This window comes from Bacillus sp. JJ1533 (assembly GCF_036965045.1).
Classification (GTDB): domain Bacteria; phylum Bacillota; class Bacilli; order Bacillales; family Bacillaceae_L; genus Ferdinandcohnia.
Genome location: NZ_JBALOV010000035.1, coordinates 210,670 through 268,340, shown reverse-complemented (window position 1 = coordinate 268,340; position 57,671 = coordinate 210,670). Strand labels below are relative to the sequence as shown.

66 protein-coding genes (1 of these 66 running past the window's edge) are annotated in these 57,671 nt (G+C 37.2%); 1 reads left to right on the top strand and 65 read right to left on the bottom strand.

What is annotated here, in order from left to right:
- The 42 genes from dxr to flgB form a co-directional block, all read right to left on the bottom strand.
- Positions 1-227, bottom strand: partial view of a 1-deoxy-D-xylulose-5-phosphate reductoisomerase gene (gene dxr / locus V7138_RS18990; RefSeq protein WP_335400386.1) — the 5' end (the start) only. 931 nt of this gene lie to the left of the window's left edge; only the first 227 of its 1,158 coding nucleotides appear in the window; its start codon is at positions 225-227; its stop codon lies off the left edge, out of view.
- 24 nt (positions 228-251) lie between these two features.
- Positions 252-1,046, bottom strand: coding sequence for a phosphatidate cytidylyltransferase (locus tag V7138_RS18985; RefSeq protein WP_335400383.1), 795 nt, complete (start codon positions 1,044-1,046; stop codon positions 252-254).
- Positions 1,047-1,321: 275 nt separating this feature from the next.
- The gene (locus V7138_RS18980; protein ID WP_335400379.1) at positions 1,322-2,083 is read right to left on the bottom strand and encodes an isoprenyl transferase; all 762 of its coding nucleotides are present in this window, start codon (positions 2,081-2,083) and stop codon (positions 1,322-1,324) included.
- Positions 2,084-2,257: 174 nt separating this feature from the next.
- A complete protein-coding gene (gene frr, locus V7138_RS18975) occupies positions 2,258-2,815 on the bottom strand; it encodes a ribosome recycling factor (RefSeq protein ID WP_335400376.1) in 558 nt (185 codons plus the stop codon).
- Between the two features lie 4 nt (positions 2,816-2,819).
- Positions 2,820-3,542, bottom strand: coding sequence for a UMP kinase (pyrH, locus tag V7138_RS18970; protein ID WP_335400373.1), 723 nt, complete (start codon positions 3,540-3,542; stop codon positions 2,820-2,822).
- 102 nt (positions 3,543-3,644) lie between these two features.
- Positions 3,645-4,526, bottom strand: coding sequence for a translation elongation factor Ts (gene tsf, locus V7138_RS18965; protein WP_335400370.1), 882 nt, complete (start codon positions 4,524-4,526; stop codon positions 3,645-3,647).
- Positions 4,527-4,671: 145 nt separating this feature from the next.
- Positions 4,672-5,370, bottom strand: coding sequence for a 30S ribosomal protein S2 (rpsB, locus tag V7138_RS18960; protein WP_335400367.1), 699 nt, complete (start codon positions 5,368-5,370; stop codon positions 4,672-4,674).
- Positions 5,371-5,518: 148 nt separating this feature from the next.
- Entirely contained in the window at positions 5,519-6,031 is a 513-nt protein-coding gene (locus tag V7138_RS18955) for a hypothetical protein (protein WP_335400365.1), read from the bottom strand.
- A gap of 10 nt (positions 6,032-6,041) precedes the next feature.
- Entirely contained in the window at positions 6,042-6,347 is a 306-nt protein-coding gene (locus V7138_RS18950; protein WP_335400362.1) for a hypothetical protein, read from the bottom strand.
- A gap of 22 nt (positions 6,348-6,369) precedes the next feature.
- Positions 6,370-7,734, bottom strand: coding sequence for a DUF342 domain-containing protein (locus tag V7138_RS18945; RefSeq protein WP_335400359.1), 1,365 nt, complete (start codon positions 7,732-7,734; stop codon positions 6,370-6,372).
- Positions 7,735-7,763: 29 nt separating this feature from the next.
- Positions 7,764-8,531 (bottom strand): FliA/WhiG family RNA polymerase sigma factor, encoded by a 768-nt coding sequence (locus V7138_RS18940; RefSeq protein ID WP_335400357.1) that lies wholly within the window; start codon positions 8,529-8,531, stop codon positions 7,764-7,766.
- A gap of 42 nt (positions 8,532-8,573) precedes the next feature.
- Positions 8,574-9,071, bottom strand: coding sequence for a chemotaxis protein CheD (locus tag V7138_RS18935; RefSeq protein WP_335400354.1), 498 nt, complete (start codon positions 9,069-9,071; stop codon positions 8,574-8,576).
- Entirely contained in the window at positions 9,064-9,705 is a 642-nt protein-coding gene (locus V7138_RS18930) for a chemotaxis protein CheC (RefSeq protein WP_335400351.1), read from the bottom strand. Before V7138_RS18930 ends, V7138_RS18935 begins: the two co-directional genes overlap by 8 nt.
- Positions 9,706-9,710: 5 nt before the next feature.
- Complete coding sequence (locus V7138_RS18925) at positions 9,711-10,172, bottom strand: chemotaxis protein CheW (RefSeq protein ID WP_335400348.1); 462 nt, start codon at positions 10,170-10,172, stop codon at positions 9,711-9,713.
- 27 nt (positions 10,173-10,199) lie between these two features.
- Positions 10,200-12,239 carry a chemotaxis protein CheA gene (locus V7138_RS18920; protein WP_335400345.1) on the bottom strand — a complete coding sequence of 680 codons (2,040 nt, stop codon included), beginning with the start codon at positions 12,237-12,239 and terminating at the stop codon, positions 10,200-10,202.
- Positions 12,240-12,256: 17 nt separating this feature from the next.
- Entirely contained in the window at positions 12,257-13,321 is a 1,065-nt protein-coding gene (locus V7138_RS18915; protein ID WP_335400343.1) for a protein-glutamate methylesterase/protein-glutamine glutaminase, read from the bottom strand.
- Between the two features lie 10 nt (positions 13,322-13,331).
- On the bottom strand, positions 13,332-14,207 hold the full coding sequence (locus tag V7138_RS18910; RefSeq protein WP_335400341.1) for a MinD/ParA family protein: 876 nt from the start codon (positions 14,205-14,207) through the stop codon (positions 13,332-13,334).
- A complete protein-coding gene (gene flhF, locus V7138_RS18905; protein ID WP_335400339.1) occupies positions 14,204-15,376 on the bottom strand; it encodes a flagellar biosynthesis protein FlhF in 1,173 nt (390 codons plus the stop codon). The genes V7138_RS18910 and flhF overlap by 4 nt, the downstream gene beginning before the upstream one ends.
- Entirely contained in the window at positions 15,373-17,409 is a 2,037-nt protein-coding gene (gene flhA, locus V7138_RS18900; RefSeq protein ID WP_335400336.1) for a flagellar biosynthesis protein FlhA, read from the bottom strand. The genes flhF and flhA overlap by 4 nt, the downstream gene beginning before the upstream one ends.
- A 57-nt stretch (positions 17,410-17,466) precedes the next feature.
- Positions 17,467-18,549 carry a flagellar biosynthesis protein FlhB gene (gene flhB, locus V7138_RS18895; protein ID WP_335400334.1) on the bottom strand — a complete coding sequence of 361 codons (1,083 nt, stop codon included), beginning with the start codon at positions 18,547-18,549 and terminating at the stop codon, positions 17,467-17,469.
- Complete coding sequence (gene fliR / locus V7138_RS18890) at positions 18,550-19,326, bottom strand: flagellar biosynthetic protein FliR (RefSeq protein ID WP_335400331.1); 777 nt, start codon at positions 19,324-19,326, stop codon at positions 18,550-18,552.
- 4 nt (positions 19,327-19,330) lie between these two features.
- Positions 19,331-19,600: a flagellar biosynthesis protein FliQ gene (gene fliQ, locus V7138_RS18885; protein WP_116350572.1), complete on the bottom strand. Its 270-nt coding sequence runs from the start codon at positions 19,598-19,600 to the stop codon at positions 19,331-19,333.
- 16 nt (positions 19,601-19,616) lie between these two features.
- Positions 19,617-20,282, bottom strand: coding sequence for a flagellar type III secretion system pore protein FliP (gene fliP, locus V7138_RS18880; RefSeq protein WP_335400326.1), 666 nt, complete (start codon positions 20,280-20,282; stop codon positions 19,617-19,619).
- Positions 20,279-20,935: a flagellar biosynthetic protein FliO gene (fliO, locus tag V7138_RS18875; RefSeq protein WP_335400324.1), complete on the bottom strand. Its 657-nt coding sequence runs from the start codon at positions 20,933-20,935 to the stop codon at positions 20,279-20,281. Before fliO ends, fliP begins: the two co-directional genes overlap by 4 nt.
- Before the next feature lie 31 nt (positions 20,936-20,966).
- The gene (locus tag V7138_RS18870) at positions 20,967-21,329 is read right to left on the bottom strand and encodes a response regulator (RefSeq protein ID WP_335400321.1); all 363 of its coding nucleotides are present in this window, start codon (positions 21,327-21,329) and stop codon (positions 20,967-20,969) included.
- A 17-nt stretch (positions 21,330-21,346) separates the two neighbouring features.
- Positions 21,347-22,570, bottom strand: a complete 1,224-nt coding sequence (gene fliY, locus V7138_RS18865) for a flagellar motor switch phosphatase FliY (protein ID WP_335400318.1) — start codon at positions 22,568-22,570, stop codon at positions 21,347-21,349.
- Positions 22,563-23,564 carry a flagellar motor switch protein FliM gene (gene fliM / locus V7138_RS18860; RefSeq protein WP_335400315.1) on the bottom strand — a complete coding sequence of 334 codons (1,002 nt, stop codon included), beginning with the start codon at positions 23,562-23,564 and terminating at the stop codon, positions 22,563-22,565. Before fliM ends, fliY begins: the two co-directional genes overlap by 8 nt.
- Before the next feature lie 55 nt (positions 23,565-23,619).
- Positions 23,620-24,045 carry a flagellar basal body-associated protein FliL gene (fliL, locus tag V7138_RS18855; protein WP_335400312.1) on the bottom strand — a complete coding sequence of 142 codons (426 nt, stop codon included), beginning with the start codon at positions 24,043-24,045 and terminating at the stop codon, positions 23,620-23,622.
- Between the two features lie 21 nt (positions 24,046-24,066).
- Positions 24,067-24,261, bottom strand: a complete 195-nt coding sequence (locus V7138_RS18850) for a flagellar FlbD family protein (RefSeq protein WP_335400310.1) — start codon at positions 24,259-24,261, stop codon at positions 24,067-24,069.
- A 42-nt stretch (positions 24,262-24,303) separates the two neighbouring features.
- The gene (locus V7138_RS18845) at positions 24,304-25,260 is read right to left on the bottom strand and encodes a flagellar hook-basal body complex protein (protein WP_335400307.1); all 957 of its coding nucleotides are present in this window, start codon (positions 25,258-25,260) and stop codon (positions 24,304-24,306) included.
- Between the two features lie 85 nt (positions 25,261-25,345).
- Positions 25,346-25,717, bottom strand: coding sequence for a TIGR02530 family flagellar biosynthesis protein (locus V7138_RS18840; protein WP_335400304.1), 372 nt, complete (start codon positions 25,715-25,717; stop codon positions 25,346-25,348).
- A gap of 11 nt (positions 25,718-25,728) precedes the next feature.
- Positions 25,729-26,190 (bottom strand): flagellar hook assembly protein FlgD, encoded by a 462-nt coding sequence (flgD, locus tag V7138_RS18835; RefSeq protein WP_335400301.1) that lies wholly within the window; start codon positions 26,188-26,190, stop codon positions 25,729-25,731.
- 12 nt (positions 26,191-26,202) lie between these two features.
- On the bottom strand, positions 26,203-27,486 hold the full coding sequence (locus V7138_RS18830) for a flagellar hook-length control protein FliK (protein ID WP_335400618.1): 1,284 nt from the start codon (positions 27,484-27,486) through the stop codon (positions 26,203-26,205).
- A 44-nt stretch (positions 27,487-27,530) separates the two neighbouring features.
- The gene (locus tag V7138_RS18825) at positions 27,531-28,106 is read right to left on the bottom strand and encodes a MotE family protein (RefSeq protein WP_335400299.1); all 576 of its coding nucleotides are present in this window, start codon (positions 28,104-28,106) and stop codon (positions 27,531-27,533) included.
- Between the two features lie 8 nt (positions 28,107-28,114).
- Entirely contained in the window at positions 28,115-28,558 is a 444-nt protein-coding gene (gene fliJ, locus V7138_RS18820) for a flagellar export protein FliJ (RefSeq protein ID WP_335400296.1), read from the bottom strand.
- A 5-nt stretch (positions 28,559-28,563) separates the two neighbouring features.
- A complete protein-coding gene (gene fliI, locus V7138_RS18815; RefSeq protein WP_335400293.1) occupies positions 28,564-29,880 on the bottom strand; it encodes a flagellar protein export ATPase FliI in 1,317 nt (438 codons plus the stop codon).
- 3 nt (positions 29,881-29,883) lie between these two features.
- Positions 29,884-30,636 carry a flagellar assembly protein FliH gene (gene fliH / locus V7138_RS18810; RefSeq protein ID WP_335400616.1) on the bottom strand — a complete coding sequence of 251 codons (753 nt, stop codon included), beginning with the start codon at positions 30,634-30,636 and terminating at the stop codon, positions 29,884-29,886.
- Between the two features lies 1 nt (position 30,637).
- Positions 30,638-31,657, bottom strand: a complete 1,020-nt coding sequence (fliG, locus tag V7138_RS18805; protein ID WP_335400291.1) for a flagellar motor switch protein FliG — start codon at positions 31,655-31,657, stop codon at positions 30,638-30,640.
- Positions 31,658-31,668: 11 nt separating this feature from the next.
- Entirely contained in the window at positions 31,669-33,264 is a 1,596-nt protein-coding gene (gene fliF, locus V7138_RS18800) for a flagellar basal-body MS-ring/collar protein FliF (RefSeq protein ID WP_335400288.1), read from the bottom strand.
- Between the two features lie 126 nt (positions 33,265-33,390).
- Entirely contained in the window at positions 33,391-33,690 is a 300-nt protein-coding gene (gene fliE, locus V7138_RS18795; RefSeq protein WP_438824380.1) for a flagellar hook-basal body complex protein FliE, read from the bottom strand.
- Positions 33,691-33,700: 10 nt separating this feature from the next.
- Positions 33,701-34,150 carry a flagellar basal body rod protein FlgC gene (gene flgC / locus V7138_RS18790; RefSeq protein ID WP_335400285.1) on the bottom strand — a complete coding sequence of 150 codons (450 nt, stop codon included), beginning with the start codon at positions 34,148-34,150 and terminating at the stop codon, positions 33,701-33,703.
- Positions 34,151-34,152: 2 nt separating this feature from the next.
- Positions 34,153-34,551, bottom strand: a complete 399-nt coding sequence (flgB, locus tag V7138_RS18785; RefSeq protein WP_335400282.1) for a flagellar basal body rod protein FlgB — start codon at positions 34,549-34,551, stop codon at positions 34,153-34,155.
- A gap of 410 nt (positions 34,552-34,961) precedes the next feature.
- Between flgB and V7138_RS18780 the strand changes: the two genes are divergently transcribed.
- Positions 34,962-36,127 (top strand): IS3 family transposase gene (locus V7138_RS18780; RefSeq protein WP_335400280.1). Its coding sequence is split into 2 segments (ribosomal slippage): positions 34,962-35,244 and positions 35,244-36,127, totalling 1,167 coding nucleotides; the frame shifts between segments, so codons are not numbered across the junction.
- A gap of 65 nt (positions 36,128-36,192) precedes the next feature.
- Here V7138_RS18780 and codY read toward each other — a convergent pair.
- From codY to smc, 23 genes are all read right to left on the bottom strand, one after another.
- Positions 36,193-36,972, bottom strand: a complete 780-nt coding sequence (gene codY, locus V7138_RS18775) for a GTP-sensing pleiotropic transcriptional regulator CodY (protein ID WP_335400278.1) — start codon at positions 36,970-36,972, stop codon at positions 36,193-36,195.
- 20 nt (positions 36,973-36,992) lie between these two features.
- Positions 36,993-38,390 (bottom strand): HslU--HslV peptidase ATPase subunit, encoded by a 1,398-nt coding sequence (gene hslU, locus V7138_RS18770; protein ID WP_335400275.1) that lies wholly within the window; start codon positions 38,388-38,390, stop codon positions 36,993-36,995.
- A 13-nt stretch (positions 38,391-38,403) separates the two neighbouring features.
- Positions 38,404-38,946, bottom strand: coding sequence for an ATP-dependent protease subunit HslV (gene hslV / locus V7138_RS18765; protein ID WP_335400272.1), 543 nt, complete (start codon positions 38,944-38,946; stop codon positions 38,404-38,406).
- Between the two features lie 17 nt (positions 38,947-38,963).
- Positions 38,964-39,866 carry a tyrosine recombinase XerC gene (gene xerC / locus V7138_RS18760; RefSeq protein ID WP_335400269.1) on the bottom strand — a complete coding sequence of 301 codons (903 nt, stop codon included), beginning with the start codon at positions 39,864-39,866 and terminating at the stop codon, positions 38,964-38,966.
- A gap of 165 nt (positions 39,867-40,031) precedes the next feature.
- Complete coding sequence (gene topA, locus V7138_RS18755; protein WP_335400267.1) at positions 40,032-42,107, bottom strand: type I DNA topoisomerase; 2,076 nt, start codon at positions 42,105-42,107, stop codon at positions 40,032-40,034.
- 145 nt (positions 42,108-42,252) lie between these two features.
- Positions 42,253-43,134, bottom strand: a complete 882-nt coding sequence (dprA, locus tag V7138_RS18750) for a DNA-processing protein DprA (protein ID WP_335400264.1) — start codon at positions 43,132-43,134, stop codon at positions 42,253-42,255.
- A 65-nt stretch (positions 43,135-43,199) separates the two neighbouring features.
- A complete protein-coding gene (gene sucD / locus V7138_RS18745; protein WP_335400261.1) occupies positions 43,200-44,102 on the bottom strand; it encodes a succinate--CoA ligase subunit alpha in 903 nt (300 codons plus the stop codon).
- 18 nt (positions 44,103-44,120) lie between these two features.
- Positions 44,121-45,281, bottom strand: coding sequence for an ADP-forming succinate--CoA ligase subunit beta (sucC, locus tag V7138_RS18740; protein ID WP_335400259.1), 1,161 nt, complete (start codon positions 45,279-45,281; stop codon positions 44,121-44,123).
- A 301-nt stretch (positions 45,282-45,582) separates the two neighbouring features.
- Entirely contained in the window at positions 45,583-45,864 is a 282-nt protein-coding gene (locus tag V7138_RS18735; RefSeq protein WP_335400257.1) for an EscU/YscU/HrcU family type III secretion system export apparatus switch protein, read from the bottom strand.
- Complete coding sequence (locus V7138_RS18730) at positions 45,861-46,457, bottom strand: hypothetical protein (protein ID WP_335400255.1); 597 nt, start codon at positions 46,455-46,457, stop codon at positions 45,861-45,863. The genes V7138_RS18735 and V7138_RS18730 overlap by 4 nt, the downstream gene beginning before the upstream one ends.
- Positions 46,454-47,233 (bottom strand): ribonuclease HII, encoded by a 780-nt coding sequence (locus V7138_RS18725; protein ID WP_335400252.1) that lies wholly within the window; start codon positions 47,231-47,233, stop codon positions 46,454-46,456. Before V7138_RS18725 ends, V7138_RS18730 begins: the two co-directional genes overlap by 4 nt.
- Positions 47,234-47,314: 81 nt before the next feature.
- Positions 47,315-48,157: a ribosome biogenesis GTPase YlqF gene (gene ylqF, locus V7138_RS18720; RefSeq protein ID WP_335400250.1), complete on the bottom strand. Its 843-nt coding sequence runs from the start codon at positions 48,155-48,157 to the stop codon at positions 47,315-47,317.
- 40 nt (positions 48,158-48,197) lie between these two features.
- Positions 48,198-48,731 carry a signal peptidase I gene (lepB, locus tag V7138_RS18715; RefSeq protein ID WP_335400247.1) on the bottom strand — a complete coding sequence of 178 codons (534 nt, stop codon included), beginning with the start codon at positions 48,729-48,731 and terminating at the stop codon, positions 48,198-48,200.
- 140 nt (positions 48,732-48,871) lie between these two features.
- Entirely contained in the window at positions 48,872-49,216 is a 345-nt protein-coding gene (gene rplS / locus V7138_RS18710) for a 50S ribosomal protein L19 (RefSeq protein WP_057996892.1), read from the bottom strand.
- A 138-nt stretch (positions 49,217-49,354) separates the two neighbouring features.
- Positions 49,355-50,089: a tRNA (guanosine(37)-N1)-methyltransferase TrmD gene (gene trmD / locus V7138_RS18705; protein ID WP_335400246.1), complete on the bottom strand. Its 735-nt coding sequence runs from the start codon at positions 50,087-50,089 to the stop codon at positions 49,355-49,357.
- A 1-nt stretch (position 50,090) separates the two neighbouring features.
- Positions 50,091-50,603: a ribosome maturation factor RimM gene (rimM, locus tag V7138_RS18700; RefSeq protein ID WP_335400243.1), complete on the bottom strand. Its 513-nt coding sequence runs from the start codon at positions 50,601-50,603 to the stop codon at positions 50,091-50,093.
- 11 nt (positions 50,604-50,614) lie between these two features.
- On the bottom strand, positions 50,615-51,001 hold the full coding sequence (locus V7138_RS18695; RefSeq protein ID WP_335400240.1) for a YlqD family protein: 387 nt from the start codon (positions 50,999-51,001) through the stop codon (positions 50,615-50,617).
- Between the two features lie 102 nt (positions 51,002-51,103).
- Positions 51,104-51,334 carry a KH domain-containing protein gene (locus V7138_RS18690; RefSeq protein WP_335400238.1) on the bottom strand — a complete coding sequence of 77 codons (231 nt, stop codon included), beginning with the start codon at positions 51,332-51,334 and terminating at the stop codon, positions 51,104-51,106.
- Between the two features lie 14 nt (positions 51,335-51,348).
- Positions 51,349-51,621, bottom strand: a complete 273-nt coding sequence (gene rpsP / locus V7138_RS18685) for a 30S ribosomal protein S16 (protein WP_136378318.1) — start codon at positions 51,619-51,621, stop codon at positions 51,349-51,351.
- Positions 51,622-51,770: 149 nt separating this feature from the next.
- Complete coding sequence (gene ffh / locus V7138_RS18680) at positions 51,771-53,111, bottom strand: signal recognition particle protein (RefSeq protein ID WP_335400235.1); 1,341 nt, start codon at positions 53,109-53,111, stop codon at positions 51,771-51,773.
- A gap of 12 nt (positions 53,112-53,123) precedes the next feature.
- Positions 53,124-53,453, bottom strand: a complete 330-nt coding sequence (locus V7138_RS18675; RefSeq protein ID WP_335400233.1) for a putative DNA-binding protein — start codon at positions 53,451-53,453, stop codon at positions 53,124-53,126.
- A 128-nt stretch (positions 53,454-53,581) separates the two neighbouring features.
- A complete protein-coding gene (gene ftsY / locus V7138_RS18670) occupies positions 53,582-54,571 on the bottom strand; it encodes a signal recognition particle-docking protein FtsY (RefSeq protein ID WP_335400231.1) in 990 nt (329 codons plus the stop codon).
- Positions 54,572-54,588: 17 nt separating this feature from the next.
- Positions 54,589-57,671: chromosome segregation protein SMC (gene smc, locus V7138_RS18665; protein ID WP_335400228.1), on the bottom strand; the 3,083-nt coding region annotated here is incomplete at its 5' end.

Below are 57,671 nucleotides of genomic sequence, written 5' to 3'. Positions count from 1 at the left end.
ACTAACTGGATATCACTAGAAAATTCACTTTTGAATATGTCACATGTTTCCTTTGATTTCACAGAAACAAGTTTTGGTAAAAACTTATGTATAATTTCTCGTCCTAAGGCAACATTTTCGCCTAAAGACATCGCAACAAGCTGTAATTTATCAGAATGCTGTTCAATCACATCCAAGGTTTGTTGCCCAATTGAGCCTGTTGCTCCTAATAAACTAATTTTCTTCACAAACTCACTCCCAATACACTACCACTACTGAATAATTGCACTTAAAAAATAAAGAATCGGCAGGATGAAAATCATGCTATCAAAACGGTCTAATATTCCACCATGACCAGGTAACAATGTCCCTGAATCCTTCACATTATAATGTCGCTTTAGGGCAGATTCTACTAAATCCCCAATTTGTCCAAAAACAGACACAAACAATGTCACGATAATGAGTGAAAAGAAGGAATCAAATAAATCTGTAATCACGTTAAAAATAAACGCAAATACAATCGCTGTAACTATTCCTCCGATAAAGCCCTCTATTGTCTTATTTGGACTAATCTCTGGCCAAAGCTTCTTCTTACCAAGCTTTCTGCCAACAAAATAAGCCCCTGAATCAGTTGTCCAAATAACAACAAATGCATAAAATATATATGCTAATCCCATTGCTCTTATTTCAATCATATAATAAAAACCAAATCCAATATATAGGGCAGCAAGGATAACCAGTCCAGCATCATCAAAGCTGAAGCTATTTTTAGAGATAACTGTATACGTTAAAATAAATAAAACGATTAGAAGCACGATTTCGATTTTTGTAAACTTCAGAGTAGTAAATATATCATTGTATTTACTTGGTATTAAAATAATCCATAACAATATAATAGAAATTATGCCAGGGATCGATGCAATATTAATATGCTTCATCCGCAAAAGCTCGAAAATGGCAATTGCACCCATCAAGTAAACTAAAATGGTAAATGGGATGCCCCCCATAATCACGATTGGCAAAAAGATTGCTGCTGCTATAATTGCCGTTATAATTCTTTGTTTCATTGTATCATTCCTTTTTTAAATGCGAAATGGTGGATCAAATACGCCTTGGCGTATTTGGTGCCCGATTTTTAGGCTCACAGGAAGTGGGTCATAAAGACGTTGCCACAGGATGTGGCGTTTTTAGTCTTTAATCTTACTGCTCGAAAAGTTTCCTTTGAAAAATCGTGGCATCCACCGGAGGTTTAACTTTATTCTACTTCATGTTTATACCTCTACGAAAAATATCCACGGTAATCGCATTATTTCCAGTATTCTAAATGTAAATCTGAATAAAGTTAAATCCCACCAAATCGTCGGCCTCTCTTTTGAAATGCGTAAATGGCCTCTAACAAATGCCTTTCTTTAAAATCTGGCCATAAAACATCTGTGAACCAGAATTCAGTGTATGCAAGCTGCCAGAGCATAAAGTTACTTAATCGTATTTCCCCGCTTGTACGGATTAATAAATCTGGATCATGTAATCCCGCACTCATTAAATATTGGTTAAACAGATTCTCGTCGATCTTATTATGTAGGTGACCCTCTTGATAGTCTACAAGGATGTTATTGACCGCATCTATGATTTCGGCACGTCCCCCATAATTAAGTGCGAAATTTAGTACTAAGCCAGTATTATCCTTTGTTTCGTTTACCGCCTTATCCACCGCTTTTTGAGTATGCGCAGGAATTGCATCTTTATTCCCCATGATTCGAACTTGTACGTTTTCCTCTATTAACTCAGGTAGAAACGTTCCCAGAAATTCTTGGGGAAGTCTTAATAAATAATTAACCTCATCCTCTGGACGCTTCCAGTTTTCCGTTGAAAACGCGTATACCGTTAAAGTCTTAACTCCAAGTCTACTGGCAAGCTTGGTCACTTTTTTTACTACCTTCATTCCTTCATGATGACCAGCCGTTCGTGGCAATGAGCGTTTTTTTGCCCATCTCCCATTTCCGTCCATAATAATCGCAATGTGATTAGGAATCGGCCCTTTTACTATTTCTTCTTCTGAAATAGAAACTGGCTTTTTCTTCGGTTTTATAAATTTTTCAAACATTCGCAAGTCCTCCAACACCCGAGTCAAATGCGCCTTGGCGTTTTTGCACCTAGACCAGTTTCATTTTACCATTTTTGTATCATTCAGGGTAACTAATTAATAGTCAGTATTAACAAAAAAACCCCCTGTAAACGTTAGAGGGTCTTTTTACACTATATTGTACATTGAAATAGATTAGACTTCCATGATTTCTTTTTCTTTTTCTTTTGCAATCGAATCAATTTTATTAATAGAGTCGTCCGTGAGTTTTTGAACATCATCGGTCAGGCTGCGTAATTCGTCTTCTGTGATTTCACCATTTTTTTCAAGCTTTTTCAATTCATCATTTCCATCACGACGAACATTACGAACCGCAACTTTAGACTCTTCCGCATATTTCTTAACAACCTTCACTAGTTCACGTCGTCTTTCCTCTGTTAGTGGAGGGATTGAAATACGAATGATTGATCCATCATTTGTTGGGTTTAGGCCTAAATCAGCCTTTTGAATGGCTTTTTCCATGTCACCTAAAACGGACTTGTCATATGGTTGAATAATAAGCATTCTTGCTTCAGGTACATTAATTGATGCAAGTTGATTTAAAGGCGTTGGTGCTCCATAATAATCAACTGTAACCTTATCAAGAATTGCTGGGTTCGCTCTACCAGCTCTAACTGTTGCTAGTTCACGAGACAATGCTTGGACTGCTTTAGACATTTTATCTTTCACTTGATTTAATGTGTTATTTGCCATAAAGTTATTTCCCCCTTACAATTGTTCCGATATTTTCTCCTTGTACGGCACGTTTGATATTTCCTTCTTCCATGATTGAAAAAACAATTAACGGAATATCATTGTCCATGCAAAGTGAAGAAGCAGTGGAATCCATTACAGCTAAACCTTCTTTGATCACATCTAGATAGGATAAGGTGTCATATTTAACAGCTGTTTTATCTATTGATGGGTCTGCATTATAAACACCATCCACATTATTTTTAGCCATTAAAATAACCTCAGCTTCAATTTCAGCAGCACGTAAAGCAGCAGTTGTATCTGTTGAAAAATAAGGATTTCCTGTACCTGCTGCGAAAATAACAACTCGTTTCTTTTCTAGATGACGAATTGCTTTTCTTCTTATGTATGGTTCTGCGACTTGACGCATTTCAATTGATGTTTGAACACGAGTTTGGATCCCTAAATTTTCAAGACTATCCTGTAATGCTAAGGAATTCATTACCGTTGCAAGCATTCCCATATAGTCCGCATTTGCGCGATCCATTCCCATTTCACTGCCGATCTTGCCTCTCCAAATGTTCCCGCCACCAACAACAACAGCAACTTCTACTCCAAGTTCAGCAACTTCCTTCACTTGTTTTGCCACAGACTGGATTACAGATGGATTTATACCAAATCCCTGCTCACCCGCTAATGCTTCACCACTTAATTTTAACACTACACGCTTATATTTGGCACCACTCATCGAATAAAAAACCTCCATCTAAAAAGTACAAGCATCTTTTTCAGGCGCAATACTAGCCATTTCAAAAAATAGGGAACACATAACGTGTTCCCTTTTTTCTTTTTACTTCTTCACTTGGCTCATTACTTCTTCAGCGAAGTTATCTTGACGTTTCTCGATTCCTTCACCAACTTCGTAACGAACGAAGTTCTTCACTGTAGCACCTTTAGATTCAACAAACTTGCGAACCTTTTGATCTGGGTCTTTAACAAAGCTTTGGTCAAGAAGGCAGATATCTTCGAAGAATTTACCAAGACGTCCCTCAACCATTTTCGCTACGATATTTTCAGGTTTACCTTCATTTAATGCCTGTTGAGTTAATACTTCACGCTCACGTTCAACTTCATCAGAAGAAACTTGATCGCGTGATACATATTTAGGATTTACAGCTGCTATGTGCATGGCTACATCCTTTGCAACATCAGCATCAGAAGTACCACCTAGAACAGTTAAAACGCCAATACGTCCACCCATATGAAGATAAGCACCAAATGCGTCACCGTCTTCTTTTGTAGCAATTTCGAAACGACGAAGTGAAAGCTTTTCGCCAATTTTTGCAATCGCAGCATTGATATACTCAGAAACAGTTGAACCATTGTCCATCTTTTGTTCCAATGCTTCTTCAACATTAGCTGGCTTCTTCGCTAAAAGATGAGAACCCAATTCTTTTACTAAAGTTTGGAAACCTTCATTTTTTGCAACGAAGTCTGTTTCAGAGTTTACTTCTAAGATTACTGCTTCATTACCTGAAACTTCGATAGAAGTTAAACCTTCAGCAGCAATACGATCGCCCTTTTTCGCTGCTTTTGCAATACCTTTTTCGCGAAGGTAGTCAATTGCTTTGTCCATATCACCATCAGTTTCAGTAAGAGCCTTTTTACAGTCCATCATACCTGCTCCAGTTTTTTCACGGAGCTCTTTTACCATTTGTGCAGTAACTGCCATTATGTTTTCCTCCTTATTTACCACTATGTACTAGTTCGATTTGTTCTTTAGACATTCTGTTTCTATTATGACTTAAAAACGGGAAAAATATATAGTTCTTAAAAAAGGTGATAAAAGGCATAACCCTCTTATCACCTTTCGCTCATTAAGCAGATGTTTCTTCACCTTGTTTAGCTTCTAGGATAGCGTCTGCCATTTTACCTGTTAAAAGCTTAACCGCACGAATCGCATCATCGTTAGCAGGGATTACATAATCAATTTCATCTGGATCACAGTTTGTATCAACGATACCTACGATCGGGATGTTTAATTTATGAGCCTCTGCAACTGCAATACGCTCTTTGCGAGGGTCAATGATGAATAAAGCATCTGGTAGTTGCTTCATATCTTTAATTCCGCCTAAGAATTTCTCAAGACGCTCTAACTCTTTCTTAAGCCCAACAACTTCTTTCTTAGGTAAAACATCAAAAGTACCGTCTTCTTGCATTTTTTCAATGTCTTTAAGACGCTTGATACGTTTTTGAATGGTTTCGAAGTTTGTTAAAGTACCACCTAACCAACGTTGGTTAACATAGTACATTCCAGAACGCTCAGCTTCTTCTTTAACAGAATCTTGAGCTTGCTTTTTTGTACCAACAAAAAGCATTGTTCCACCGTTACCTGCTAATTCCTTAACGAAATTATAAGCTTCTTCAACCTTCTTAACTGTTTTTTGAAGGTCAATGATATAGATTCCGTTACGCTCTGTAAAGATGTAACGCTTCATTTTAGGGTTCCAACGGCGAGTTTGGTGACCGAAGTGAACACCTGCTTCAAGCAATTGCTTCATAGAAATTACTGACATGGATAAATCCTCCTAATGGTTTTTTTTCCTCCGTTCATATCATCTTTAAACAAAACTGTAAAAAACAGCACCAATGCTTAAATCTATGAACGTGTGTGATAACACCAAAAATTAATATAACATAATCAAATGCTTCAATCAAGAAAAATTAGTGGTTTTGACGAAATTTGTGTAAAAGTTCAATTTCAGTTTTCCCTTTATTTAATTTTTTTGCAATATCCTCATATGAGAGACCTAGCTTAATAAGGTGTTCAATGTCTTTTACTAGAGTGTCTTTATTATTTTCTTTTTTCTCATATGTATTTTGATCGTCTTCGTCTTCAAGCGTTACTATCCCTTCCGTATCCTCCTTATTCGGGTAGGTAGGCAGGAGCTCTTGAAGATCCTCTTCAGTCAATTCCGGCTCTATTACCTGAATTGATTTTTTATGATTTTCTTCTTCCTGTTCATGTTTCGCATCTTTAATTCTATTTAAAAACACTTCATTTTCTTCTTTGATTTCCATCACATATGAAGTGATTACATTTTCAAATTCCTTGAGTAGGCGTTCTTGTTTCATTTCAACATCTTTCAGTTGTGTAATCTTGAGATATAAAAGAATAATTAAAAAAAAGGCAACTGCAAGTAACGCAAAGCAAAGTATAAATAATATGGTTGTCATTCAATTCCCTCTATCCCACGATATCAATAAAATTACCCTTATATGGATGTTGCTCCTTTTCTTCCTGTTCAACAAATTGTGTTTTCTGTGAAGCCTGATTTGAAAAAGGGGTTGATGATTGATCCTTATGTATTTGTGCGTTTTCTGATTTGTTATTTTCATTCACTTTAGTCCGGTTTCTTCTCTCCAATTTCTCATTTTCTGAGGAAATATGGTCTTGCATATGCTGTCCGCGCATCATTAATTGTTCATGAATCTTCCCGGCGTCTTGAGTTCTTGGAATCGCAATTTGTAATTCAACTAATTTTAGACTCAATTATATTCACTTCTTCCGATATTTATTTTTCAGAATAGATGTCTATTGAAATCTCTTTATTAACTAGTTGGGCTTTTACATGATGAAAGAGTTGATTTATGATTCTTTTATATTTTCCAAACTGGATATAGACATTTGGATATAGATTGCCGGTCGCAATTAAACAAGATGCTGCTTCTTCCTTTTGTTTTGAACGAAGTTCAATTAATTCCGAATCAAGCAATTCTAATTTTTTTGTTAGTTCCGTTTGTGTAAGTTTGTCTCTTTTTAGAAGTAAAATTTCATCCTCTGAAAGTGTGGATGTCTTTTGATATTTTTCAGCTAATTTCTGGAGGATGAGTAAAGCTTTCTGAAGTTGGACTTTGGTTTCATCTATTTCCGTTTGTATTTGTTTTTCTTCTTCACTAAATCGATCAGATGCCGCGATTTGAATTTCTGTTTTCGTATGCGATGCATTACCGATGTCCTTCGCCATTACATGTCTCCCAGCTGAAATGAGTCCTCCGATAATGCTTCCCGTCAGTGAGCGAACATTTCCTTTTGCAACACAAACGCTATGTAAAATTGAGCCTGTTGCTTCAATATTTTTCCCGGCATATACTTGGCATTGGTTAAAATATGATGCAATGATGTCCTCTTCGGCACGTACTATTGCTTTTGCAAATCCAACGACCCCGCTTGATATATACACGGATCCTCCGGCATCTATTTGTGCACCTTCGACAATCCCATAAATTGAGATGTCACCGCTAGCTTTTACAACATAGTCGCTAGGTACATTCCCACTAATTGTAACATTTCCTATGAAATCAATATTACCTGTTTTAAGATTTAAATCCCCATTCACTTCAAAGACGGGGAGAATGTTTATTTTCCTATCTAAGATGCTGATCTGTCCGTCCATTGTGGCATAGAGTTTCCCATTAGTTTCTACAATATTTTTACCTATTCTGATTGGATAGGGTTTTCCATTCCTTGCTGAAACAGAATGACCCAACACATTTTTCCCTGGAATTCCCGGCCTGCTTGGATATATAGTTGCAACAAGCTGGCCAGCTTTTACGGAAGGTATTTGCTTTACATTTCGAAAGTTTAATACTTCGTTAGGTTGAATTTCTTGTTTCTTTTCAAGACTTTCAAGTTTAATAAAACCGTCTTCTCCATTTTTAGGTAACTCCCCCGCCACAATTAATAAGGGAAAAACCATGTCATCCATATTCACAATCAGTTTCGAAATGACATCACGCTTTATTCCAAACGTAATACCATGTTTAGATAATTGTGAATAGACATCAGACTCTTTGATTTGAATAGGTGTTGAATCTTTATTGACATTGATATGCACAGTCATTTTATCTTTGGATACTAAGAGCTCGAGTTCTGCCACAATCCTCCCGCCTTTTAAATGGATATATATTAATGGATGTGCTTTTGCAATATATCCCTTAGCTTAAATAGGGCCTTTGAGTGTATTTGAGATATTCTGGATGTCGATAAACCCATTACTTGTCCAATTTCAGTTAAAGTAAGTTCTTCTCTATAAAACAAACTAATGATCAATTGCTCTTTTTCATTTAATTGTTGGATGACATCGGTGAGTTTACTGAGTATTTCTTTTTTCACAATATGTTCTTCAGGTGTTAAAGTAGCATGATCCTTTATCGAAAAAGCTGTTTTTTCACTACCCTCGTCGTCATGCTGATGATCATCCATAGATAGAACATTTGCAAAGAAGCCTTCATTCATTGTTTGATACACATCTTCTTCACTCATTTGGACTTCAGCAGCAATCTCTGGAATCGTAACGTTCCGCATTAACTTTTGTTCTAGCTTTTCGATGGCAGCTTCTACTTTCTTTGTTTTTTCTCTTGAACTTCTAGGTAACCAGTCTTCCTTTCTGAGGCCGTCTAGTATTGCTCCCCGGATTCGAAAGGATGCATATGTATCAAATTTTAAGTCCCGAGAAGGATCGAATTTTTCCAGAGCATCATATAACCCCATCATCCCAAGACTTTTCAAATCATCTTTATTCACACTTTTCGGCAATGTGACGGAGATTCGTTGTACATGGTATGATACGAGCGGCATATATTTTCTAACCAAGGCATCCCCTGCATCTGTATCTCGTGAGTCGGTCCATTTCTGCCAATCTTCCCCGTAATCAGTCGATGATAATCTGGACATTCTACCCCTCCTTTTCATTCATTTACAAACATTTTAACCCACTTAAATTTCCTTAATCCCTTTGCTGACTGTGCGGATTCTAAGAATGGTTGTTTCAGGGTCAAACTCGATTGTTCGGCCATTATTCCCACCAACATCTGAAGCAACAAGTATAATGTTAAAGCGCTTTAACTCGGCCTCAACAGCCTCAACGTTGCGTGGACCAATTCTCATAATATCACTGCCCGATTGAAATTGAAACATTTGGGCCCCGCCTGCAATTTTAGCTTTTAAACCATTAACTCGACCACCAATCCCAATAATTCTTTGAATGAGCTCCTCTATTGCCGTATCTGCGTATTTCGCAACATTCATATTGCCTGCTTTTGTCAACGCAGAGCTTGGTAGCATGATATGGGCTAGTCCTGCTACTTTCTTTGTTTGATCATAAATGATAACCCCAACACATGAACCTAATCCAGAAGTGCGGATCAGGTTCGGGGCAGCAATGACATTCATGTCAGCTATCCCAACTTTTATGACTTGAGAAGTGTCAATCATGAATTTGGACTCCCAATGCAGTGAAGATTTTTTCAAATGAATCGGGATCTGGTAACAGCAAAAAATGCCCATTAATATTGTTGTTATCAGGATTTTCATTTTCACAAATTTCTGTTTCAATGACAATAGCAAAGTCACTTACCTGTGAAAGTTCGATTAAGCCATATCCAATAATTGCACCCACCATATCAATTGAAAATCCAGGAACCGATGGGTACAAATTCACCCCTGTAAAATCTGATAATGAAGTAAGATAGGAACCTGACAAAATATTGCCAACCTCTTGAAAAGCTGATATCCCCATTTCATTTGGAATTTCACACTCAAAAGTGAAGCTTTTATCTCCAATTAAATCCTGTATTAATTTTGTTGCTTGTGGGATTTGCAATATGAAAAACATATTTCCAGACAAATCCCCTTCAATTCGAAGAAAAATTCCAGCAACTATATTTTCAGCACCTCCAGCAAATTCCATCATTTCATCAAAAGAAACGATTCTCACATTCGGTACCTGCATATCAATTTTTCGATTTAATAGCTTCGACAAAGCAGTTGCAGAATGTCCAGCCCCAATATTTCCAATCTCTTTTAAAATATCTAAATGTGTAGAATTAATACGCCCGAAAAATGACATAGCAACTACCCTTCCATCTTTTCCTTTGCGATATCGGGATTAAGGACCTTTTCTAAATTTAATAAGATGAGTAGTCTTTTCTCAAGCTTTGCTACTCCTTCTAAGTATTCCACTTCAACACCACCGACAATCTCTGGTGGAGGCTCAATTGTGTCAACTAAAATATCCATAACGTCGTTTGCCGTATCGACAATTAACCCTACCTCAGCATCTTCCGTCCCAACGATTATTATCCTTGTACTGTCCGTATACGCTGATTCAGCCATACCAAAACGTGTTCTTAAATCAATAATGGGAGTAACAACCCCTCTTAAATTGATAACACCCTTAACAAATGGTGCTGTTCTAGGAACACGGGTAATATGTTGCACTTTCTCAATAGACCGCACCTGGGAAACCGGGATTCCGTACTCCTCATCTTGGAGTGAAAATACGATTACTTTTAACACAGCTGCTTGTACAGACATTTTTTCTCCCCCTCACTCTATGAAACTTCATTTGATTAATGCATTACAATCGACAATTAACGCTACTTGGCCATCACCTAGTATGGTTGCTCCCGAAATCGCAAACACATTTGTTAAATAGTTTCCTAGCGATTTCAGCACAATTTCTTGTTGTCCGATGAAAGAATCAACAATGAGTCCTGCTGATTTATCACCTTTTTTTACAATTACAACAGAAAGATATTCATCCTCGTCCGTTACAGCAGGTACTTCAAAAATATCCTTCATGTTAACTAACGGCACAACCTTACCTCTAAAATCAATGACCTTTTGATTATGTGCATGGAGAATTTCACTCTTTTTGATAATTGCCGTTTCAATAATTGAAGAAAGTGGGATTGCATATTTTTCATCTTGAACTTCGACCAGCATGACAGAAATGATCGATAAGGTTAACGGTAATTGAATGGAAAAAACGGACCCTTTTCTTATCTCAGAACGGATCGTAATTGAGCCACCTAATGATTCAATAGTATTCCTTACAACATCGAGCCCAACACCACGTCCAGAAACGTCCGAAATTTTTTCGGCGGTTGAAAAGCCTGATGAGAAAATAAAATCAAATACTTGGCTATCCGTTAAAGATTCAGCTGATTTGGCTGTAATAAGCCCTTTGTTTATCGCTTTTTCAATGATTTTATCGCGACTAATACCTGCACCATCATCTTCAATTTCGATAAAGACATGATTTCCACTATGATATGCACGTAAAATAACCGTTCCTGCTTCATGTTTTCCATTTTGGACTCTAGCTTCAGGTGTTTCAATCCCATGGTCTAAAGCATTACGTAAAAGATGTACAAGCGGATCCCCAATTTCATCGATGACCGTTCGATCTAATTCTGTTTCCGCACCAATGATTTGAAGGTTTATTTCTTTATGCAAATCTTTTGCCAATTGACGCACCATACGAGGGAAACGATTAAATACTGTCTCAACAGGAACCATTCTCATCGTAAGGATAATGTTTTGTAAATCTCCTGAAATTCTTGACATATGTTCAACCGTTTCGTTTAACTCTGGATGTTCCAAGTCACGTGAGATTTGCTCTAAACGTCCCCTATCAATGACTAATTCTTCAAATAGATTCATCAAAATATCTAGTCGTTCAATATTGACCCTAATTGTTTTATTGTGACCACTGTGCTTATTATTTGTCGCAGGGTGAGTTTCTTCTTTTTCAGTAATTGATTGTTGATCCTTAACGTCAAGAGTAGGAGCGGCTTCCACCTGTGCATGAAGTTGTTCTTGTACTCCAGTTTTCAAGGAATCAAGGTCGACATCTAGTACTGTTACTCTATTTATTTCAGAAACTTTCATAATTCGTTTTTCAATATTGTCAGCCAATTCACTTGATACAAGTGTCACTGTAAATTCATTCTGAAACTGTTCTTCCTCTAATTGATCGACTGCAGGAACGGATTTGATGATTTCACCAACCTGTTCGAGCACCTCAAATACCATGAATACCCGGGCAGCCTTTAATAAACAATCTTCCCTAAGAACAACTGTAATTTCATAACAATAAAAACCTTGCTCTTTTGATTGTTGGATGACTGTTAATTCAAAATCATCATATTTAGATGTAATAGCTGCATGTTCAGTGTTTAACACTACTGTTACAGGTGTGCCTTCATCTCTAACTTCTTCTCCACTTTCGATTTTCTTCAATAAATACACGACATCTGAAACATCCTTTTTTCCGTCGCCACCATCAGCAATCGAAAAAATCATTTCTTCAAGATAATCAACTGCTTTGAACACAATATCTAAAAGGGAAGGTGTTACGTTAATTTTCATATTTCGAATGCCATCTAGCACATTTTCCATTTGGTGGGTAAGGCTTGCTAAATCATCATATCCCATTGTTGCTGACATTCCTTTTAATGTATGGGCAGAGCGGAATATTTCATTGACGATTGAAATATTTTTGGGTTCTTTTTCCAATTCTAATAAATGTTCATTACAAGCCTGGAGATGCTCTTTACTTTCTTCAATAAAGACCTCTAAGTATTGATCCATTTCCATCTAATAACCCCCTTTACTTATGTAAGGCTGAGTATGGTATTTGCTATATCCTCTAAATTTTCAACTCGATCAACTAAATGTGTTTCAATTGCTGACTTTGGCATACCGAATACAATAGAAGTTTCTTGTGATTCTGCAATAACAACAGCTTGTCCGGTTTCTTTTATTTTCTTAAGTCCAAAGGATCCATCTGATCCCATACCAGTCATGATAACAGATATTTTTTGAATTCCATTGATTTCACTTATAGATTCAAATAAGACATCAACTGATGGTCTATGTCCATTTCTAATTTCACCTTCATCAATATTCACTGCTAATGAAGTGCCAATCTTTTTTATTTTCATGTGATGTCCACCAGGAGCAATATAAGCTGTTCCAGCCTTTAAAAATTCTCCATTTTCCGCTTCTTTAACAGTGATTTCACATATACTGTTAAGCCGATTAGCTAGTGATTTCGTAAAACCTGCAGGCATATGCTGAACAATAACAATTGGTGCAGGATAGTTCCTTGGTATTTGAGGGAGAACTTGTTGTAATGCTCTTGGCCCTCCCGTAGAGGTACCCATACAAACAATTTTCTTAATACTTCTACTTGGTTCTAGTTCTATTTTACTATAATCTACGATTCTATTTGTTAAAGTTTCTTTGATTTTCAATGGTTTTTTTAGTAAAGCTACATTCACTCTTCCTGCATGTAGTACTTTTGTCACAATTTCTATTTTAATAAGATGCAAATCAATTGATATTGGACCTGAAGGCTTTTGAATAAAATCAACAGCGCCGTATTGCATCGCGAGTAATGTGTTCTCTGCTCCTTCTTTCGTTGTACTCGAAAGCATCACTACTGGTCGTGGACATTCACTCATAATCCGCTGTAACGCTTCAATTCCATTCATTTCAGGCATTTCAATATCCAAAGTTACAACATCTGGTTTTAGTTTTTTTATTTTCGTTAGTGCATCAATTCCATTTCTTGCAGTGCCAACAACATGAATCCTTGAATCTTCTTCTAGAAAATTCGAAATAAGTTTCCTCATAAATGCTGAGTCATCTACAATAAGAACATTTATTTTTGTCATCATAAGGCTCCTATCTACCACGTACGAAAAAACGCTGTAACTTTGAGATAAAGGATGTATGCTGATTCTTATCGTGATTCTGTTCATTATTTTTATCCAGGTAATTTTTGCATATTTCAAGGAGGTTTTTGCTGATTACAGCTTTTGGTGCATAAATCAAAAATGGTTCTTGGTGACTCACAGCCTGTTGAACGGTTTTATCATCAAGGAGAACACCTAATCTGTTGACTTCCTTTACTAGAAACTGCAGCACGGCTTGCTTTAACCTTTTAAGGGTTTGCTGGCCTTCTACCACAGTTTCAGCGCGATTGACAATTAAGTATAAAGGAATAGATTGATCAAACAAACAGATATATTTTATTGCTGAATACGCATCTGTGATGGCAGTTGGCTCTGGTGTTGTAATGACAAAGATTTCATCCATAGCCATAAGGAACTTTATCGTTTCTTCAGTCATCCCTGCACCCATATCAAATAAAACGTAGTCGTAATCATTAAGGACAGTTTGCAATTGGTCGATTAAAACCTCTGATTTCTTTTCATCAAGCTTAAACAGATTTGGTAAACCATTTCCCCCTGCAATATAATCAATACCTTCTGGCCCCTTGATCAGTAAATCGTTGATGGTGAGATTATTATCAAACAAATCGACGATTGTATGATGGGCGGTAATCCCCATCAAAATATCAATATTCCCCATCCCAATATCCATATCAAATAATAAGACCTTTTTGCCTAATCTAGAAAGGGCAATAGAAAAATTCAATGAAAAATTGGATTTTCCTACTCCGCCTTTTCCACTGATTACAGCTATTGTCTTCGATTGTTCCTGTTCAGTATTCATCGATGCTAGTTTTTTACGAAGAGCTGTAGCTTGGTCTATCATGATTCATCGACTCCAAGGGTAGTATTTACAATTAAGGAAGGTGAAGCAATGACTATATCATCTGGCACATTTTGTCCATTTGTTAAATAAGCAACTCCAATGCCAGACGAAACTATTAAATTCACCATGGCTCCGTAGTTTGCTGTTTCATCCACTTTTGTAAAGATAAATTTTGATATCGTAATCTTAGAAAATTGATCATAAATCACTTTCATATCGTTCATTTTGGATGTTAAAGAGAGTACTAAGAACGTCTCCATATCATTTGAAAAATGAATGAGGTTATTTAAATCATCGATATACTTCTCGTTTCGGAAGTTTCTACCTGCAGTATCAATAAAAACAACATCATATTCTTTATAGGCTTCCTTTGCTTTTTTAAAATCATCAAAGGAATAACAAACTTCAACTGGTGCTCCCAGAATTTTTGCATACGTTTTTAATTGCTCGATGGCTGCAATCCGAAACGTATCGGTTGTGATAAAGGCGATTCTTTTTTTGTCCTTTAGCATACAGTCTGCTGCAATTTTGGCGATGGTTGTTGTTTTTCCAACTCCGGTGGGACCCACCACATTAATATATTTTTTTTGATAATTGATTCCACCGTAATCAACATTAGAAATTTTCGAAACCATACATTCCCTTGTCCAATTCTGGACATCTTTAAATGAAGCTTTTTCGGATGACAAATACCATTTTTCCAATAGACTGGACATGATTTCTTTCCGTATCGTTGAATCGATTTCTTGATTTAGAAGCAATTGATTCATTTCCTGAAGAGGTCCCCTATATGGACTGATATCAGAGGAGAATTCCTTCATAACTGCTTTTAATTGTTGAATTTCATTTAATAGCTCTGGAGCAGGCTCATGCAATTCTTTTACATCGTATTTAATATAGGGTTCACGAACCACAGGTTTTTGTGGTTCGATTTGTTTATTTATTTCCGGTAGCTTTCGTTCCTTTTCTTTAGGCTGTACCACTTGCCTTCTTGGAGCCTCTGGGTCGACAGCTGCAATTACTTCAAAATTCTTTTTTCGAAAAAGACCTAAAAATCCTTGTGTTTGAACGATTTTTGAATTTAAAATAACCGCTTCACTACCTAATTCCGCACGGATCAATTTCATCGCTTCCGGCATAGAAGGAGCAATGTATTTTTTCACTTTCAATCTATATTCACCACCCCAACACTTTGAACTTCCACATTTGCCTCAAGCTCGTTATAAGAAAGGACAGGAACCTGTGGAAAATATCGTTCAATCAATTGCCTTACATACATTCTGACAGCAGGCGAGCATAATAAGATCGGAGACTGCTCCCCCATACTGACAGTTTCGATTTGCTTCGCAATGGATTCAATAATTGATTGTGACACACTTGGGTCAATGGATAAATAGTTTCCATGCTCCGTTTGCTGAACACCGTCTGCGACCTGCTTTTCAACTCGACCAGAAAGAGTCACAACTTTCATTGTCTCTCCTTGGACAATGTATTGATTTGTAATCTGTCTAGCAAGGGATTGTCTTACATATTCTGTTAATAAATCAGTATCAGTTGTCATTCGACCAAAATCGGCTAAGGTTTCAAATATAATCGGCAGGTTTCGGACCGACACATTTTCCTTTAATAATTTTGCCAATACCTTTTGAATTTCTCCAACTGATAATGGGTTTGGAGTTACTTCATCTACCAATATTGGGTACGATTCTTTTAAATGATCGATTAATTGCTTCGTTTCTTGTCTTCCCAGTAATTCATGAGCATTTCTTCGAATGACTTCCGTAATATGTGTAGATACAACAGATGGTGGGTCAACCACTGTATATCCTTGCATTTCCGCTTGGTCTTTCATATCTTCTGAAATCCATTTGGCTGGTAGACCAAATGAAGGCTCGACTGTATCAATTCCTTCAATCGAATCATCCTCGTAGCCTGGGCTCATTGCTAAGAAGTGGTCTAGCAACAATTCCCCTCTTGCCATTTCACTCCCTTTTATTTTTAAGCGATACTCATTCGGCTGTAGCTGAATATTATCTCTTATTCGAACAACTGGTATGACCAAGCCCAACTCAATTGCTAATTGTCTACGAATCATGACAATTCGGTCTAAAATATCGCCACCTTGGTTTGTATCAGCTAAAGGAATTAATCCATATCCAAATTCAAACTCAATTGGATCTACATTTAATAAATTTACAACACTTTCAGGACTTTTTAGGTCCTCAATCTGTACTTCTTCTTCATTATCTGGTTCTAACGGTAGCTCCTGATCCTGACTTCTAGAAATCATAAAACCACCAATTGCTAAGAAACTCGAGATAGATATCGTTAAAAAGTCATGAATCGGAGTAAACAATCCCAATAAGAAAATTGTACCAGCCGTCACATATAACATTTTTGGATAGGCAAATAATTGCTTTGTAATATCTGACCCTAAATTTCCTTCTGACGCAGCACGAGTAACGACTATCCCTGTTGCAGTAGAAATTAATAGTGCGGGAATTTGACTAACGAGTCCATCCCCAATTGTTAATAGAGTGAATTTAGAAAGGGATTCTTGGAATCCTAACCCATGTTGTGTCATTCCAATGATAAAACCAAAAAGTAAGTTTATAAGGACAATGATGATACCGGCAATTGCATCCCCTTTTACGAACTTACTCGCCCCGTCCATAGCTCCGTAAAAATCCGCTTCTCTGCTTACCTTCTCACGGCGTTCGCGTGCCTGGGTTTCGGAAATCATCCCTGCATTTAAATCCGCATCAATACTCATTTGTTTACCTGGCATTGCATCTAATGTAAATCGTGCAGCAACTTCTGATACACGTTCGGAACCTTTTGTAATTACAATAAATTGAATAACAACGAGGATTAAAAAGACGACAAATCCAACGACAATATTTCCCCCAACAACAAAGGTACCAAAAGTGTGTACAACTCCACCTGCATCCCCAGTTGAAAGAATCGATCTCGTCGTTGAAACATTTAACCCTAATCGAAATAGAGTTAGAAGAAGTAATAATGATGGAAATATTGAAAATTGAAGTGGTTCCTGCATATTCATAGAGGTAAGGAGAACCAAGAGTGCAAGAGAAATATTGATGATAATAAGGACACTTAATAACCAAGCTGGAAATGGAATAATAAGCATCGCAACTATTAAGATAACACTTAATAAAACTGATAAATCTCTTGCTCGCATTGTTTTCTCTCCTTTAAGTCAAAAAAGCACTAGTGATGATTGAAGGTCGTTATGTCTTCAAACCTTCTCTTTTAAGCGGTACACATAGGCAAGTATTTCAGCTACCGCTTTAAAATATTCTTCGGGTACCGCATCCCCGATATCTGTACCTGCATAAAGAGCCCGTGCAAGTGGTCGGTTTTCAATCGTTGTAATTTCATGTTCTTTAGCAATTTCTTTAATGCGCTGAGCTACAAAATCTACACCCTTTGCGACAACGAATGGAGCATCCATTTTTGCCTCGTCATATTTCAATGCTATGGCATAATGCGTAGGGTTTGTAATAATCACATCAGCCTTTGGTACTTCTTGCATCATACGGCTCATTGCCATTTCACGTTGTTTTTGCTTGATTTTTGATTTAATCAGTGGGTCTCCTTCTGTTTTTTTAAATTCGTCTTTTATATCTTGCTTTGACATTCTGATGTTTTTTTCATAATCAAAGCGCTGATAAAGATAATCTAAAAAGGATAGGAACAATAGAGCTCCACCCGCAAATAATCCCATTTGAACAGTGAGTTTTGCTAGAACAATGAGTGCTGCTCCAACCGTTTTCTGAGACAATGTCAGAATATCTTCTAAGCGAAACCAAAGAATTGCGAAAGTCACACCGCCTACAATGACAATTTTTAAGATGGATTTAATCATCTCGACAAGCGCGCGAATCGAGTAAATACGCTTAAAGCCTTGAATGGGATCAAGCTTATTTAATTTCATTTGAATCGCTTCTGTTGAAAATAAAAACCCAACCTGCAGGAGGTTTGCAGCAACCCCGGCAACAAGGGCGACTACCAAGATCGGTGCCAGGATAATGGCAGCCTCTATAGAAAGCTCTATAAAAATTTCCTGAACACTTTGTTCAGTCGGTGTAATCGATAAATAATGGCTAAATGAGTGTTTTAAAAATGTCATAATACGCTCAAACATAAAGCCCCCAAAAACAAGCAGAGTAAAAAAGATGGCTAGCAATAAAATGGCTGTATTTACATCTGCACTTTTGGCTACCTGTCCTTTTTTCCTTGTTTCTTGACGTTTTTTAGGAGTGGCTTTTTCTGTTTTTTCACCCGCAAAAAATTGTAGGTTCAGACGAACAAAATACATCTAGCTTCCTCCTAAAAGTTCCATTAATCCTCTCATTGTATATAACATATTGTCTACCAGTTTCCCGACAAGCATAAAGATCATTGACATTGCAATTAACATCACAACAAAACTAACCCCAATTTTCAATGGCAGTCCTACTACAAAAACATTTAGCTGCGGAACTGTTCTTGCAATAATCCCTAGGGCAATATCAACTAAAAACAAAGCCCCAACAACAGGCATGGACATTTGGAAAGCAATAATAAACATTGTGCTAAAAGCCCTTAACACAAATTCCACAACATTCTCATTACCAAATGGAAGAGTCGCTTGTTCCATCGGAATAAATGAATAGCTATAAAAGATTCCGTCTAATAAAAGATGGTGGCCATTAATAGCTAGTAAAAAGAGCAGTGCAAATGTATATAAGTATTGACCCATTAACGGACTTTGTGCTCCCGTTTGAGGATCGATTACATTTGCAATGGCAAATCCCATTTGAAAGTCGATAAATCCTCCAGCAATTTGGATAGCCGCAAAAATCATATAGGCAACCAAGCCAATTAAAAGACCTACCATAGCCTCTTTAAAAATGAGGAGAATATAGTCGCCATTGATTTGGAGTATTGGTTTTTCCATTGATAGGAACATAATCCATGAAATAAAAAAAGCAATACCAATTCGATGTGAAGCAGGTAGTGTTCGATAGGAAAACAAAGGCATCGTTACAAAAAAACTCGTTACTCTAACTAAAACAAGCAAAAATGCTGGAAAATAGGTATAAACCTCTGTCATTTTTTCAACCTACAAATCTCGTCAAATTACTAAAAATATCATGTGTATATGCGAGCATTTTAGAAAGCATCCAAGGTCCAAAGAAAACTAAGCCAACAAGCACTGCAATGATTTTTGGGATAAATGCCAATGTTTGCTCCTGAATTTGCGTTGTTGCTTGGAACACACTCACTATTAATCCCACAACGAGTGCAACCAATAATAGTGGTCCACAAATCATTAATGTTGTATATACACCTTTCTCTGCCAATGAAATAACTACTTCAGGATTCAACACTGTTCACCTACTTCTAGAAGGTCTGTAATAAGGATTTAACGATTAAATACCATCCATCCACAAGAACAAATAAGAGTATTTTAAATGGCAAGGAAATCATAACAGGGGGAAGCATCATCATCCCCATCGACATCAGGATACTCGCAACAACCATATCAATTACAAGAAACGGAATAAAAATCATAAATCCGATTTGAAATGCCGTTTTAAGTTCACTTATTGCAAAGGCTGGGACTAATGCAGTCAAAGGTATATCTTGTATCGTCTCAGGTCTGTCTGCTCCAGTATAATTTAAAAACAACTCCAAGTCCTTTTGCCGGGTATGTACGCTCATAAACTCTTTAAATGGTACAGCAGCACGGGTATAGGCTTCTTCTAAATTTATTTCTTCATTAAATAATGGAGTTAACGCTTGATCATTCACTTCACTAAATGTCGGTGCCATCACGAAAAACGTTAAAAACAATGCAAGCCCAATCAATACCTGATTTGGCGGCATTTGCTGTGTTCCTAATGAAGTCCTAACAAATGAAAGTACGACAATAATTCTTGTAAAACTCGTCATTAAAATCAAAATACCGGGTCCCACTGAAAGAACAGTTAGAAGGAGTAGTAGTTTAACTGAAGTCGAAACATTTTCAGGAGCGCTAGTATTAAAAATTTCCATAAATTCATTCATTTTTTGCTAGACTCCTTATTTTCAAGTTGCTCAACAATCTTCTTTCTCCCTTGCTTAAGTTCTGTTAATTGTTTCTGGAGCATTGAGGAGAAAAGAGATTGGTCGGAATCCTTTCCTTTTCTCTTTTCAAGAAAACGATGAATGAGATCTCTTGGTTGAATCATGGAATCTAATGACGAATTATGTTGTTCTAGGATTTCATTTATTTCATCTGTGTCTTCGATTTCCTTAAGAAGCTGAATGGAATCTCCTACTCCTACGACTAAGATCCGCTCTCCAACCTTTACAATTTGAATTGAGCGGTTTGTTCCTAAACTGGTTCCTCCAAGGTTCTCGATGAACCTATGTTGGTTAAATATGCGATTTCGTTTATTTACAAATTTTAATAAAAAATAAATAAGTGCAAGTACAAATAATGTTGTAAAAATCATTTTTATAAAATCACCGGATGTTAGGTCATTGGCCGGCTCTCGATTTTCAATGGGATTTGTTCCCTCTTGATCCTTGGTTTGATCATTGGTTTGTTCATCTTGATTACCAATTACGTCATTTACACTTTTATCAACATGACCTTCTTCAGCTTGTACAGGGAAAGTGACAAGCAAGGCATGAAAGAAAATTAGTGCAAAAACAACTTTTTTAATGTGTTTCACTTTTGTTGCCACTCTCCTGAATATGGATTCCTTAGCTAAGTGTTTTACTGATGGCTTCAATAACTCGGTCTGCTTGGAATGGCTTAACGATAAAGTCCTTTGCTCCCGCTTGAATAGCATCAATTACCATCGCTTGTTGTCCCATTGCTGAGCACATAATTACTTTTGCATTTGGATTGATTTTTCTAATCTCTTTCAAGGCTGTTATTCCATCCATCTCAGGCATTGTAATATCCATTGTTACAAGGTCTGGTTGATGTTCTCGATATTTATCTACCGCCTGTGCCCCATCCGCAGCCTCTGCAACAACCTCAAAACCATTTTTAGTTAGGATGTCCTTAATCATCATTCTCATAAATGCTGCATCATCTACGATAAGAATTTTATGTGCCATTTGTGTTGCCCCCTACATTAATTCAATTTTTTAATTCGATCACTTTGGGAGATGATATCGGTTATTCTAACTCCAAAGTTTTCTTCAATTACAACTACCTCACCTTGTGCGATAAGTTTTCCGTTAACTAACACATCTACCGGCTCTCCTGCAAGTTTGTCTAATTCAATAATAGAGCCTGCTGTTAGTTCAAGAATGTCTTTAATCGAGCGTTTTGTTCGCCCTAATTCAACCGTAACTTGAAGCGGAATATCTAATAACATATTTAAGTTCCTAGATTCGGCTTCCTGTAATTGGACAGATTCGAATTCTGAAAATACCGCAGGTTGGATTTCAGGCTGTCTTGCATGAGTGCCACCAAGATGCTGTCGACCATTATTCGTTACTGGTTGTTTAAATTCCGGTTGATGATTTGGCTGTGTCAATTCAGATGGTATTTCCATTTGTTGTTCAACATTAGGCATAGTGTTGTTTGATTGTTGAACAGGCATCTGAGCATCTACAAGTTGAGTAGGAGTATCCATAGCCAAGGCATGTTTTTCCGCCTGAGGGGAAAGAAGCTCTCGAACAAGATCTTTAGCAAAATCAATTGGAACTAATTGCATGATTGTTGAGTCAATCAGCTCACCAATTGTAAGTCGAAAAGATATCTTCACTAACATATCATCAGATGGCAGGTTTTCAGCCCCTTCACCATGTTTAATATCAAGAATGTCAATACTTGGTGGAGAAATATCTATTTTCTTACTAAAGACTGTTGACATGGAAGTTGCGGCTGAACCCATCATTTGGTTCATTGCCTCCTGCACAGCACTTAGTTGTAAGTCACCTAAGGATTCCGGTGCGGCAAGTCCATTCCCACCTAACATCAAATCCGCAATGATGGCTGCATCACTTTGTTTTATTACCAATAAATTTGTTCCCGTAAAACCAGCTGTATAATTGACATAGATCGCTACATATGGGTGTGGAAACTCATCAGCTAATTCAGAACTTAGAACCAGTGAAACATTCGGTGTCGTAATATCAACCTTTTGATTAAGTAATGTGGAAAGCGCAGTGGCTGAACTTCCAAAAGAGATGTTTCCAATCTCCCCAAGCGCATCCTGTTCAATTAAAGATAAAAAATCTTCTACAAGGGGTTTATTACCTTTTGCTACCGGTTCTTCGTTGTCTAAGTCTGCTGTACCTCTTAATAACGCATCAATTTCGTCTTGTGATAGCATGTTTCCATTATTCATCCTCACGGTCCCCCCCTTTAATTTCCTCTAGGATTTGTACGGCTTGCTTTTTATTAACCTTACCAACCTGTGCATAAAATTTTGATATACCCTCTACCTTTAATTCGATTGGTTGTTGGATTGATTTATCAAGTTGAATAGTATCCCCTATATTTAATAAAAGGAATTCTTGGACAGCAATATTAGCTGTACCTAATTCTGCAATGATTGGCAATTTTGTATCCTTAAGATTATGTTGAATATGAGAAAGTTCTTCTCGATTTCTGTCTTTTTTAGGTGTTGATTGCATCCAGTAATGTGCCGATAATTTAGGAATGATCGGCTCAAGGAATACATGTGGAATACAAATGTTGATCATTCCACTAGTTTCTCCAATTTGTGTATTGAGCGAAATGACTACCACAGTTTCATTAGGTGAAACCATTTGTAGGAACTGTGGATTCACCTCAAATTCAGTTAAAATAGGGTCTACTTCTACCAAATTAGCCCACGCTTCCCGCGCTTGTTCAAAAGCTTTTTCAAACATATTGCTCATAATTTTTGTTTCGATTTCTGTTAAATTTTCAATTTTATTTAGACCCGTTCCTCGTCCACCGAGCATTCGATCAAGAATGGCATAGGCTATATTAGGGTTGACTTCTAAAATAATACGCCCTTCTAAAGGAGGCATTTCAAATACATTTAAAATGGTCATATTAGGAATGGAACGGATAAATTCCTCATATGGCACTTGATCGGCTGTCCCAACTGTAATTTGTACATATGTTCGCAGCTGTGCTGAAAAGTAGGTTGTTAATAATCGTGCAAAGTTTTCATGAATCCGAGTGATACTACGGATTTGATCCTTCGAGAAACGAAGGGCCCTTTTAAAATCATATACTTTCACACGGCGTTCACGTTCTTCTCTTTTTAATTCTTCTGGGTTCATTTCCCCAGTCGACAGAGCTGAAAGTAATGCATCTATTTCACTTTGGGATAGTATTTCACCAGGCAAGGTTCCACCTCCGCTCTTTTGAACTCTCATTCTTAAGTACTTAAGTTTCTAATGTTTACTGCGGAAGAAAGGATGTCGCATAAACTTTAATGACAGTTCCATCTTGCATTAATTCATTAATTCGGTCCTTTAATCTATTTTCAAGATTGATGATTCCTTCTTCACCTTTAAATTCTTCAGATGTCATGTTGGAAAGCTCTTTAATAATAATATTGTTTACCTGGAATTGTCTTTTTTCTAATTCCTCTTTCCCCTTTTTACCATCTGTCTGAATGTTAAAGGAAATACGAATATAATCATCGCTAAGTAGTTTTGTTGTGATTTCCGGAATTTCGACAGTCGCTTTTAAGACTTGGTCAATTGACGGTTCCTCTTTAGAATTACTTGCAGTGACCTTTGTTAAAATAACAAAAGCAGTGGTACCGACTAAAGTAATTGTACTTAAAATGATGACCATTATCACAAGTAGCTTATTTTTCATAGCACCATATCCCCCCAACCATTAACGAAGGCCAAGTACATTTATTTTTTGATAAAATTCAAGAACCTTCACGTGTACATCTTCTTCTGTTTCCTTCACAACAAATTTTTTGCCATTGGTTAAGGTGATTGTTGTATCAGGAAAGGATTCAACCTGTTCAATATAGATTGCATTTAATGTAAATTTTTTATTATTTAATTTCGTTAAAGTAATCAAAATTTAGCGGGGTTTTAACAGGATGCCAAAACCCCTACCCCCTTAACGTTTTAGGTTTACAAGCTCTTGTAAAATTTCATCGGAAGTTGTAATGATACGCGTATTTGCTTGGAATCCACGTTGGGCTACAATCATTTCCGTAAATTCTTCAGAAAGGTCAACGTTTGACATTTCAAGTGCACCAGATTCGATTGAACCGAGTCCAGAGGCACCCGCAAAATTGACTACTGGGTTACCAGAGTTTGATGTTTGTTGGAAGAGATTACCTCCCACCTTCTCTAAACCACCTGTATTCGGAAATTTCGCTAACACAAGCTGACCTGCCCAACGTAATGTTCCTGTTACATCCACATAAGTAACCGACCCGTCTTTACCGATGCTCATGCTTTTGGCATCAGTAGGAATCTGAATAGGCTGATATGATGGTGCAGGAGTTGCTCCTCCTGTATACGTAGGTGGAGTAGTTGTAAAATCAAAATCTCCAGGATTAATAGCTGTTGGTACAGGACTTGTTAACCCGTCTGGGGTATTAGCATTGTTATCATGATCTCCCATTTCATTCGCTGCAAAGCCGACAACATACATACCTCCACTTGTTACTAAATAACCATTCTGATCCATATAGAAGTTACCTGCTCTTGTATAAACAGCTTCTTCGGTAAAAGTCGAAGTATCTGCTGTTGGAGCTACCTGAAAAAATCCATCTCCCGCAATCGCTAAGTCTAGTATTCTAGCAGTCGTTTGTGTACTTCCACTGTTGTGAATAGTATCGATTGCTGCTAATGAAGATCCTAATCCAACCTGTTTTGGGTTAACACCACCGAGCGATTGTCCAGGAGCTGTTGCACCATTGATTGTTTGACTCATGATGTCATTAAAGATGGTTCTGCCCTTTTTAAAGCCGTAAGTATTAACGTTAGCGATGTTGTTACCAATTACATCTAATTTTGTTTGAAAGTTTTTCATTCCACTGATTCCTGAGTACATTGAACGTAACATTTCATTTTCCCCTTTCGATTGTAGGTGGCTTCTGTCGGTCCGCGCACCTCGGCTTCCTGTTAAGGTCCAGCCTATATAAGTGTTTTTAATCTAAAATAATTGTTCCATTTATATTCGTAAAAATCTGTGCGTTCGCTTCGTCTCGATTCATAGCTGTAATGACTGTGTTATTAGGGACATTTACAATTAATGCTGCATTATCTGTAACGACTAGTGAATCTTTGACTCCCTTTGTTTTTGCTTCTGAAATTTTCAATTGGATTTCATTCCATTTTGAATCTTGAATACGAATGTTTCTCTCATCCAACCTCTTTTGAGCATGCTTACTTATGACCAAGCTTGTCTCTTTTTCCAAGGTTTCTTTAAAGGATATTTTAGGTGACTCAGAGTGCTGAACCTTTTTTCTAGTTTGCAGTGATAAAGGATGATTTTGTATTTGTAAAATTCGATGATCCATGTTTCCACCTCCTATTCTTCTTCGCTAGAAGGTTGCTTTACTGTCAAAATTTCATCACTATAAATCGTCGTTCCATCCTTTAACTCAAGCTCAATATATCCTGATTTTTTTGATACGGATGTGACAATACCCTGTCCACTTTTTATGATGTCATTGCCATCCTCATCTTCAGTTTTAAAGCTGTATTCTACTTCTTTTCCAATCATGTTGCTGTATTTTAAAAGTTGCTCACCTTGTTGGCCACTTACAAATTTTTCTAAGGTGCTATTCATATTTGTCATTTGCTCCAACGAAGTAAAAGTTGCCATTTGTGCGATAAAATCTTTATCTTCCATCGGATTCATCGGATCCTGATTTTGAAGCTGTGTCATTAAAATTTTCAGAAAATCATCTTTTCCTAGAATGTCATTCCCTGTTTTTCTATCAGGTTTACTATTGGTTAGATACAGACTGGAATCAATTTTTGTCGTCACTTCAATCACCACCTATACTTTAAAATTCACCAGCTCATCAAGTAGAACGGATGTAAAAGTTTGTTCCTCATTTGTTTCTTGCTGATGATTCTCTTTCTGTTGTCTTCCTGATTGTTGTCCTTGTTGCTGTTCACTTTCTCTTTGCAGATTTCTTTCTGTTTGATATTGAAGCTGTGATGTAACTTCAATTTTTTCAACCGAAATGTTTTGTGCTAGGAAAGTATGTTTTAGGTTTGTAATTTGTGATTCAACTAGTTCCTTTGCTTGAGTCGTTGAAGCCATAATTCTAGCAATCATTCCTGCTTCACTTTGAAGAAGTTCAATTCGTAATGAACCTAAATGTTCAGGATATAAATTGATTAATAGTTTTTGCTGTCCTCCATTATTCAAAAAGCTACCTCTAGCAAGGATATTTTGAAACTGCTTAATGAAATGTTGCTGGTTTGGCAGTTGCTTTCCATTTTGCTCAACAAACAGTGTGAATTGCTGTGCCTTTGATAATGGGTTTGAACTCACATCACTTAACGGTACCGACTCTGATGCTGTTGTTACCTGAGTCGTAATACTCGCCTTTTGCAAAAGTTTTTCCGTTATAAGTGTTTGTGGGGTCTCCACCCCTTTTGGTGTAGAAAAATATCTTGCATGGACTGTCTGCAAATAATGATGCCTATTCTGTGATTCTATTAAAGGCTTTTCTGAAAGCTTGTTTTCTAATTTCTGGATCAACTCATGAACAAACTTATTAGAACTTGACTCAGCCGGTACTTTAACACCTTGTTGGGTTGCTGGAATTTCCTCATTAAAAACCATTTGCAATTGCTTTAGTAGATTCAATAGTTCCTTTTTATTTGTAAAAGAATGATTGTCAGCATAGCGTGCAGTCACTAAAAGTAGACCAATGAGCTCTGCTTTTCCAGTTACCTGCTCAAGTTCCAACGTACTTGTACCTTTTTGAATATCAACAATAAACGATTTTATTTGTTCCACCAAATCAGGCGGAAGGGTTATAAATACATCTTCAAAAGCTGATACATCAAGGGACTCCTTGGTAAACGTTTCGATGTTAGCTAAAAAATGCTGGATTGATTCATCTTCTTCAATTTTTTCTTCAACTTTGCTTATTAATCGATTTATATGATTATTTTCAACTGGTTGTTGAACGGCTGTTAACGTCTCTAATTGTTCACGAAAAGACAATTGCGATAAACCATTTCCTTGTAAAATTCCATTCCCCACTGCACCATTAGCGACTGCCTTTCTTATAGAACCCATAGAGGGATCGAAGCTTGCTACCATGTTCACGTCGTTTCACCTCCTCTCAAGTATTTCTTACATATACTTTATTGTGTAATTAGTTGGGTAAACTTGGCTGCATCCTCTGGAGACATTTTTTCAAAGATGGCAGCTAGTTTTTCAGTATTGATACTAGAAAGAATCTCCCTGGCCTCATTATCTTTTAAATTTGGAATGATTTTTGCCGCATTTTTTGGAGACATTTGTTCATACATTTTGGTTAAATCTTGTAACGATTTACTTTTCGCTAAACGTTCTTCCTGAAGTTTAAGTAGTTCATCTGAAAGATTTTCAATTTCAAGCTCTAATGACTGAATTTCACCATCTTTTGTTTCCAATACATTTTCAAGTTGCGTAATCTTTGATTCCTTTTCCTGTATTTCAGATTCTAAATCTGTAACCGAAACTTCATCCTCTTTTTTTACTTGTGTATCATTTTCTTCATCATTAAAAAGAGTAGAAATAACTGGAACCTTTGAGGCAAAGTCCTTCATGGCTCCAAGTGGTTTAAATCCTACCACAGATAATAAAACAAATACGACTACCAAAGTAAAAAAGGATGGAATTAGTACGACAAACAGAAACCACTGGAATTTGCTATATTCTTTTTCGTTAGGCTCCATGTTATCACCTATCTTCCTTTTGACATGTATTGCTGGATAGAAATCTCATCCATCATTTGGCTTTCCTGCATTTTTATTTGTCCCTCATAAATTGCAAAGTCCTTTTCGTGCATAACCTCATATTTTTTTACTTCAATATTTTTTTCGGTTAACAATGATTGCAGTTGCTGCATTTTATTTCTTGCTTTAATGACAAGTTGCTGGTAATACATAATCGTTTTTTCTAAGCCTGTTATGAAGGACTGTTGATGCCGAATGCTTTGGATAGATAAGCCATTTTGTAGTTGCCGTCTTTGACTTTCTTCTAATGTTTCCTTCTTCTTTAATGATTCATATAAGGCTTCTGCGGCTTCTTCAAATTCTTTTACTGATGTTTTATAATCTGCCAGAACTTGATTCTTCTCATTTTCTTTTATCGACATCACTTTTTGAAATTTGAACTTGTAGCTCATTTGTTTTATTCACCTTTTTCAGCCAATTGTGCCAATAACTGCAAACTTTGTTCGAATGTATATTTATCATCAGTTTGCTGTTTTAAAAATGAAATAATTTTGGGATAATACCTAATGGCTTCATCAACTTCAATGGAGGATCCCCTTTTATAAGCACCAATATTGATTAAGTCCTCAGAATTAAGGTAGGTTGCCATGATTCCCCTAATTTTTTCAGCGTAAGCCTTATGTTCACTTGTCGTAATTTGGTTCATGACACGACTAATTGACTTTAAAACATTTATTGCTGGATATTGTCCTTTATTAGCAAGACTTCGATCTAGAACAAAATGTCCATCTAGTATCCCTCGAACCGTATCCGCTATTGGCTCGTTCATATCGTCTCCGTCCACTAAAACGGTGTAAAAGGCAGTTATTGAACCTAAATGATTGGTACCAGTTCTCTCCAATAATCTCGGAAGTGTTGTAAAAACACTTGGTGTATATCCCTTTGTTGTCGGTGGTTCTCCTATAGCTAAGCCAATTTCCCGACTCGCCATTGCAACACGGGTAACGGAGTCCATCATTAACATGACATCCAGACCCCTGTCCCTAAAATACTCAGCTATTGCAGTTGCAGTCATAGCTGCCTTGATGCGAAGGAGCGCTGGCTGGTCTGACGTGGCTACAACTAAGATTGACCTTTTAAGACCTTCCTCACCTAAATCTTTTTCAATAAATTCCCGGACCTCGCGTCCACGTTCCCCGACAAGGGCAATCACATTAATATCAGCTGTCGTGTTACGGGCAATCATACCTAAAAGTGTACTTTTACCAACACCACTACCTGCAAAGATACCAACACGCTGCCCTTTTCCAACGGTTAACAAGGTATCTATCATTTTTACCCCAACCTCGATTGGTTCACGTATAGGTGGACGAGATAATGGATTTGGCGGATCTTGTTCTGTAGGTGCGGATGATAATCCCCTTGGCAGTACACTTCCGTCAAGGGGATGCCCTAATGGATCTAATACCTTTCCTACTAATCCTTCCCCAACTTTTATATCGAGCGGCTTTCCTGTTGCCTCGACAATGCTTCCTGGAGAAATATCCTTTACATTTGAAAATGGCATGAGGATGACATGCTCTTCACGGAAGCCGACAACTTCAGCTTGAATACTTCTTTTATGGTTTAAACCCACATAAATATGGCATAGGTCTCCAATCGAGCATTCAGGTCCACGTGACTCAATCATTAAGCCGACGACTCTATTAACCTTACCGTACCGTTTATAAGAATCGATTGAATGTATTTCACGAAGAAGCTCAATCGCCTTCACAGACTATTCCTCCAATAGCAAAGAAAGTAATTTTTCTTTTATCTCAGAAAGTTGAGTATCTACACTTGCATTTATCTTGCCAAATGACGATTCAATCACACAATCAGTTTCCCCTAGATCTTCATTTGGATAGATAAATAGATTAGTTTCACGATTAAGAATAGAAGATAACTCTTCCTTTTGTTCAATCACAAATGGATAGAATCCCGGATTCACTTGAATTGTAATCCCAGAATGCTCCTTTACTTCTTTAAGCGCCTTTTTCACGAGGTAAATAAAGTCTTCCGGTTGCTTAGTTAATTGAATTCCGATTATTTTTTCTGCTACCGTCATTGCAAGGCTTAAAATGACCTCTTCTGAAGAATCAAGATAATGATTGTAATCATGCTTTGAAAGATCAATGATTTGACGAGCTTCGGAAAGTAAATCAGAGTATTCTTGATACCCTTGTTCTCTGCCTTCAGACCTACCAGCTTGGAAGCCTTCTTCTGATGTTTTGCGGTAAAGTTCTTTTTTCTCTTCTTCCCATTCACGTTTTTCAACTAATATTTGTTGCCTTGTTGAATTGGAATAGGCAATCGCATCTTTGACGATTTTATCAGCTTGTTCTCTTGCCTCATCGAGCATTTTTTGAGAAGCAAATTGAAGATTTTGCTTCTCTTGCTCAACTTGATTGTTATCTGAAGTCTGTAAAACTTTTAGCCCGATTACTCTTTTGGGAATATCCTTAGACTGAGCAGCAGTTGACTTAATCACATTAGACAATGATATCATCTCCTCCGCCACGAGCGATTACAATTTCGCCTGCTTCCTCCAGTCTTCTGATAACGGCTACTATACGTGATTGAGCTTCCTCAACGTCACGTAAGCGAACAGGCCCCATATATTCCATTTCCTCTTTAAATGTCTCAACCATACGTTTGGACATGTTTTTAAAGACTATTTCCTTTACTTCTTCACTTGCAACACGAAGCGAAAGCATAAGATCCTCATTTTCCACATCGCGAATGACGCGCTGAATCGCACGATTATCAAGTGTAACAATGTCTTCAAAGACAAACATTCTCTTTTTAATTTCTTCTGCAAGCTCTGGATCTTGAATCTCAAGCGCATCTAAGATTGTTCTTTCTGTTGAACGGTCGACACCATTTAATACCTCTACGACGGCTTCTATTCCTCCGGTTTGAGTATAATCATGTGTCACTGTAGCGGATAGCTTTCGTTCAAGAATTTGCTCAACCTCATTTATAATTTCTGGTGATGTTCGATCCATAATCGCAATTCTTCTCGCAATATCAGCTTGAACCTCTTGTGGCAACTCCGATAAAATTTGTGCTGCTTGTCTTGAATCTAAATAAGATAATATTAGTGCGATTGTCTGCGGATGTTCATTTTGAATAAAGTTCAATATTTGTCCAGGATCTGCCTTTCTTGCAAAATCAAATGGTTTAACTTGTAAAGAAGAAGTTAATCGGTTAATAATTACTCCTGCTTGTTCTTCACCAAGCGCTTTTTCAAGTACTGTCTTTGCATACCCAATTCCACCTTGGGTAATATAATCCTGGGCAATCGCAATTTGGTGGAACTCTTCCATGATTTGTTCCTTAGTATTGGCCTCTACCCTTCGAACGCCAGAAATTTCTAAAGTTAGTTTTTCAATTTCTTCCTCTGACAGATGCTTATACACAGAAGCCGAAACATCTGGTCCAAGTGAAATGAGGAGAATGGCTGCTTTTTGTTTGCCAGTCAGACCATTATGAATATCCCTCTTTGCCATTACTCCACCTCCTACTCATCTGCTAACCATGAACGTAATAATTTTGCAAAATCCTCTGGTTTGTCCTTAGCCAGTTTTTCCAGTTGTTTTCTTCGGACTGTTGCTTCTGATTCATTTTCTTCATTAACATCTGGAATATGATCAAAGAATACAGGTTCGGGTTGAGGCAATTCCTCCTCGATTTCTGCATCTTTCTTTTTACGTAAAAACAAGAATAGTAGAATGATAAGCCCAAGAACTAATAGACCACCCACAATATAAACCCAGATAGGGACTTTCGCGATTGCTGGTGTATCAGGAACCGTTGTTGTTTTTCCGTTAAATTCTGAAACCGAAACTACAATTTTATCTTGTATTTCATCCTCTGTTAATTGATTGGTTGCGTCTTGATTAATACTAGTACTGACAATCGTGCTTAAAATTTTCTCAATGTCATTTATTCTTTCCTGTGGCATTGACGCAGGGTCTTTAGGGTCTGGCGCTTCAACCATAACCTGAATACCTAAATCTCTTATTTTATACGGAGCTTCAACAATCTCCTTTGTGATTCGATTCACATCTTTATTGACTCGTTCTTCAATACGTTCGTAATCCCCATTACCCGCTTGTCCATTTGCGTTATAAGTAGGGACATCTGTCTCACCAGTTCCAACAACTCCACCTGCTGCAGCACCTTCACCAGTGAATGTCTCGGTAATTCTTTCAACACTGATTTCAATGCCTTCCATGTTTTCAGGATCAACAGGTGTCACTAAGTTTTCCTGGCGATTTTCCTGAGTAAAATCGATATCAGTTGTGACAGACACCACGATCTTATCTTGTCCCATCATCGTTCCAAGCATTTGTTGGACTTGTCTTTGAATATCTCTTTCAATTTCACGTTTCAAATCAAGCTGTGATACTACATTTCCGACTACCGATAAATTTTCTTCATTTTCCAAGTCAAAATACTCAAAGTTTTGGTTGGTTATGACGATATTATCAGTAGGCAGGTTAGGAATACTTTTTGAAACCAAATGATATAAGGATTTTATCTGCTGTTGCTCGAACCGATATCCAGGTTTTGTGTTAAGAACGATCGATGCGGAAGCCTCTGCCTGGCTGTCCTTTACAAAAATGCCTTCGTTCGGCATGCTGATCATAACCTTTGCATCGTTTATCCCATCGATGCCCTTGATAAGGTTGGCTAGTTCAGTTTGAGTGGACTCGAGTTTAAGCATATTAAATTCATTATCGGTCATTCCAAAACCCGCATTTTGGCCGAAGAACGAATAGTCGATATTACCGCTGTCTGGTATTCCTTCTGCCGCAAGTTCAACCATTAAGGTTTCTACCACTTCCTCTGGTACCTTAATGGTTGATCCATTATCCGCTATTTCTGATTGTATTCCTCTTGAATCTAAAGTAGCTTTTATTTGCCCTGTTTCCTGTGGTGTAAGATTGCTATATAAAGGAACAAGGGTTGATTTTGTTGTAAAAAACACTGTAATCGAAATGACGAAAATTAATAGCAATGGCAATCCAATAATCGTGGTCTTTTGTAGACCGGATTGTTTCTTCCAATATTCACTTATCTTCGTTTTATACAAAAGTAGTTTCTCTTTCATTTACATACCCCTAATATCAAGTTGTTGTAGAACCCCGAAATCAAATACGCCTAAGCGTATTTGTGCGATTTTCCGCCGGAGGCTATAACTTTATTCAGTTGGGGTTTGTACCCCTACTGAATAAAGTTATACCTGCATCCTCATGATTTCTTGGTATGCTTCTATTACTTTATTTCGAATTTGAAGTGTCGCTTGCAACGAAACACTCGCTTTCTGAGAAGCAATCATTACTTGGTGCAAATCAACGTTCTCGCCTTTTACTAGCTTTTCGGTCATGATGTCAGAAGCCTTTTGTGAATCATTCACATTGTTGATGGCGTCTTTTAAGAAATGACTAAACTCTTTTTGCACAGAGTCAGCTGTCTTTGGCTGTACGCCAGGCTTCGAAAAAGCCTGAGTCGTTTCTATGTTTATCCTATCAATCACGATTCATCACCTATTTTCCAATTTCTAAAGCTTTCATTAACATTCCCTTTGAAGCGTTAAAGACCGTCACATTCGCCTCATACGATCTTGTGGCACTAATCAAATCGACCATTTCCTTTAGAGGGTCTACATTCGGAAGTGCTACATAGCCTTCTTCATTTGCATCGGGATGTTCCGGGTTGTATACGAGCTGAAATGGAGTGTTATCTTCAACGATTCCAGTCACCTTCACTCCGCTTCCTGCTTTCGATTGATTCATTGCTTTTGATAAATGTGAAGAAAAATTACTAGCTTGCGGTTGTTGAACAACCATCTTCCTTCTATATGGCTGCCATTGTCCATCGACAAGTTTTCCCCTTGTTGTATCCACATTAGCCATATTTGAAGAAATAACGTCCATTCTGAGTCGTCCAGCTGTTAATGCTGAGCTAGTCGTATTAAGGCTATGAAAGATCGACACGCTTAATTCCCTCCTTTAATTACCGTTTTTAATGTATTGAATTTCCCACTAATTCTCTCGGTTACGGCATTATAATAGATTTGGTTTTCAGCTAATAGCGCCATTTCTTTATCAATATCTACGTTATTACCGTTATGGTTATATGCTGTATCATTCTTAGTAGTAATAACCGGGCCGTTTGTGCGATTACTACTATTAAATTCGAAATGTTTTTCATTCGTACGATTTGCTTTCAATTGATTATTCATTTCATTTGAAAGAAGGTTCTTAAAACTAACGTTCTGTGCCTTGTAATTTGGTGTGTCGACATTTGCAATATTATTTGAAATTACCTTCTGTCGTAGAGATGAATAATCTAAAGCTTTTTCTAACGAATTTATCGTATTAGAAAAAAGTTTCATCTTATCCCCCCACAAAAAATAGTTATGATTCGAATTTATATATCGTATTGTTATAACTCTTTCTTATTGTAATGAAATTAAATCTATCTGTCTATGAAGCTTACGATAAAAAGTGATGTTTTTCGACAATATAGGACTTTATCCCTACTGAATCCTCTTTTAATTATAGGAGTTTAGTTGTGAGGTTTCACGTATTTTTTACAAAAAAGGACAAGTACTTATTTCCACTATTAAAAATCGACATTTTATGATAGTTATCTAATAGTTGTTTGTATAAGTACAATCCAAACATTCAACAGCCCATAAAAAAAACGAAGATGAAAAATGAAGAGACCTAATTAAATGAGACAAAGGAAAAAACACCCCTCAAGTCGTATTTATAAATATGACATGCAGGAGGTGTTTTTCTTATGGGGAGAACTAAGAATTTTTACTCATATGAGACAAAAATGAAGGCTATCGAAATGAAAATGTCAGGACAATACTCCAATCGTGAAATCATGGAGGAATTGGGGATTGTTAATGACTCTCAGATAAGAATATGGATGATGTGGTACAGAAAGGGGGAAATGCATCGTTTTTCACAACCAATCGGCAAACAGTATAGCTTTGGAAAAGGCCCTGAGGAATTGACTGAAATCGAGCAGTTAAGAAGAGAGAACAAGCATTTGCAGATTCATCTAGAAATTTTAAAAAAGTACAAGGAGATCGAAAGGAGTTGGTACCAGAAGTTGTTTTAGAACTTGTAGAGGAATTAAAAAGTAAATATACCATTTCCACCATTTGTGATTTTATAGGGGTTCCACGTTCCACCTATTACCGCTGGAAAAAACAAGGGGCCCGTAAAATTAAGAAATTAGAACTTCAAATCATAGAGATTTGTAATAACCATAAATTTCGAATTGGATATCGAACTGTTAAAGCTTGGCTTAAACGAGATTATAATGTGAAAGTTAACAGAAATACTGTGCAAAAAATTATGCAGAAATATAATCTCCAATGTAGAGTAAAACCAAAGAGAAAAGTAAAGTTTGCAGGTGAAAGCAATATAGTCGTTCCTAATCGTTTGGAACGTGATTTTAAAGCATCTAAGCCGAATGAAAAATGGGTGACAGATATTACTTATCTTCCATTTGGACAATCTATGATGTACCTTTCAAGTATCATGGATCTTTACAACAATGAGATAATCGCTTACCGAATTAGTTTAAACCAAGATGTAACCCTTGTATTAGATACTTTAAGAGACGCTGTTAAGAACCGAAAGGTAGAAGGAGTAATACTACATAGTGATCAAGGGGCACAGTATACATCCTATGCTTTTCAAAATTTAGCCAAAGAAAAAGGCATCATCACAAGCATGTCTCGGAAAGGCAACTGCTTGGATAACGCCGTCATTGAATCCTTCCATTCCACATTAAAGTCGGAAGAATTCTACTCTCAGCCACGAGAGTATCTTACAAATCCTATTGTAGTGGAAAAAGTAAAGAATTTCATCTGTTATTACAATCAAATCCGACTTCAGGCAAAATTAAACTACCTGTCCCCAATTGAATATAGGGAACAGGTAGCTTAGGTGTTTTTTCTATTGTCTCAAATTACTAGGTCAGTTCAAAAAACCATCTTCGTTTTTTTGACTTTTTAATGTGATTTTAATTTTTCTAATTCAAGTAAGAATTTATCGTTTAGTACCTTAATGTAAGTTCCTTTCATTCCTAAAGAACGAGATTCAATTACACCAGCACTTTCAAGCTTTCTTAAAGCGTTAACTATAACAGATCTTGTGATTCCAACGCGGTCTGCAATTTTACTTGCTACCAATAAACCCTCGTTGCCGTTTAACTCTTCAAAAATGTGTTCAATTGCTTCAAATTCACTATATGATAATGAACTAATTGCCATTTGAACTACCGCTTTGCTTCTTGCTTCTTCTTCAATTTCTTCTGCTTTTTCACGTAGAATTTCCATTCCAACAACTGTTGCACCATACTCAGCCAAGATTAAATCATCATCTTCAAAGTTTTGATCAAGTCTTGAAAGGATAAGCGTACCTAGTCGCTCGCCACCACCAATAATTGGTACAATCGTTGTCAAACCACTTTTGAACAAATCTTTGTTCTCAACTGGAAAAGCAGTATATTCACTCTCAATATCTAGGTTTGATGAAGTTTCCTGAATGTTGAATAGGCTTTGAGTATACTCTTCCGGGAAATGACGGTCTTCAATCATCTTTTTCATTCTTTCGTTTTCAATCTGCTGATTGATTGCATATCCGAGCAGTTTTCCACGACGACTTAAAAGAAAGACATTGCCTCCAATTACGTCACGTAGTGTTTCTGACATTTCCTTAAAGTTAACTGGTTTACCTGCTGCTTTTTGTAGCATCGCATTAATTTTTCGTGTTCTTTCTAATAATGGCATTTTTGTTCCTCCTGATAATCTTACAAAATAAACTGACTTAAATCTTTGTTTTTTACAATTGTGCTTAATTTCTCATCCACATATTGTGGAGTAATCGTGATTTTTTCCATTGTAATATCCGGTGCTTCAAATGATAAGTCCTCTAAAAGTCTTTCCAAAATCGTATGTAGGCGACGAGCACCAATATTATCCGTGTCTTGATTCACTTGGAAGGCAACTTCAGCTATCTTACGAATAGCATCGTCAGAAAATTCAAGTTGTATACCTTCTGTTTCTAATAATGCTGAATATTGTTTCAACAAGGCATTATCTGGCTCAACTAAGATTCGATAAAAATCGTCGACAGTTAGTTTAGTGAGTTCTACACGAATCGGAAAACGACCTTGTAACTCAGGGATTAAATCTGATGGTTTAGACATATGAAAGGCACCTGCTGCAATAAATAACATATGATCTGTTTTAACAGAGCCATATTTCGTTACAACAGTTGAACCTTCAACAATCGGTAAAATATCACGCTGAACTCCTTCTCTTGATACATCCGCCGAAGAAGAATTATGACTTTTACCCGCTACTTTGTCAATCTCATCTATAAAAATAATACCTGATTGCTCTGCCCGATTAACTGCTTCTTGAGTAACCTCATCCATATCAATTAATTTCGCAGCTTCTTCATTTGTTAGGACTTTTCGAGCTTCTTTGACGGTTAATTTGCGCTTTTTGCGTTTTTTCGGCATTAAGCTGCTTAGCGCATCCTGCATATTCATTCCCATATTCTCCATACCGGAACCTTGAAGAAGATCGAACATGGATGGCTGCTGTTCTTCTACCTCGACTGTTACGTAATAGTCTTCAAGTTCTCCAAGTGCAAGCTTATGAGCCATTCTCTTTCTTCTGTCACTTAAGCTTTCATCTTCGGTAGATTTTTCGACCTCTGGTTCATTAGTATTCCCACCAAAAAGCATTTCAAGTGGATTTTTATAAGTCGTTTGCTTTTTAGTACCGGGGACAAGCATTTCAACAATGCGTTTATTGGCATTTTCCTGAGCCCGTTCGGATACTTCCGCCATTTTTTCTTCTTTCACAAGGCGAACAGCAGTCTCGACTAAATCCCGAACCATTGATTCCACATCACGACCCACATAGCCGACTTCCGTAAATTTAGTAGCCTCTACTTTAATAAATGGAGCTCCAACTAGCTTGGCAAGTCGTCTAGCAATTTCGGTCTTCCCAACCCCAGTTGGTCCAATCATTAAGATATTCTTTGGTACGATTTCATCTTTCAGCTTTTCGTTAAGCAAACTGCGACGGTATCGATTTCTTAATGCAACTGATACAGCTCGTTTTGCTTCATTTTGGCCAATAATGTATTGATCTAATTTTTCTACAATCTGTCTTGGGGTTAAATTCGTTTTCAAAGAAGTCCCCTCCTTATAGTTCTTCAACTATAATATTTTCATTTGTATACACGCAAATCTCACTTGCAATCTCTAATGAAGCTTTTGCAATTTCTTTCGCTGTTAAATGATCACCTGAATATTTTTTTAATGCACGTCCAGCAGAAAGAGCGTAATTTCCACCAGAGCCAATTGCAAGAATTCCATCATCAGGTTCAATTACTTCACCAGTTCCTGAAACAAGAAGTAAATCTTTTTCATCCATCACAATCAGCATAGCCTCTAATTTACGAAGAACTTTGTCACTTCTCCATTCTTTGGCGAGTTCAACTGCTGCCCTTTGTAAATTGCCATTAAACTCTTCCAGGCGTCCTTCAAACATTTCAAAAAGGGTAAATGCATCTGCCACCGATCCGGCAAATCCTGCAATAACTTTCCCTTGAAACAGCTTGCGGACTTTTCTCGCTGTATGCTTCATAACAACAGCGTTGCCAAAGGTTACTTGACCATCCCCTGCCATCGCTGATTTCCCTTTATGCTTTACTGCGAATATAGTTGTTGCATGAAAATTTGACATTTATTAGAACAACCTCCTTATGCTCGTGGATGTGAGGATAGATAAATATTTCGCAAATGGTCCTTTGTAACATGCGTGTAAACTTGTGTTGAAGACAGATTTTCGTGCCCGAGCAATTCCTGAACAGACCTCATATCAGCGCCCTCGTTTAAAAGGTGTGTAGCAAATGTATGTCTTAATACGTGTGGACTAATATGTATCGTGGATGATGTCTTTTTAATCATATTATTTAAGATTAAACGGACTCCCCTCGTTGTTAAAGGTCCACCTCGATAATTAAGGAATAGATTGTTTGTATGTACTGATGCTTTTTCGAGCAATTCCTTGCGACCATTTGATAGATAGTTTGTAAGTGCTTGTTCAGCATAGCTTCCAAAAGGAACATAGCGTTGTTTATTACCTTTTCCATGAACAAACACAGTTCCTAATGTAAAATCTAAATCCTGAAGTGTAAGTTTACAGCATTCACTTACACGGATTCCAGTAGCATAAAGCAATTCAAGCAATGCTTGATCCCGCTGCCCCATACTTGTAGAAACATCTGATACTCCGAATAGTTTTTCTAATTCTTCCTCATACAAAAAATGCGGGAGCTTTTGTTCCTTTTTTGGCAACGAAACTAACGTAAAAGGATTTTGAGAAATAAGCTTTTCCCTTAGGAGAAAATTAAAAAAACTGCGCAATGTTGAGATCTTTTTTGCAACAGTACGTCTTGCATATTGTTTCTTATAAAGCTCTGTAAGATACAATCGCACATCCGAATAAGTTACTTCAGATAAATTAGAAATGGATTCTCGTTTCAGAAATAAGAAAAAATGGTCAATCGATTGTTCATAATGCACAATTGTATATTCTGAATAATTTTTCTCAATTTGTAAATATTCCTTGAATATCTGTAACGATTTGTTCACATTTTCCATTATTTTCACCTCACAAGGGCTACTAAATATTATCATAATTTAGTAGCCCTTGCAAATAAAAACTCTGATTTTTTTACAAAATTCTGAATTGTGCCAGAAATCAAACCAAAACCTTTATATAAAAACATAGAAAGTGGTGAGCAATGAAAGTGCTCACCACACAAGTTATTTTTGAGGTTCTTCTTTGTAATCACACTGAGCACACTGCACTTGAATTCCTTTTTTAAGCTTTTTCTCAACTAACAAGTTTTCACATTTTGGACATTTTCTCGGTAGTGGTTTATCCCAAGAAAGAAAATCACATTCAGGATATTGATCGCAGCCATAAAAGATTCTATTCTTTTTACTTTTTCTTTCAACAATGTTTCCTTTACCACATTTCGGGCAAGGAACACCGATTTCCTTCACAATTGGTTTTGTATTGCGACAATCAGGGAAATTAGAGCAAGCCATGAATTTCCCATAACGACCCATTTTATAGACCATTGGATGTCCGCAATTTTCACAATCAACACCTGCCGGCTCATCCTTGATTTCAACTTTCTGCATTTCTGCTTCTGCAATTTCTAGTCTTTTTTCAAAGTCTCGATAGAAATCATCAATAATCTTTATCCACTCTGTTTTTCCTTCTTCTACTTCATCAAGTTCATGCTCCATTTTTGCCGTAAATTCTACATCTAAAATTTTCGGGAAGAACTCAAGCATCAACTCATCGACGATTTCTCCAAGTTCCGTAGGTATGAATCGCTTGTTGTCTAACGCTACATACCCTCTCTTTTGAATGGTATCTAGAGTCGGAGCATAAGTAGAAGGTCTGCCTATTCCTAATTCCTCAAGAGTCTTAACCAGTCTTGCTTCTGTATACCTCGGTGGTGGCTGGGTAAAATGTTGCTTTGAGTCAATATCCTTCGAAAATACCTGGTCTCCCTCTACTAAATCCGGAAGCATATTTTCTTTTTCTTCAATATTATCATCATTACCCTCAACATAGACCTTCATAAAACCAGGGAATTTAACCTTTGAACCAGTCGCCCGAAATATAACATCCCCATTATTAAGGTCAACACTCATTGTATCCATAATCGCTGGTGCCATTTGACTTGCAACAAAGCGTTCCCAAATAAGCTTATATAATCTTAATTGGTCTCTGCCTAAATATTGTTTTATACTATTTGGCTCTCTAAAAACGGAAGTAGGTCGAATCCCTTCGTGAGCATCTTGGGTATTCGTCCCTTTTTTATCTTTTCTCTTTGTACCTGTTAAGAATTGATTGCCGAAAGTCTTTTCGATATATTGTGTACTTTCTTCTACTGCTGTATCTGAAATTCGTGTTGAATCCGTACGCATGTATGTGATTAGACCGACTGTTCCTTCCTTGCCTAGGTCAATACCTTCATATAATTGTTGTGCTAGCATCATGGTTTTCTTCGCACGGAAGTTCAACTTACGGGCTGCCTCCTGTTGTAAGGAGGAAGTAATAAATGGCGGTGCTGGATTTCTTTTTCGTTCTTTTTTTGTAACAGACGTAATCGTAAAAGAGTTTCCTTCAATCGTTGAAAGAATATTTTTTACTTCTGCTTCATTATTTAACTCTAATTTTTTTCCTTTTACGCCATAAAATTGGCCTTCGAATTGTTCATTTCCTTTTAAAAAGTCAGCTTTGATTGTCCAGTATTCTTCAGGCTCAAATTTTTGAATTTCTTTTTCCCTGTCAATAATTAGTCTTACAGCAACGGATTGTACTCGCCCTGCACTTAGCCCTTTTTTTACTTTCTTCCATAGGAGCGGACTAATATTATAGCCTACTAATCTGTCAAGGACCCTTCTTGCCTGTTGCGCATCAACTAAATCCTGATTAATCGGACGCGGATGCTTAAAAGATTCTTTAATCGCGTCCTTTGTAATCTCGTTAAACACCACTCGACAGTCAGAATTAATATCTACATCTAATGAATGTGCTAAATGCCATGCGATTGCTTCTCCTTCACGGTCGGGGTCGGCTGCTAGATAGACTTTCTTAGCTTTTTTAGCCGCTGTTTTTAACTCTTTCAGAACAGGACCCTTTCCACGAATAGTTATATATTTTACTTCAAAATTATTTTGTGCATCAACGCCCATTTGACTTCTTGGAAGATCTCTAACATGACCCATTGAGGCTTTAACTGTATATTTTTTTCCTAAATATCTTTCAATTGTTTTTGCTTTTGCTGGTGATTCAACTATGACTAAATAGTCCGACATGTATCGCTTCCTCCTTAGAGGTTAAAATTATATCCGGTTAATCAATGATTTCGGAGTTATTATAATAAATCCTCCATATTATTAAATATTCATGGACAGTTTGTCAAACTGTTAAAATTATTTTTAAACATTTTCAATCATCATTTTATGAAAAAAGATTGATTTCTGATAAAATATCCTCGCTGTTAAGCACCAATTTTGCTCCTGATTGAATTAATTTATTCGTTCCAACACATGAAAGTTCTAAAATAGATCCAGGAATTGCAAAAACTTCTCTACCTTGGTTTAGCGCTTGATCAGCTGTAATCAATGAACCACTTCTTTCCTTCGCTTCTACTACTAATGTGCCTTGTGTCAAACCACTAATGATACGATTCCGCATTGGGAACTGCCATTTTTCTGGCTTTGTAAAAGGGGGATATTCAGAAATAAGTATATGATTATGAGTGATGGTAGTTGCCAAATCTTTGTTTTCAAGAGGATAAATATATTGAAGGCCACCAGCAATGACCGCAATGGTTTTCCCATTATGATCAATAGCTAACCTATGAGCCATTGTATCTATTCCACGCGCCAAACCACTAACCAATACCCAATTTTGCTTGATTAAAGGCACCAACACCTTTGCCATACTTCGTTTGCTTGTGGCAGTTGGTGTACGAGACCCTACAACGCTTAATAATTTCTCACAATTCAATAGAGACTTGTCTCCGGAAGTATATAACACCCATGGCGGATCATAAATTTGTTTCAGAAGACGTGGATATTCTTGATCGATTATGGTAATAATCCCCACATTATTATTGCTATATTGTTTTAGCATATATTGGATTGATACAGAATGCAAATCTTTTAAAAAAATATTTACCTGATTTTTTGATAATGGAAGGATTTTTTCATAGAAAGCCTGGGGGTAATTATAAATAGAAGAAAGTGTAGGATCATGTTGCAGGATGCGAAAAATAGATTTCCAGCCTATTCCTCGACAATGATGAAGATGTATTAAATTTTCACGAAATTTCTCCATGTTTCCTCCTTATTTCATCAGAAAGAGACAGTTCCTTAAGAGAACTGCCTCTAATCAATATTTGATTAATGCGTTTTACACTTTTCGTATAATCCTTTTTCTTTAAGAACAGAAATTAACGTTTCGCCCATTACAGATGGCGTTTCAGCAACCTTAATTCCACATTCATTCATGATTTTGATTTTTTCAGCAGCTGTACCTTTTCCACCAGAAATAATCGCACCAGCATGGCCCATACGTTTTCCTGGAGGGGCAGTTTGTCCACCGATGAATCCAACAACTGGTTTTGTCATGTTTGCTTTAACCCACTCGGCAGCTTCTTCTTCAGCTGTTCCACCGATTTCACCAATCATGATAACGGCATATGTTTCTTCATCTTCGTTAAATGCTTTTAATACGTCGATGAAGTTTGTTCCGTTAACAGGGTCCCCACCAATACCTACAGCTGATGTTTGTCCAATTCCAGCTTGTGTTAATTGATGTACAGCCTCATATGTTAACGTTCCAGAACGTGAAACAACACCTACATGGCCTTTTTTATGAATATATCCAGGCATAATCCCAATTTTACACTCGTCAGCTGTGATAACACCAGGGCAGTTAGGACCGATTAAACGAGTCTTCTTACCTTCCATATAGCGCTTCACTTTAACCATGTCCAACACTGGAATATGCTCTGTAATACAGATTGCTAAATCCAATTCAGCATCAACTGCTTCCATTATTGCATCAGCAGCAAATGGAGCAGGAACATAAATGACAGAAGCTGTTGCGCCTGTTTGATCTACTGCTTCTTTTACAGTATTGAATACAGGAACACCTTCTACCTCAGTTCCACCCTTACCTGGTGAAGTTCCACCTACAATTTTAGTTCCATATTCAAGCATTTGTTTAGTATGGAAAAGGGCCGTAGCGCCTGTTATCCCCTGAACAATAACTTTTGTATCTTTATTAACAAAAACACCCATTTTTGTCCCCTGCCTTTCTTACCCAACTAGTGATACGATTTTTTGTGCACCGTCTGCCATTGATTCAGCAGCTGTAATGTTTAGACCAGATTCTTGTAAAATCTTTTTACCTAAATCTACATTTGTTCCTTCAAGACGTACTACTAGAGGAATTTCCAAGCCTACTTCTTTAGTTGCAGTTACAACACCTTCTGCAATAACATCACACTTCATAATTCCACCAAAAATATTTACAAAAATACCTTTAACGTTTTCATCAGAAAGAATGATTTTGAAAGCTTCAGTTACTTTCTCAGCTGTAGCACCGCCCCCAACATCAAGGAAGTTTGCGGGGTCTCCACCGTAGTGTTTAATGATGTCCATCGTTGACATCGCAAGACCTGCGCCATTTACCATACAGCCGATGTTTCCATCAAGAGAAATATAGCTTAAATCATATTTAGATGCTTCAATTTCCTTTGCATCTTCTTCATCTAAGTCACGATATTCTAATACGTCTTTTTGACGATATAATGCGTTAGAATCGAAGTTTAATTTTGCATCAAGAGCCATAACTTTACCATCGCCAGTTACAACTAACGGGTTGATTTCTGCAATTGAGCAGTCCTTTTCAACGAATGCAGTGTATAAAGCTGTCATGAATTTAACCGCTTGATTCACCAATTCTTTTGGAATATTAATATTAAATGCGATTCGACGAGCTTGGAATGGTAATAATCCAACAACTGGATCAATTTCTTCCTTAAAAATCTTTTCAGGTGTTTTTTCTGCTACCTCTTCGATTTCGGTACCACCTTCTTCAGATGCCATTAAAACAACACGTGAAGTTGCACGATCAAGAACAAGTCCAATATAATACTCTTTTTTAATATCACAGCCTTCTTCAATAAGAAGACGCTTTACTTCTTTACCTTCTGGACCTGTTTGGTGTGTTACAAGTGTTTTACCTAGGATTTCATTAGCGTATGTACGAACCTCATCAAGGTTTTTCGCTACTTTCACTCCGCCTGCTTTACCGCGACCCCCTGCATGAATTTGTGCCTTTACAACACAAACTTGGGATCCAAGTTCTTTTGCAGCTTCTACAGACTCATCAACTGTGAATGCTACCTTACCATTTGGAACAGCTACCCCATATTTTCTGAGGATCTCTTTCCCTTGATACTCATGGATATTCATTTCCCATCCTCCATTCTTATGTAAAAAAAGTAAAGAATTTTTTGTCAGTCCAAATGTTATTATACATTTTCTTCTTTAAACTTTCTATGACAATTATAATTTTTCAGAAAAATCCTACATGCATAGAAATGTACATCATTTTAGGATAGGGCTATTAGCCAAATCCTAATGATGCAAACTAGACAAAAATTAGACTGCGCTTTCATTTTATAACTGAAAATACTACTTGTCTACCATTTCGCATGAATTTGTTCTTTTTTCTGCTATTTACAAAAAATATTATATCAAAAAACTATCCATCTCACTTTTCGAGGCTCTTGTCCATTTTATAAATAAAAGCAAAGATTTCCGCTATTACCTGATACAATTCCTCGGGAATCCCCTGATTTAATCGAAGCTCCCCTAATAGTTCTACTAATGCGGTATCCTCCTGAATTGGAATTTCGTGAACCTCGGCCATCTCGATTATATTTTGAGCAACGATACCCTTACCCTTGGCAACAATCTTTGGTTCAGAATCAATTGTTGCATCATATGACAACGCAACAGCTTTCACTTCATTCGCTCGAGGTGATTTATTCATACCTTAACATCCACTCTTTCATAGCATCCTTCAAATCTTGTTTTCTCTAATTGTTTGTTTCTCTCAAGTAGGTTCACAATTTTAATCGATGAAAGCTGATACCCTTCATGCTCCAAATTGGTTTGAAGAGTAGTTTTTAGTTCTTCTACGAGTGCCCCAATTCCCTCTGTGTCATTATAGATAGCAATTGAAAGAATCCGATTTTGAACCTTCACATCAATTACCACCTCTCTTAAATACTTGAGTTCTAACGAAAAAAAAAGGTGACAAAAATCAGGATCAATTTTACCATTTTTCTTCCTTCCATCCATTTGAAGTGATACATGTTTAAAGGCTGGGTGTTGAAAGGTAATTTGTTGCTGGAGAAATTGGCTTGAGTCGTTCGTTGTTAATTCAACAGTATCCGTTTGATGCGAAAGACTGTGTTGGACTACATTTTCTCTTCTGTCTCCCTTTAATACCGGTAACAAGGTAGATAGGTTTGGAGTAGAATTATGAGTCTTTTGGTCACTTTGATTTACATTTGAAAGAGAGTGAAGCTTTTGAAAGGCTTCACTCTTCATTAATGCCTGAAGGATATGGATTTGTATCATTCTTTTACCCCTATTAACTCTCGTATTGGAGCAAATGAACGGCGATGTTCACTTGTCACACCATATTTTTTAAGGGCTTCTAGATGATATGCCGTTCCATATCCCATGTGATTTTCAAATCCGTATTGTGGATAGGCGTGACTTAAGCGTACCATGAGACGGTCTCTAGTTACTTTTGCAATGATAGAGCTTGCTGCAATGGACACACTGTTCGCATCCCCTTTAATAATAGACGTTTGCGGGATATTTACGGGTATTTCCATTGCGTCAACTAGAAGATGGTCTGGCTTGACAGACAAACCTAGTATCGCCTTTTTCATTGCCTGTTTTGTCGCTTGGTAAATATTAACATCATCAATTACATTTGCCTGGATGATGCCGATTCCGACAGAGATCGCACATTCATTTATTTGTTGAAACAGTTCTTCTCTTTTTTGTTCAGACAGTTTCTTTGAATCATTTAAGCCTGGCAAATAAGCATCTTGAGGCAAAATAACGGCTGCAGCTACTACTGGTCCAGCCAATGGCCCACGCCCGACTTCATCAACACCTGCAATATATGTAATGCCTTTATTATATAAAGCTTGTTCATATTGGCTCATTTCTTTGTATTGTTGCTCTAACGCCTTTTCTTCGTCCTTTTTCTTGTTCCAGCGTTGCAATAGTACCTGAACCCCTTTTCGGGTATCTAGTTCGCATTCTTTTAGAAATGAATCATTTTCATCACATATTGTGGAAAGTTTTTGTTCCACTTCTTTAATGGTTAGTTGTGCCATTTTTTCACCTTCACAATTTTGTTCTCTATATATTATATATCGACATTTCCGAAGAAAAATGAAGGCTCACATTTCGCCTTTCTAAGGTCTTTCAAATGTGAGCCTACCTAATTTTTCAGTTCGGATTTCTCGAATAATTAACTCAGCTGTTTTGTCGTAGTCGGTTACACCACCCGACATTCTGGTGCCTCGACGCTTTGCTATTTCATCAAAAAGAAGAACAATATCATCCGGTATTTCTTCAAGATTAAAACGGTCTTTTAACTGTTCAGGATAGTTTTCTTCTAAAAATCTTAAAGCATATACTGCGATATCTTGCAGGTTTAAGATTGTATCTTTAATCGCTCCAGTAGTTGCTAGTTTCAAACCTACTTCTTGGTCTTCAAATTTTGGCCATAAAATTCCGGGTGTATCAAGAAGTTCTAGTTCTTTACCAACCTTGATCCACTGCTGTGCCTTCGTTATACCGGGGCGATCGCCAGTTTGCGCGATGTTTTTCTTTGCTAAACGATTAATCAAAGTCGATTTCCCTACATTAGGAATCCCGACAATTAACGCACGGATTGCACGTGGTCGTATCCCTTTTGCGGCCATTTTGTCAAATTTATCTTTTAATATGACCCTTGCTTCACTCACAATTTGTTTCATACCATTTCCTGCTTGTGAATTGATAGCAAGAGCATGTACACCATTTTCTTTATAGTGGTCAATCCATTCCTTTGTTACTTTTGGATCGGCCATGTCTGCTTTGTTTAAAAGGAGAAGTCTCGGCTTATTTTTAATAATTTCATCAATCATTGGGTTTCGTGATGATGCAGGAATTCTAGCATCAACAAGTTCGAATACGATATCGATGAGTGAGAGTTTTTCTGTAACTTGTCTTCTCGCTTTTGCCATATGGCCCGGAAACCATTGAATTGTCATGTTTCTTCACCAACTTATATGGTTATAGTTTACTTTATGATTATTTTACAATACCAAAATCAGATAGTGGCCAGTAAATTAGGCTCGTTTCTCCTAATACTTCGTTTATAGGGACTGGGCCTATATGACGTGAGTCTTTACTATAGCGACGATTGTCCCCCATCACAAACAAATGTCCTTCTGGAACTTCCTCTAAAACAAATGGGTCTGTAAGTGGCCCATCAATTAAATTTTTCTTATATTCATCGAGATATGGTTCATCATACGCTTCTCCATTGATGTAGAGAATATCGTTTTTGTATTCAATTCGATCACCAGGTAATCCAATAATACGCTTAATGTAATCTTTTTCTACTGTTGCATGGAAGACAACGATATCGAAGCGTTCCGGTTTACCGACCTTATAACCAATTTTGTTAACAATCATACGGTCTTGGTGATGAAGAGTTGGCATCATTGATAGCCCATCTACTACAATCGGCGCAAAGAAGAAATAACGTATCACAGCCGCTAATATAACAGCAATGGCTAACGCCTTAATCCATTCCCAAAGTTCATTTTTTTGTTTGGCCATCATTGCTCCTCCACCTGTTCTTTTCTCATCTACCAAATAGCTTTTATCTAAATCATTATGTATTATTCTCTTATTATAATTATTACCTGCACAAATGTAAAAGGAGCTTGTTATTTTTATACAAGCTCCTTTCTTTTTTATTATCGAATTTCTTTAATACGTGCTTTTTTACCACGAAGTTCGCGTAAGTAGTATAATTTCGCACGGCGTACTTTACCACGGCGTACTACTTCAAGCTTCGCAATTTTTGGTGTATGCACTGGGAATGTACGTTCAACACCAACTCCGTAAGATACCTTACGAACAGTGAATGTTTCGCTAACTCCTCCACCACGACGCTTAATCACAACACCTTCGTAAACCTGAATACGTTCACGAGTACCCTCGATAACTTTCACGTGTACACGTACAGTATCTCCAGGACGGAATACAGGAAGGTCAGTTCTTAATTGTTCTTTTGTGATTTCTTCAATAATGTTTTGCATCGTCTTTTCAACTCCTTCCAACAGATGCTCTTACCAATATCTATTCATTGCAGCGGAACATCTTAATAAGACAACGGACAAAATGTCCTAAGTCACAAAGAGTATAATACCATAATCCTTGTGCTGTTGCAATAGCTACTATTCATCTAATTTAAATTCTTCGAGCCATTTTTCTTGCTTTGGTGATAGCTTATATTTTTCTAGTAAATCTGGTCTTCTTTTATAGGTTCGACGAAGGGATTCTTTTTCCCGCCATTCTTCAATATTCATATGATTTCCCGATAATAACACATCCGGGACTGACATCCCTCTAAAATTAGCTGGCCTTGTGTAGTGGGGATGTTCCAATAACCCAGTACTATGTGAGTCAAGTACAGGCGAATCTTCATTTCCTAAAACGCCTGGCAAAAGTCGTACAACACTATCAGAGATAACCATTGCAGCAAGCTCCCCACCAGTTAAAACGAAATCGCCAATTGAAATTTCTTCTGTACTTAAATGTTCACGAATTCTTTCGTCATAGCCCTCATAGTGTCCACAAATAAAAATGAGGTGTTCTTCCTTTGATAGTTCTTCCGCTTTATGCTGGGTAAACCTTTCACCCTGAGGACATAGAAGAACCACCTTTGGCTCGGACTCCGTTTGTTTCGTTAAATCCTCAACTGCATCAAAGATCGGCTGTGGCATTAATACCATTCCAGCTCCGCCACCATATGGATAATCATCCACCTTTTGATGCTTGTTATTCGCATACTCACGGAAATTCACCACTCGAAACGAAACCTTTTCTTTTTCTTGAGCCTTTTTTAGAATGGATTCACCTAATACTCCATGAAACATGTCAGGAAACAAGGTTAAAATATCAATTTTCATATTAAATTAATCCTTCCATAAGGTGAATGGTAATTCTTTTTTCCTGAGTATCAATTTCCCTCACAATATCATCAATATAAGGAATTAATATTTCTTTGCCTTTTGCACCCTTTACAACCCAAACATCGTTCGCTCCGGGTGTTAAAATCTCTTTGATTGTTCCCAGCTCTTCGCCTTCCTCTGTTACAACCTGACAACCGATAATTTCATGGAAGTAATATTCTCCGTCTTCCAATTCACCGAGTTGACTTTCATGAACTTTAACAAGTGAGCCTTTAAAACGCTCAACATCATTTACATTGTCATATCCTTCAAAGGAAACTAAATCAAAGTTTTTATGTGTACGATATGATTGGACTTTTACTTCAATTGGTTCTTTATCTTCCATAAAAATAGAGAGTGTATTGCCTATCCTATATCGTTCCTCAGGAAAGTCCGTTCTTGAGATAATACGAACTTCACCTTTGATTCCATGTGTATTTACAATCTTTCCAACGTTATACCATTTGTCCATTTCTTTCACCCCTAACGAATTTCTACAACGATCCCTTCTCTAATTACGATTGTTCGTGAAGTTGTTGCTTCATCCCAGTTGTCGCCTACGTGTATGTCAATAATAGATTGGATTTCTCTTTCTTTAATTTCACTGCCTAATGGTAGCATATGTATTTGTTCGATTTGAAACTCGAGTTGTTTAATTTTTTCCTGCCTGAGGTCAATTTCATTTGTAAAAAGGAGTTTAATTTTAACAGGATCGAATTTTTTTAGTTTTTCCATCTTTTTACGTTCAAATTGAAGTTGATCGCACTCTTTAAGAAGTTGGTCTTTAGTTGTTTGCAAGGAACCCATGAGATTTGTTTTACTACTTTCAGTTAAAATTTGTTTTACTTCAACTGTCTGGATGATTTTCACACACTATACACCCCTTACAATTCATTCAAAAGACTTATCCTTAAGTGTTAAAGATTAATACAGAAAAAAGGGGGAGGTTGCCCTCTCCCTTTTTTCTAATGATCACTCGTTAATTTCTAGATGAATTCGTTTATTATGGCCTGTTCCTGCTGCATAGACAACAGTTCGAATCGCCTTAATGACACGGCCTTGTTTCCCGATAACTTTACCCATATCTTCTTTATTTACTGTTAGTAAATACGTGATATTACGGTCGTCGGAAGTCTCGCTTACTTCGACTTCCTCAGGATGATCAACAAGCGGCTGTACGATTGTTTTAATTAACTCTTTCATCTGTAAGTTACCCATTACTTCCCGTTTTTAACGTTATGGAATTTCTCCATAATACCTTGTTTTGAGAACAGGTTACGAACAGTATCAGATGGTTTTGCACCATTTTGTAACCATTTTAATGCTAACTCTTCGTCAATTTTAACCTCTGCAGGTTGAACAACTGGATTATAAGTTCCAAGAGTTTCAATTTGACGTCCATCACGTGGTGAACGAGAATCAGCTACTACAATACGATAGAAAGGAGATTTTTTTGCTCCCATACGCTTTAAACGAATTTTTACTGCCATTTTATAAAGCACCTCCGAAAATATTTCAACAAGATATAATATTAACTGTTCCACATCTGTTTGTAAAGTGTTTTTTCTTTACATCTGTGAAATGGTTATTATTACTACATTTCTGCAAGAAAAAGCAATGCCTTTTCTTGAGTTTTCGCCTACATAAAAGGAAACTTAAGTCCTTTTTTCTTACCTTTTGTCATGTTTGTCATTTGCTTCATCATTTTCTTCATGTCTTCAAATTGCTTTAATAAACGGTTTACTTCTTGGACGGTTCGACCGCTTCCTTTTGCAATTCGCTTTTTGCGACTTGAATTGATGATTTCAGGTTGTTCTCTTTCAACTTTTGTCATTGAACGAATAATCGCCTCAACATGGCCGATTTGCTTATCATCAACCTGAACATTCTTGAGACCCTTCATTTTGTTCGCACCTGGTAGCATACCAAGGATCTCATCAAGAGGACCCATTTTACGCACCTGTGCTAACTGATCTAGGAAATCATCCAATGTGAAAGACATTGACTTGAATTTCTTTTCCAGCTCTTTTGCTTTATCCTCATCAACAGAAGCCTGCGCTTTTTCGATGAGTGAGAGAACATCGCCCATCCCTAAAATACGTGAAGCCATACGCTCAGGATGAAATGGTTCAATCGCATCTAGCTTTTCACCAAGACCAACAAATTTAATTGGTGTATTTGTAACAGCCTTAACGGATAATGCTGCACCCCCACGGGTATCTCCATCAAGCTTTGTTAACACAACACCTGTTAAACCTAATAAGTCATTAAAACTTTGTGCCACATTGACTGCATCCTGTCCTGTCATCGCATCTACAACAAGGAAAATCTCGTCAGGCTGTGCAACTTCTTTGACTTGCTTTAGCTCGTCCATCAGTTCTTCATCGATATGCAAACGACCGGCTGTATCAATTAATACATAGTCGTTATGCTCCTCTTTTGCCTTTTCGATTGCTTGCTTTGCAATTTCAACAGGACTGATTTTATCTCCAAGGGAAAAGACCGGCATATTTAGCTGTTTTCCTAAGGTTTGCAATTGGTCAATCGCAGCTGGTCGATAAATATCAGCAGCCACAAGAAGTGGTTTACGATTATGTTTTTTTCGTAATAGATTTGCAAGCTTACCAGTAGTGGTTGTTTTACCTGCACCTTGTAAACCGACCATCATAATGACAGTTGGCGGTCGTTTGGCAACCGCAATTTTACTTTGCTCGCCACCCATTAATGCAGTAAGTTCCTCCTGAACAACTTTAATGACTTGCTGTCCTGGAGTTAAGCTCTTCATTACTTCTTGACCAACAGCTCTTTCACTAACACGTTTTACAAAATCCTTGACAACTTTGAAGTTTACGTCTGCTTCAAGTAAGGCAAGACGTACCTCACGCATCATTTCCTTTACATCGGATTCTGATACTTTTCCTTTACCGCGAATTTTCTGTAGAGTTCCTTGCAGTCGGTCGGCTAATCCTTCAAATGCCATTCTTGCCGCCCCCTATTCTAATTTCTCAAGCAACTGTATCACATTTTGAAGCTCTGCGCTATCATCACGTTGATGTGAAAGTCGTTTTAGCTCGTCAATCAGTTTTCTGCGCTCTTGAAATTTCTGAAATAGTAACAGTTTTTCCTCATACTCTTCAAGCATTGTCTCTGTTCGTTTGATATTGTCATAGACCGCTTGACGACTAATCTCATATTCCTCTGCTATTTCACCAAGGGAAAAGTCATCTAGGTAATATAAAGACATATAGTTTCTTTGCTTAGGTGTTAACAACGATTGATAAAAATCATAGAGATAATTCATTCTCGTTGTTTTTTCAAGCATTAGTATCTCCCCCTTGTTAAGTGAAATACCTTTACAAGTCAATAGTTTACCTACTTTACAATTGGTTGTCAAGTCATTTTACTTTACTAAAAAAAGAGCCTGTCTTTAAGGCTCTTTTATACTACATTTTATTCTTCTGTTTTCTCAACTAGATCTGCGAATAATCCGTAGACGTAGTTTTGTGCATCGAATTCTTGGAGGTCATCGACTTTTTCTCCTAAACCAACCAGTTTAACAGGAATGTTTAGTTCATTTCGAATCGCTAGGACAATGCCCCCCTTTGCAGTTCCGTCTAATTTTGTTAACACAATACCTGTTACATTTGTTGCTGCAGAGAATGTTTTCGCTTGTGTTAAAGCATTTTGTCCAGTTGTCGCATCAAGAACGAGTAACACTTCATGTGGAGCACCTGGTAATTCGCGTTCGATGACACGTTTTACCTTTTCAAGCTCTTTCATTAAGTTTACTTTGTTTTGAAGTCGTCCTGCCGTATCACATATTAAGACATCAACATGTCGAGATTTAGCCGCTTGAACCGCATCATACATTACTGCTGCTGGATCTGACCCTTCTGATTGTTTAATAACATCCACACCGACACGTTCGCCCCAAACTTCAAGTTGTTGGATTGCACCGGCACGGAAAGTATCTCCTGCGGCTAGGAGGACTGATTTCCCTTCATTTTTTAAGCGATTGGCAATTTTTCCAATTGATGTTGTTTTACCAACACCATTGACACCAACCACTAAAATGACGGTAAGTCCTTCATCTTGAATATTTAGCTTTGGTGATTTTTCCTCACCGCCTTGGTATATTTCAACGAGTTTCTCAGAAATAACACCTTGAACCTCTTTTGTGTCCTGAATGTTTCTTTTCTTAACTTCCATCTTTAATTCATCAATTAATTCCATAACTGTTGAAACGCCGACGTCCGCTGCAATTAAAATTTCTTCAAGTTCTTCAAAAAAGTCCTCATCAACCTTTCGATAACGAGCAACTAAATCATTTACTCGTTCAGAAAAGGAATTACGAGTTTTAGATAAACCATCCTTAAATTTTTCTGTAACTGTGTCAGCCTGATTTGTAATCTTTTCTTTTAATTTCTTAAAAAAACTCATGTCAATCCCCTTTCAATCTAGTTTTGGGTAACCAATTCCTTCGTTTCTTCAAGACGAACGGAAACAAGTTTTGAAACGCCTGATTCCTGCATGGTCACACCATATAACACATCTGCCTCTTCCATTGTCCCTTTTCGATGGGTAATCACGATAAATTGAGTTTCTTTACTATATTTCTTTAAATATTGTGCAAATCGGAATACATTTGCTTCATCAAGCGCTGCCTCAACCTCATCCAATACACAAAATGGAACAGGACGAACTTTAAGGATTGAAAATAACAACGCAATCGCTGTCAATGCCCTTTCTCCACCGGATAATAGGCCTAAGTTTTGCAGTTTTTTTCCTGGTGGCTGGGCCACAATTTCTACACCTGTATTTAAAAGGTCATTTGGATCTGTTAGACGAAGATCGGCTCGTCCACCACCAAACAAGGCTTGAAAGACTGTCTCAAAATGGGAGCGAATATTTGTAAAAGTAGATTCGAATCTCTTTTTCATTTCATCATCCATTTCATCGATTACCTGGAACAATGTATCTTTCGCTTCCTGCAAGTCATTTTGCTGTTCAGTCAAGAAGGTATATCGCTCAGAAACCCTGTCATACTCATCAATCGCGCCAAGGTTCACCGTTCCAAGCTCTTCAATTGCAAGCTTTATTAGTTTTACCTTCTTTCTTGCTTCAGAAACTTCAATTTGAAGTGGAAATTGTTCCTTTGCAGCTTCATAGGTTAATAAATACTCCTCACGAAGATGTGTTAAACAATTTTCTAATTCAACATCCAAGCGATTCACCTTTACTTCTTCATCCTGTAAGATATCAACAAGCTGCTTGTATTGACGTTTTGATTCCTTTAACTCTCGTTCAATATCTTCAAGGGTTGTTTGTAGTTTTAGGCGATGCTCGCGTTTATTGCTGATCATCTGAATAGTTTCATTTTTATCTTTGGATTTTTGTTTTGCCGATTCTTCTAGCTCTCTTTCTCCAGAGTTACTTGAAGTCATTTCGTTATCAAGCAACGCTAAATCCTCTTTTAAATCAGTCAGCCTAGCAAACCCTTCACTCACTTCTTCTTCGATCCGATCCACTTTCTCTTGTTGATGTTCAAGCGCTTGTTTTTTCCTTGCTAAAATCACCTTCTGATCGGTAATTTCTGTTTGTACCGTTTCACGTGAGGTCTGTTGGACAGATTTTTGGGAATTGAGCTGGCTGATTGTCTTGTCTAATGTATGAAGCTCTTCTTCAAGAGCAGATAATTCAGATGTGAGCTCGTCTAAACGAGCAGTCATTCTTTCCTTATCTTCTTGATATTGTTTCTTCTCGTCATCATATAATTCTAAATGCTCATTCACATTTTGCTCTTTTACAGAAACTTCACGGTATTCACCTTTAACAGTTTGCTCTTTTAATCGCAAGGATTCACCTGCTTGTCGCAGACTTTCAAGCCTAACTTCTTGTTCCGCTATTTGCTTTTTCTTATCCTTGACTGTTTTTTCGAGTTCAGCCGTTTTCGCTTCCATTTCTGCAAGCTTTTCAGTTATGGTCTCGAGTTCTCGGCCACGGCTAAGTAGAGAATTTGATTTCTGCTTAACTGCCCCCCCTGTCATCGAACCGCCTGGATTGACAACATCACCTTCAAGGGTAACAACTCGATACCTATGCCCCACAAGCGAAGCAAGTTCATTCGCACCTTTTAAATCTGTTGTAATCAAGATTGTTCCCAAGAGATTTGCGATAACAGAGTGAAATCTTTCTTCATAGGTAACTAATTCAGAAGCTACACCAATGAATGCTGGATGCCCCTTGATTGCAACAAGTTGTGTTGCTGAAATCGAGCGTTCCTTAATCACATTCATAGGTAAAAATGTCGCTCTGCCGTATGAATTTTTCTTTAAATACTGGATAGCTGTTCTAGCATTTTTTTCATTATCTACGACAATATGCTGTGTTGCAGCACCCAATGCAATTTCAATAGCCGTTTCATAATCCTTTGGAACATGAATGAGCTCTGCAATGGCTCCTTCAATCCCTTGTAACTGATCATTTCTTGCTTTTAAAACTTCCTTAACACCTTGGAAGAAACCGGAATAATCATCCTGCATTTCTTCGAGCATTTCTTTCCTTGATTTCGTTTGCTGTAAGTATTGATATGCCTGATAAAGCATACTCTCTTGCTTCTGATAGTTTTTCTTATTATTTTCTAGTTTTGCTTGTAAGTCTCTAAAAGAAACAATTTGATGATTAATTTCTTGTTCAATAACGGAAAGCTTTGTTTGGAGTCGTACTTTTTCATCAAGAATTTCCTTGCGCTCTGTTAAATATTTTTGATTTGATTCATCTAGACGATTGACTTTCGCTTCTTGTTGCGAAAGTTGCTCCTTAATATAACCCACTTCGTTTCGATACGAGGCCTGCTTATTGAGCAACTCAAAATAATCACTTTTTAAGTTCTCAATTTTCTCTTCGATGTTTTGATCATACGAAGCAAGTAAAGTTTGTTTTTCCTTTAATTGTTGTTCAAGTTCATCAACTTCTTCACTTAACCTTGATAGTTCAAGTTGTTCCTTTTGTTTTCTTTCGGTTAAGCTCTCCAGCTTATGCGATAATTCTAGAATTGAATTTTCAAGCTGACCTTTATTTTGCGTCGCATTTTTTTTGCGTTCTTTTAAAACTTCTTTTCGCCCTTCCAGTTTTTCAAGTTCCTCACTGGTCCGTAAAAGAAGTTGTTGAAGTTCATGTATTGAAGAATCGGTCGCCTCGATTTCAGTTCTTAGCTCCTCAATTTTCGCTTCCTTACTTTGAAGTTTTGTGTTTAAAGCTAATTCCTGTTCTTTATGCTCTTCAACAAGCTTTGATAGCTTTTCCCACTTTTCGTGAAGATCCTCAATTTCATACACGGTTAAGCCAACTTCAATGGTTTCTAGCTCTTCTTTTTTCTCAAGATAGTCTTGCGCAATGGAAGACTGAATTTGCAATGGTTCAATTTGCGATTCAAGCTCATGAATAATGTCGTTGACCCGATTTAAATTTTCCTGAGTTTCAGCAAGCTTATATTCTGCTTTCTTTTTACGGGTTTTATATTTTAAAACCCCTGCCGCCT

Excerpts from the sequence above, each read along its gene's own strand:
- V7138_RS18845 (WP_335400307.1), bottom strand. The coding sequence starts at position 25,260 with ATGTTACGTTCAATGTACTCAGGAATCAGTGGAATGAAAAACTTTCAA.
- lepB (WP_335400247.1), bottom strand. The coding sequence starts at position 48,731 with ATGGCCAAACAAAAAAATGAACTTTGGGAATGGATTAAGGCGTTAGCC.
- fliP (WP_335400326.1), bottom strand. The coding sequence starts at position 20,282 with ATGAATGAATTTATGGAAATTTTTAATACTAGCGCTCCTGAAAATGTT.
- fliG (WP_335400291.1), bottom strand. The coding sequence starts at position 31,657 with ATGGCAAAGAGGGATATTCATAATGGTCTGACTGGCAAACAAAAAGCA.
- fliL (WP_335400312.1), bottom strand. The coding sequence starts at position 24,045 with ATGAAAAATAAGCTACTTGTGATAATGGTCATCATTTTAAGTACAATT.
- fliJ (WP_335400296.1), bottom strand. The coding sequence starts at position 28,558 with ATGAGCTACAAGTTCAAATTTCAAAAAGTGATGTCGATAAAAGAAAAT.
- ylqF (WP_335400250.1), bottom strand. The coding sequence starts at position 48,157 with ATGACAATTCAATGGTTTCCGGGCCATATGGCAAAAGCGAGAAGACAA.
- V7138_RS18825 (WP_335400299.1), bottom strand. The coding sequence starts at position 28,106 with ATGGAGCCTAACGAAAAAGAATATAGCAAATTCCAGTGGTTTCTGTTT.
- tsf (WP_335400370.1), bottom strand. The coding sequence starts at position 4,526 with ATGGCAGTTACTGCACAAATGGTAAAAGAGCTCCGTGAAAAAACTGGA.
- V7138_RS18910 (WP_335400341.1), bottom strand. The coding sequence starts at position 14,207 with ATGATAGACCAAGCTACAGCTCTTCGTAAAAAACTAGCATCGATGAAT.
- V7138_RS18955 (WP_335400365.1), bottom strand. The coding sequence starts at position 6,031 with ATGACAACCATATTATTTATACTTTGCTTTGCGTTACTTGCAGTTGCC.
- V7138_RS18940 (WP_335400357.1), bottom strand. The coding sequence starts at position 8,531 with ATGTCCAGATTATCATCGACTGATTACGGGGAAGATTGGCAGAAATGG.
- fliY (WP_335400318.1), bottom strand. The coding sequence starts at position 22,570 with ATGAATAATGGAAACATGCTATCACAAGACGAAATTGATGCGTTATTA.
- V7138_RS18930 (WP_335400351.1), bottom strand. The coding sequence starts at position 9,705 with ATGTCATTTTTCGGGCGTATTAATTCTACACATTTAGATATTTTAAAA.
- V7138_RS18920 (WP_335400345.1), bottom strand. The coding sequence starts at position 12,239 with ATGGAAATGGATCAATACTTAGAGGTCTTTATTGAAGAAAGTAAAGAG.
- V7138_RS18735 (WP_335400257.1), bottom strand. The coding sequence starts at position 45,864 with ATGAATAAATCACCTCGAGCGAATGAAGTGAAAGCTGTTGCGTTGTCA.
- V7138_RS18690 (WP_335400238.1), bottom strand. The coding sequence starts at position 51,334 with ATGAAAGAGTTAATTAAAACAATCGTACAGCCGCTTGTTGATCATCCT.
- V7138_RS18675 (WP_335400233.1), bottom strand. The coding sequence starts at position 53,453 with ATGCTTGAAAAAACAACGAGAATGAATTATCTCTATGATTTTTATCAA.
- V7138_RS18980 (WP_335400379.1), bottom strand. The coding sequence starts at position 2,083 with ATGTTTGAAAAATTTATAAAACCGAAGAAAAAGCCAGTTTCTATTTCA.
- ftsY (WP_335400231.1), bottom strand. The coding sequence starts at position 54,571 with ATGAGTTTTTTTAAGAAATTAAAAGAAAAGATTACAAATCAGGCTGAC.
- rplS (WP_057996892.1), bottom strand. The coding sequence starts at position 49,216 with ATGCAAAACATTATTGAAGAAATCACAAAAGAACAATTAAGAACTGAC.
- rpsP (WP_136378318.1), bottom strand. The coding sequence starts at position 51,621 with ATGGCAGTAAAAATTCGTTTAAAGCGTATGGGAGCAAAAAAATCTCCT.
- sucD (WP_335400261.1), bottom strand. The coding sequence starts at position 44,102 with ATGGGTGTTTTTGTTAATAAAGATACAAAAGTTATTGTTCAGGGGATA.
- codY (WP_335400278.1), bottom strand. The coding sequence starts at position 36,972 with ATGCCATTATTAGAAAGAACACGAAAAATTAATGCGATGCTACAAAAA.
- hslV (WP_335400272.1), bottom strand. The coding sequence starts at position 38,946 with ATGTCAAATTTTCATGCAACAACTATATTCGCAGTAAAGCATAAAGGG.
- V7138_RS18725 (WP_335400252.1), bottom strand. The coding sequence starts at position 47,233 with ATGGCACAACTAACCATTAAAGAAGTGGAACAAAAACTTTCCACAATA.
- fliR (WP_335400331.1), bottom strand. The coding sequence starts at position 19,326 with ATGACAGAGGTTTATACCTATTTTCCAGCATTTTTGCTTGTTTTAGTT.
- flhB (WP_335400334.1), bottom strand. The coding sequence starts at position 18,549 with ATGTATTTTGTTCGTCTGAACCTACAATTTTTTGCGGGTGAAAAAACA.
- V7138_RS18870 (WP_335400321.1), bottom strand. The coding sequence starts at position 21,329 with ATGGCACATAAAATTCTTATCGTAGATGATGCAGCATTTATGAGAATG.
- V7138_RS18925 (WP_335400348.1), bottom strand. The coding sequence starts at position 10,172 with ATGTCTGTACAAGCAGCTGTGTTAAAAGTAATCGTATTTTCACTCCAA.
- V7138_RS18935 (WP_335400354.1), bottom strand. The coding sequence starts at position 9,071 with ATGATTGACACTTCTCAAGTCATAAAAGTTGGGATAGCTGACATGAAT.
- fliF (WP_335400288.1), bottom strand. The coding sequence starts at position 33,264 with ATGAAAGAGAAACTACTTTTGTATAAAACGAAGATAAGTGAATATTGG.
- V7138_RS18830 (WP_335400618.1), bottom strand. The coding sequence starts at position 27,486 with ATGGTAGCAAGCTTCGATCCCTCTATGGGTTCTATAAGAAAGGCAGTC.
- V7138_RS18985 (WP_335400383.1), bottom strand. The coding sequence starts at position 1,046 with ATGAAACAAAGAATTATAACGGCAATTATAGCAGCAGCAATCTTTTTG.
- flhA (WP_335400336.1), bottom strand. The coding sequence starts at position 17,409 with ATGCGAGCAAGAGATTTATCAGTTTTATTAAGTGTTATCTTAATAGTT.
- trmD (WP_335400246.1), bottom strand. The coding sequence starts at position 50,089 with ATGAAAATTGATATTTTAACCTTGTTTCCTGACATGTTTCATGGAGTA.
- V7138_RS18840 (WP_335400304.1), bottom strand. The coding sequence starts at position 25,717 with ATGGATCATCGAATTTTACAAATACAAAATCATCCTTTATCACTGCAA.
- rimM (WP_335400243.1), bottom strand. The coding sequence starts at position 50,603 with ATGGACAAATGGTATAACGTTGGAAAGATTGTAAATACACATGGAATC.
- V7138_RS18730 (WP_335400255.1), bottom strand. The coding sequence starts at position 46,457 with ATGATACAAATCCATATCCTTCAGGCATTAATGAAGAGTGAAGCCTTT.
- pyrH (WP_335400373.1), bottom strand. The coding sequence starts at position 3,542 with ATGAGTGGTGCCAAATATAAGCGTGTAGTGTTAAAATTAAGTGGTGAA.
- V7138_RS18915 (WP_335400343.1), bottom strand. The coding sequence starts at position 13,321 with ATGACAAAAATAAATGTTCTTATTGTAGATGACTCAGCATTTATGAGG.
- flgB (WP_335400282.1), bottom strand. The coding sequence starts at position 34,551 with ATGAAACTTTTTTCTAATACGATAAATTCGTTAGAAAAAGCTTTAGAT.
- sucC (WP_335400259.1), bottom strand. The coding sequence starts at position 45,281 with ATGAATATCCATGAGTATCAAGGGAAAGAGATCCTCAGAAAATATGGG.
- dprA (WP_335400264.1), bottom strand. The coding sequence starts at position 43,134 with ATGGAGAAATTTCGTGAAAATTTAATACATCTTCATCATTGTCGAGGA.
- topA (WP_335400267.1), bottom strand. The coding sequence starts at position 42,107 with ATGTCGGACTATTTAGTCATAGTTGAATCACCAGCAAAAGCAAAAACA.
- ffh (WP_335400235.1), bottom strand. The coding sequence starts at position 53,111 with ATGGCATTTGAAGGATTAGCCGACCGACTGCAAGGAACTCTACAGAAA.
- xerC (WP_335400269.1), bottom strand. The coding sequence starts at position 39,866 with ATGGAAAATGTGAACAAATCGTTACAGATATTCAAGGAATATTTACAA.
- frr (WP_335400376.1), bottom strand. The coding sequence starts at position 2,815 with ATGGCAAATAACACATTAAATCAAGTGAAAGATAAAATGTCTAAAGCA.
- rpsB (WP_335400367.1), bottom strand. The coding sequence starts at position 5,370 with ATGTCAGTAATTTCTATGAAGCAATTGCTTGAAGCAGGTGTTCACTTC.